The sequence below is a fragment of the Nocardiopsis sp. NPDC058789 genome, assembly GCF_042745575.1.
Classification (GTDB): Bacteria; Actinomycetota; Actinomycetes; order Streptosporangiales; family Streptosporangiaceae; genus Nocardiopsis; species Nocardiopsis eucommiae.
In genome coordinates this window covers 1-57,127 of the sequence record NZ_JBHYOW010000024.1, presented here as the reverse complement: position 1 = coordinate 57,127, position 57,127 = coordinate 1, and the positions used below count along the sequence as shown (strand labels likewise).

General features: G+C 71.5%; 45 protein-coding genes and 1 tRNA gene. 23 read left to right on the top strand and 23 right to left on the bottom strand.

What is annotated here, in order from left to right; genetic code table 11:
• Positions 1–525: 525 nt before the first annotated feature.
• The 6 genes from ACFW3L_RS24870 (at position 526) to ACFW3L_RS24845 (ending at position 6,291) form a co-directional block, all read left to right on the top strand.
• Positions 526–1,257, top strand: a complete 732-nt coding sequence (locus tag ACFW3L_RS24870; RefSeq protein ID WP_378747103.1) for a DUF6230 family protein — start codon at positions 526–528, stop codon at positions 1,255–1,257.
• A 71-nt stretch (positions 1,258–1,328) separates the two neighbouring features.
• On the top strand, positions 1,329–1,817 hold the full coding sequence (locus ACFW3L_RS24865) for a DUF6114 domain-containing protein (protein ID WP_378747106.1): 489 nt from the start codon (positions 1,329–1,331) through the stop codon (positions 1,815–1,817).
• 225 nt (positions 1,818–2,042) lie between these two features.
• Positions 2,043–2,714, top strand: a complete 672-nt coding sequence (locus ACFW3L_RS24860; protein WP_378747102.1) for a hypothetical protein — start codon at positions 2,043–2,045, stop codon at positions 2,712–2,714.
• Between the two features lie 666 nt (positions 2,715–3,380).
• Positions 3,381–5,210: an AMP-binding protein gene (locus tag ACFW3L_RS24855; RefSeq protein ID WP_378747105.1), complete on the top strand. Its 1,830-nt coding sequence runs from the start codon at positions 3,381–3,383 to the stop codon at positions 5,208–5,210.
• Between the two features lie 209 nt (positions 5,211–5,419).
• The gene (locus ACFW3L_RS24850) at positions 5,420–5,902 is read left to right on the top strand and encodes a MarR family winged helix-turn-helix transcriptional regulator (protein ID WP_378747101.1); all 483 of its coding nucleotides are present in this window, start codon (positions 5,420–5,422) and stop codon (positions 5,900–5,902) included.
• A gap of 143 nt (positions 5,903–6,045) precedes the next feature.
• Positions 6,046–6,291, top strand: a complete 246-nt coding sequence (locus tag ACFW3L_RS24845) for a hypothetical protein (protein ID WP_378747100.1) — start codon at positions 6,046–6,048, stop codon at positions 6,289–6,291.
• A gap of 82 nt (positions 6,292–6,373) precedes the next feature.
• Here ACFW3L_RS24845 and ACFW3L_RS24840 read toward each other — a convergent pair whose 3' ends face one another.
• Complete coding sequence (locus tag ACFW3L_RS24840; protein ID WP_378747099.1) at positions 6,374–7,684, bottom strand: alpha/beta hydrolase family esterase; 1,311 nt, start codon at positions 7,682–7,684, stop codon at positions 6,374–6,376.
• Between the two features lie 248 nt (positions 7,685–7,932).
• Here ACFW3L_RS24840 and ACFW3L_RS24835 point away from each other — a divergent pair, with 248 nt between their 5' ends.
• The 3 genes from ACFW3L_RS24835 (at position 7,933) to ACFW3L_RS24825 (ending at position 11,964) form a co-directional block, all read left to right on the top strand.
• On the top strand, positions 7,933–8,760 hold the full coding sequence (locus ACFW3L_RS24835) for a 3-hydroxybutyrate dehydrogenase (RefSeq protein WP_378747098.1): 828 nt from the start codon (positions 7,933–7,935) through the stop codon (positions 8,758–8,760).
• Entirely contained in the window at positions 8,745–10,880 is a 2,136-nt protein-coding gene (locus ACFW3L_RS24830; RefSeq protein ID WP_378747104.1) for a helix-turn-helix domain-containing protein, read from the top strand. Before ACFW3L_RS24835 ends, ACFW3L_RS24830 begins: the two co-directional genes overlap by 16 nt.
• A 220-nt stretch (positions 10,881–11,100) precedes the next feature.
• Entirely contained in the window at positions 11,101–11,964 is an 864-nt protein-coding gene (locus ACFW3L_RS24825; protein ID WP_378747097.1) for an SDR family oxidoreductase, read from the top strand.
• Positions 11,965–12,143: 179 nt separating this feature from the next.
• On the opposite strand, the gene ACFW3L_RS24820 is transcribed toward ACFW3L_RS24825, so the two are convergent.
• Positions 12,144–13,925, bottom strand: coding sequence for a PASTA domain-containing protein (locus ACFW3L_RS24820; RefSeq protein ID WP_378747096.1), 1,782 nt, complete (start codon positions 13,923–13,925; stop codon positions 12,144–12,146).
• A gap of 184 nt (positions 13,926–14,109) precedes the next feature.
• Here ACFW3L_RS24820 and ACFW3L_RS24815 point away from each other — a divergent pair, with 184 nt between their 5' ends.
• The 3 genes from ACFW3L_RS24815 (at position 14,110) to ACFW3L_RS24805 (ending at position 16,298) form a co-directional block, all read left to right on the top strand.
• Positions 14,110–15,123 (top strand): ADP-ribosylglycohydrolase family protein, encoded by a 1,014-nt coding sequence (locus tag ACFW3L_RS24815; RefSeq protein ID WP_378747095.1) that lies wholly within the window; start codon positions 14,110–14,112, stop codon positions 15,121–15,123.
• A 95-nt stretch (positions 15,124–15,218) separates the two neighbouring features.
• Positions 15,219–15,740: a YbaK/EbsC family protein gene (locus tag ACFW3L_RS24810; RefSeq protein WP_378747094.1), complete on the top strand. Its 522-nt coding sequence runs from the start codon at positions 15,219–15,221 to the stop codon at positions 15,738–15,740.
• Between the two features lie 210 nt (positions 15,741–15,950).
• Positions 15,951–16,298 (top strand): VOC family protein, encoded by a 348-nt coding sequence (locus tag ACFW3L_RS24805; RefSeq protein ID WP_378747093.1) that lies wholly within the window; start codon positions 15,951–15,953, stop codon positions 16,296–16,298.
• A gap of 18 nt (positions 16,299–16,316) precedes the next feature.
• On the opposite strand, the gene ACFW3L_RS24800 is transcribed toward ACFW3L_RS24805, so the two are convergent.
• Positions 16,317–16,910 carry a class I SAM-dependent methyltransferase gene (locus ACFW3L_RS24800; protein WP_378747092.1) on the bottom strand — a complete coding sequence of 198 codons (594 nt, stop codon included), beginning with the start codon at positions 16,908–16,910 and terminating at the stop codon, positions 16,317–16,319.
• A gap of 159 nt (positions 16,911–17,069) precedes the next feature.
• Here ACFW3L_RS24800 and paaZ point away from each other — a divergent pair, with 159 nt between their 5' ends.
• From paaZ to ACFW3L_RS24785, 3 genes are all read left to right on the top strand, one after another.
• Positions 17,070–19,103, top strand: coding sequence for a phenylacetic acid degradation bifunctional protein PaaZ (gene paaZ / locus ACFW3L_RS24795; protein WP_378747091.1), 2,034 nt, complete (start codon positions 17,070–17,072; stop codon positions 19,101–19,103).
• 223 nt (positions 19,104–19,326) lie between these two features.
• A complete protein-coding gene (locus ACFW3L_RS24790; RefSeq protein ID WP_378747090.1) occupies positions 19,327–20,163 on the top strand; it encodes an alpha/beta fold hydrolase in 837 nt (278 codons plus the stop codon).
• Between the two features lies 1 nt (position 20,164).
• A complete protein-coding gene (locus ACFW3L_RS24785) occupies positions 20,165–20,638 on the top strand; it encodes an SRPBCC family protein (RefSeq protein WP_378747089.1) in 474 nt (157 codons plus the stop codon).
• A 48-nt stretch (positions 20,639–20,686) separates the two neighbouring features.
• Here the strand turns inward: ACFW3L_RS24785 and ACFW3L_RS24780 are convergent, their stop codons facing one another.
• From ACFW3L_RS24780 to pdhA, 3 genes are read right to left on the bottom strand one after another with little or no spacing between them, the layout of a single operon-like run.
• Positions 20,687–22,150, bottom strand: coding sequence for a dihydrolipoamide acetyltransferase family protein (locus ACFW3L_RS24780; protein WP_378747088.1), 1,464 nt, complete (start codon positions 22,148–22,150; stop codon positions 20,687–20,689).
• Entirely contained in the window at positions 22,147–23,133 is a 987-nt protein-coding gene (locus ACFW3L_RS24775; RefSeq protein WP_378747087.1) for an alpha-ketoacid dehydrogenase subunit beta, read from the bottom strand. Before ACFW3L_RS24775 ends, ACFW3L_RS24780 begins: the two co-directional genes overlap by 4 nt.
• A gap of 2 nt (positions 23,134–23,135) precedes the next feature.
• Entirely contained in the window at positions 23,136–24,221 is a 1,086-nt protein-coding gene (pdhA, locus tag ACFW3L_RS24770; protein ID WP_378747086.1) for a pyruvate dehydrogenase (acetyl-transferring) E1 component subunit alpha, read from the bottom strand.
• A gap of 338 nt (positions 24,222–24,559) precedes the next feature.
• On the opposite strand from pdhA, the gene ACFW3L_RS24765 reads away from it, so the two are divergent.
• Entirely contained in the window at positions 24,560–25,057 is a 498-nt protein-coding gene (locus tag ACFW3L_RS24765) for a phosphoribosyltransferase (RefSeq protein WP_017545676.1), read from the top strand.
• 6 nt (positions 25,058–25,063) lie between these two features.
• Here the strand turns inward: ACFW3L_RS24765 and ACFW3L_RS24760 are convergent, their stop codons facing one another.
• The 3 genes from ACFW3L_RS24760 to ACFW3L_RS24750 form a co-directional block, all read right to left on the bottom strand.
• Positions 25,064–27,037, bottom strand: coding sequence for a hypothetical protein (locus ACFW3L_RS24760; RefSeq protein ID WP_378747085.1), 1,974 nt, complete (start codon positions 27,035–27,037; stop codon positions 25,064–25,066).
• Positions 27,037–27,798, bottom strand: coding sequence for an ABC transporter ATP-binding protein (locus ACFW3L_RS24755; RefSeq protein WP_378747084.1), 762 nt, complete (start codon positions 27,796–27,798; stop codon positions 27,037–27,039). The genes ACFW3L_RS24760 and ACFW3L_RS24755 overlap by 1 nt, the downstream gene beginning before the upstream one ends.
• A gap of 280 nt (positions 27,799–28,078) precedes the next feature.
• Positions 28,079–29,335, bottom strand: coding sequence for a DUF418 domain-containing protein (locus tag ACFW3L_RS24750; RefSeq protein ID WP_378747083.1), 1,257 nt, complete (start codon positions 29,333–29,335; stop codon positions 28,079–28,081).
• Positions 29,336–29,420: 85 nt separating this feature from the next.
• Between ACFW3L_RS24750 and ACFW3L_RS24745 the strand changes: the two genes are divergently transcribed.
• Positions 29,421–30,038: a TetR/AcrR family transcriptional regulator gene (locus ACFW3L_RS24745; RefSeq protein ID WP_378747082.1), complete on the top strand. Its 618-nt coding sequence runs from the start codon at positions 29,421–29,423 to the stop codon at positions 30,036–30,038.
• A gap of 177 nt (positions 30,039–30,215) precedes the next feature.
• Here ACFW3L_RS24745 and ACFW3L_RS24740 read toward each other — a convergent pair whose 3' ends face one another.
• Positions 30,216–33,104, bottom strand: coding sequence for an AAA family ATPase (locus tag ACFW3L_RS24740; RefSeq protein WP_378747081.1), 2,889 nt, complete (start codon positions 33,102–33,104; stop codon positions 30,216–30,218).
• 118 nt (positions 33,105–33,222) lie between these two features.
• On the opposite strand from ACFW3L_RS24740, the gene ACFW3L_RS24735 reads away from it, so the two are divergent.
• Positions 33,223–33,891, top strand: a complete 669-nt coding sequence (locus tag ACFW3L_RS24735) for an esterase/lipase family protein (protein WP_378747080.1) — start codon at positions 33,223–33,225, stop codon at positions 33,889–33,891.
• 203 nt (positions 33,892–34,094) lie between these two features.
• Here ACFW3L_RS24735 and ACFW3L_RS24730 read toward each other — a convergent pair whose 3' ends face one another.
• The 3 genes from ACFW3L_RS24730 to ACFW3L_RS24720 all read right to left on the bottom strand — a co-directional run bounded on the left by ACFW3L_RS24730 (position 34,095) and on the right by ACFW3L_RS24720 (position 39,137).
• Positions 34,095–35,465, bottom strand: coding sequence for an MFS transporter (locus ACFW3L_RS24730; RefSeq protein WP_378747079.1), 1,371 nt, complete (start codon positions 35,463–35,465; stop codon positions 34,095–34,097).
• 333 nt (positions 35,466–35,798) lie between these two features.
• A complete protein-coding gene (locus ACFW3L_RS24725) occupies positions 35,799–38,129 on the bottom strand; it encodes an ATP-binding cassette domain-containing protein (RefSeq protein ID WP_378747078.1) in 2,331 nt (776 codons plus the stop codon).
• 90 nt (positions 38,130–38,219) lie between these two features.
• The gene (locus tag ACFW3L_RS24720; protein WP_378747077.1) at positions 38,220–39,137 is read right to left on the bottom strand and encodes a CPBP family intramembrane glutamic endopeptidase; all 918 of its coding nucleotides are present in this window, start codon (positions 39,135–39,137) and stop codon (positions 38,220–38,222) included.
• A 39-nt stretch (positions 39,138–39,176) separates the two neighbouring features.
• On the opposite strand from ACFW3L_RS24720, the gene ACFW3L_RS24715 reads away from it, so the two are divergent.
• The gene (locus tag ACFW3L_RS24715; RefSeq protein WP_378747076.1) at positions 39,177–39,860 is read left to right on the top strand and encodes a TetR/AcrR family transcriptional regulator; all 684 of its coding nucleotides are present in this window, start codon (positions 39,177–39,179) and stop codon (positions 39,858–39,860) included.
• A 295-nt stretch (positions 39,861–40,155) separates the two neighbouring features.
• Here the strand turns inward: ACFW3L_RS24715 and ACFW3L_RS24710 are convergent, their stop codons facing one another.
• Positions 40,156–40,449 carry a hypothetical protein gene (locus ACFW3L_RS24710; protein WP_378747075.1) on the bottom strand — a complete coding sequence of 98 codons (294 nt, stop codon included), beginning with the start codon at positions 40,447–40,449 and terminating at the stop codon, positions 40,156–40,158.
• Between the two features lie 44 nt (positions 40,450–40,493).
• Positions 40,494–41,255 (bottom strand): L,D-transpeptidase family protein, encoded by a 762-nt coding sequence (locus ACFW3L_RS24705; protein WP_378747074.1) that lies wholly within the window; start codon positions 41,253–41,255, stop codon positions 40,494–40,496.
• Between the two features lie 209 nt (positions 41,256–41,464).
• Between ACFW3L_RS24705 and ACFW3L_RS24700 the strand changes: the two genes are divergently transcribed.
• Both ACFW3L_RS24700 and ACFW3L_RS24695 read left to right on the top strand, forming a co-directional pair.
• Positions 41,465–42,163 carry a response regulator transcription factor gene (locus tag ACFW3L_RS24700; RefSeq protein WP_378747073.1) on the top strand — a complete coding sequence of 233 codons (699 nt, stop codon included), beginning with the start codon at positions 41,465–41,467 and terminating at the stop codon, positions 42,161–42,163.
• A complete protein-coding gene (locus tag ACFW3L_RS24695; protein ID WP_378747072.1) occupies positions 42,153–44,258 on the top strand; it encodes an ATP-binding protein in 2,106 nt (701 codons plus the stop codon). The genes ACFW3L_RS24700 and ACFW3L_RS24695 overlap by 11 nt, the downstream gene beginning before the upstream one ends.
• Positions 44,259–44,298: 40 nt before the next feature.
• Here ACFW3L_RS24695 and ACFW3L_RS24690 read toward each other — a convergent pair whose 3' ends face one another.
• Positions 44,299–45,732, bottom strand: coding sequence for an MFS transporter (locus ACFW3L_RS24690; protein ID WP_378747071.1), 1,434 nt, complete (start codon positions 45,730–45,732; stop codon positions 44,299–44,301).
• A gap of 162 nt (positions 45,733–45,894) precedes the next feature.
• On the opposite strand from ACFW3L_RS24690, the gene ACFW3L_RS24685 reads away from it, so the two are divergent.
• The gene (locus ACFW3L_RS24685) at positions 45,895–46,599 is read left to right on the top strand and encodes a TetR/AcrR family transcriptional regulator (RefSeq protein WP_378747070.1); all 705 of its coding nucleotides are present in this window, start codon (positions 45,895–45,897) and stop codon (positions 46,597–46,599) included.
• Between the two features lie 453 nt (positions 46,600–47,052).
• Here the strand turns inward: ACFW3L_RS24685 and ACFW3L_RS24680 are convergent, their stop codons facing one another.
• The gene (locus ACFW3L_RS24680) at positions 47,053–47,460 is read right to left on the bottom strand and encodes a hypothetical protein (RefSeq protein WP_378747069.1); all 408 of its coding nucleotides are present in this window, start codon (positions 47,458–47,460) and stop codon (positions 47,053–47,055) included.
• Between the two features lie 469 nt (positions 47,461–47,929).
• Between ACFW3L_RS24680 and ACFW3L_RS24675 the strand changes: the two genes are divergently transcribed.
• A complete protein-coding gene (locus ACFW3L_RS24675) occupies positions 47,930–48,874 on the top strand; it encodes a hypothetical protein (RefSeq protein WP_378747068.1) in 945 nt (314 codons plus the stop codon).
• Between the two features lie 443 nt (positions 48,875–49,317).
• Here ACFW3L_RS24675 and ACFW3L_RS24670 read toward each other — a convergent pair.
• From ACFW3L_RS24670 to recF, 6 genes are all read right to left on the bottom strand, one after another.
• Positions 49,318–49,391: transfer RNA gene (locus tag ACFW3L_RS24670), tRNA-Ile, on the bottom strand.
• Between the two features lie 184 nt (positions 49,392–49,575).
• On the bottom strand, positions 49,576–50,154 hold the full coding sequence (locus ACFW3L_RS24665) for a DUF3566 domain-containing protein (RefSeq protein WP_378747067.1): 579 nt from the start codon (positions 50,152–50,154) through the stop codon (positions 49,576–49,578).
• Between the two features lie 101 nt (positions 50,155–50,255).
• Positions 50,256–52,865 (bottom strand): DNA gyrase subunit A, encoded by a 2,610-nt coding sequence (gene gyrA / locus ACFW3L_RS24660; protein ID WP_378747066.1) that lies wholly within the window; start codon positions 52,863–52,865, stop codon positions 50,256–50,258.
• Positions 52,866–52,919: 54 nt separating this feature from the next.
• On the bottom strand, positions 52,920–54,857 hold the full coding sequence (gene gyrB, locus ACFW3L_RS24655; RefSeq protein WP_378747065.1) for a DNA topoisomerase (ATP-hydrolyzing) subunit B: 1,938 nt from the start codon (positions 54,855–54,857) through the stop codon (positions 52,920–52,922).
• Between the two features lie 470 nt (positions 54,858–55,327).
• Positions 55,328–55,876: a DUF721 domain-containing protein gene (locus ACFW3L_RS24650; RefSeq protein WP_378747064.1), complete on the bottom strand. Its 549-nt coding sequence runs from the start codon at positions 55,874–55,876 to the stop codon at positions 55,328–55,330.
• The gene (gene recF / locus ACFW3L_RS24645; protein ID WP_378747063.1) at positions 55,869–56,999 is read right to left on the bottom strand and encodes a DNA replication/repair protein RecF; all 1,131 of its coding nucleotides are present in this window, start codon (positions 56,997–56,999) and stop codon (positions 55,869–55,871) included. The genes ACFW3L_RS24650 and recF overlap by 8 nt, the downstream gene beginning before the upstream one ends.
• Between the last annotated feature and the right edge of the window lie 128 nt (positions 57,000–57,127).

The window sequence follows — 57,127 nt, the reverse complement described above, 5'->3', positions numbered from 1 at the left end:
TTGACCCGCGACCCGCGCGCGTACGCGCGCCCGTTCCTCTGGTTCCGTCCGCGGTCTCCCGCCACCCGCCTGCCCCTCCCCCGTTCGTCGCGGGCAGCTGCTCCCATGCGGCACTCCCCGCTTCCGTGTCCCCTCGGGAACCATTTTCACTCACCCCATTGAGGAAGTCCGTCCCGGGTATTCCTCATCACGATGACAAAGGGAGACGCATATCCGAGGCCCCTCCACTTCCATGATCGACCGTTCCAGACCGACGGCACCCAACATGATCCTTCCATCATTCCCGCACGTCAGAGCCGCACTTTGGGCAGCACCCGCTCCTTTGTCCCGGGTTTCGAGAAAGCGCGAAAAATTCTCGTGGCTCCCTTGTCATCCTGTCGATCCCGATACATGATGTGCAGCGTCACCGAAAGAAATGCTCTGGCTTCGACCCCGCCCACACGGAGAGGGTCAGGCCGGGCCGCGTGCCGGAAGTTCGGGGGAACGGCGGGCGCAACGCGGCCATGCACCCTTGGAAGGACTCGCATGGACTCCCCCTCCCCCGATGACCGTCACAGCGCCGCCAACCCGACCGGTCCCCGCTCCTCCCCCGCATCCGTCCCCTCCGGCACCCTGGACCCCACCCCCGCCTCGAACACCGTGGAGTCCCCCGGGAGTCACACCAGCTGGAAGCGGTTCGCCCTGTTCTGCGTCCCTGCGGGCGCGGCCGTCGGAGGCATCCTCGTCGCCATGGCCAGCGGGGCCCTGGCGGCCTCGTTCAGCATCTCCGGCCAGCAGTTCAAGATCGCGGCGGACGAGATGCACGGTGAGGGCTTCACCCAGTTCGGCTGGGTCAACGCGACCGTCCGCGACCAACCGGTCCCCCTCGCCACGGCCGGGATCAGGTCCGCCGAGATCACCGGGCTGTGCCAGTCGGTCCTGACCACGGAGTTCCCCCTGGTCGGCTCGATCTCCCTCATGTTGACCGCCGGTGACGCTGGCACACCGGTTCAGGCCTCCGACCTGGTCATCGACATGGAGCAGATGGACGGCAACGCCGAGTTCACCAACATGGAGATCGGCCGTGACGCCTCCACCCTCGACAAGGGCCCCGACGGCCTCGGCTCGGGACGCGGCCACACGGACCTGTTCGGCATGCAGTCCGACACCATCCACGTGGAGGGCCTGGAGCAGACCGCGCGGGCCGCCTCCGCCGGAACCTTCAAGCTCCACAACCTCAGCCTCGGAGTCTCCCGAGGGGACGCCGAGTGCTTCTGAGAAGGGGCGGACCCCCGTGGGCGGCGTGGACCAGGTGGCGCAGGCGGCGCCCGTTCCTGGCGGGCCTGCTGATGATCCTGGCCGGGGTCGAGATGGTCCTGGTCACCCGGATCCCCGTGGAGCTGATGCTCCACCTCGGCATCGGTGCCGTCTCCACCCTCGTCTTCAGCGGAATGCTGGTCGTCCTGGGCCTGGTCACCTGGTTCACCCCGAACCAACACGTGATCACCGGCAGCTTCGCCGGGTTCATCGCCCTGGGAGCCCTGATCCTGTCGAACCTCGGCGGCCTCGTCGTCGGCACCCTGCTGGCGCTGGTCGGGGGCGGTATGGCCTTCGCGTGGCGTCCCGTCGCACGACCGCCCCGGCGACGGCGCGGTCGTCGCCGTAGGCACCACGGAGGACAGGAACCCCCGCCGGGGTCGGAGCCGAGCCCGACCCCCGATCCCGACCCACGTCCCGCCGAGGCCGGAGCCGGAGTCGCGGCCCCCGGCCCAGGCCCGGACCGCCCTCCCGACCCGGCTCCGCGCCCGGGGCGGGGTCCCGACCCCACGGCCTCCTGACCGGCCCGCCCGTCCGCGAGACACCGAACAGGGCGTCAGCGAAGCCCAGGACCGCCACCGATCCCCCCGGGGCGAGTGGGCACCACACCCCTGCCCATCCCCGTCCACCCGTCCCGGGTCCCCCGTCCGGCAAGTGACGTCCACCTACTCGGCGCGTGCACACCCCCCCGTCGCGCCGGGCGTCCCTCCCCCGAGCCGCCCGGCCACCCCACCCAAGGAGTACTCATGTCGGTTCCGCGACCGAGATCCCGCACCCGCTCCTGCCTGGCCGTCGCCGCCGTCGCGGCGCTCGTCCTCAGCTGGGGCGGCCCCGCCCTCGCCGAGCAGCAGGGCCCGACCACCGTCGAGCCCGCGGGCGCCGCCTTCACCGCCGAACTCGTCGGATCGGCCGTCTTCACCGCCGGGGACGTCACGATCACCTGTGACGTGTCCGCGACCGCCCCCGGCAACGGCAACAACCTGGTTCCCGACGCTCCGGACAACCACGACCCGGACGGCGCGGTCGGCGGCCCCATCAACGCCCCGAACTTCACGGACTGCACGACCGACGTGGTTCTCGTGAACGCGACCGTCACCGTGAACGACCCCGTCTGGCAGATGACGATGCAGCACGGTTCGCCCTCCCTCGCCACCATGATCGTCCCGGCGGCGGGGATCGTGGTGAACACGTCCGGTCTGGCCACCTGCACCGCCACGGTCAGCCCCGACGCGGACGCGCCGATCGAGGGTGAGTGGACCAACGGCGACCCGGCTTCGACGTTGGCCTTCGACACCACGACCGCCGTCGACGTGGAGGGGGGCTTCGGCTGCCCCAGCGTCAGCGAGGCCGGATTCACCGCCACCTACGCGGTGACCAACGCGGACGACCCCGCGAGCCCCATCACCGTGAGCGGCTGATCCTGCGGGGCCGTACCGCACGGTCCCCGCGCCGCGTCGTTCCTCCGGTCGGTCCCGGGGCCGGCCACCCCTCACCAGGGGCGGCTCCCCGGGGCTTCCCCTCACCACCGGGCGGCCTCGCCCGCCGGGGTTCCCCGCTCCGCGAGGTCGCCCGTCCCCCCGCCGTGTCCGCGACCGACGAACGGGGCCGGGCCACGCGTGCCTCACGCTGGCCCGGCCGTCCCCTCGGACCGTTCCCCCGGCCGTGTCGACTTCTCGACTCCTCGATTCGGCGACTCCTCGACTCCCCCACGGCAAGGCACCCCGGCGCCGCCGCACCACGACGCCACGGCATCAACGTCTCACCCCAGCGACACGAGACCCGACCACACCTCCGGTCACCGCCGCTCCCCCACCGACCGCGCCAGGGCCCGGCGACCGGCGACCGGCGACCGGCGAACCCACTCTCCGGTGACAACTACGCACCAGTAGTCACTCACCTGACGACGGAGAAAGTCCGTGGCCTCCTCGCCTACGGTCGCAGTACTCCGTGGAGTCACGAGGCGAAGGCTCCCCGGAGGGCGCGGACCGCTTCGCCCGTCCCCGTACCCCCTCGGAGACCTCATGGCGTCCCCAGCCAGCAGTGCGCCCACCCCACCGGAACGGCCCACCCCGTCGACCGGGTCGATTCCGCCCGATCCGTCGGATCCCGGGACGACGGCTCCGCCACCCCCTCCCTCGACCTCGTCGAAGCTCCGACACACGCTGGAGGTCGCGCGGGTCCTGGTGCGGGCCGGGGTCCTCTCCCCCGGGCGTCCGGACAGAATCGTCCGCCAGCTCCGCGCGTTGCGGACCTGGGGAGCCACCATCGCGGGAGGTTACGCCGCGGCCGGTGAACGCGTGCCCGACCAGGTGTCGTTGATCGACGAGTCCGGAAGCACGACCTTCGGAGAGATGAACCTGCTCGGGCGCGCGCTTGCCCGGGACCTCCACGGCCTCGGCGTCGGTCAGGACACCCGTGTGGGCATCCTGTGTCGCAACCACGGCGGGCTGGTCCAGGCCGCCATCGCCTGCGGTCGCCTCGGTGCCGACGCCGTCCTCCTGAACACCGGACTGGCCGCGGGTCCCCTGGCCGACGTGGTCAGTCGCAACGAGGTGTCGCTGCTGATCGCGGACGCCGAGTTCGAGGAGCTGTACCGTGACCTGCCTCCGGAGATCCCCCGGGTGACGGCCTGGGGCGAACCGAGCGTTCCGGGGCCTCGGATACCCGTCAAGGGGCCGGGGTCCACGGGGCCCACCGGCTCGACCGGGTCGCCAACGCAATCCGCGCGCTCCGGTCGGCCGGGACCAACGAATCCCCTGGTCGCCGGGGCGCCGAAACAAGGCGACCGGAGGGGCCGGGTCGACTCGCCCGGCTCAACCGGCCGGGCCGACCAGCACGAGCAGGCGGATCCACCGCCACCCGAGCGTCCCGGCAGGCTGATCGTGCTCACCTCGGGGACGACCGGAACTCCGAAGGGGGCGCGTCGGCCCACACCGAAGGGACCCCAGGACGCCGCCTCCGTCCTGTCGCGGATCCCGTTGAACTCCAGGGACCGCATCCTCGTCTCGGCTCCGGTCTTCCACACCTGGGGGCTGGCCGGGGTCCAGCTGGGCATGTCGATGCGGGCGACGTTGGTGATGCGGCGGTTGTTCGAGCCGGAGGACGTACTGCGGACGGTCCAGGAACAGCGGTGCACGGTGTTGTTCGCGGTGCCGGTCATGCTGCGGAGGATCATGGACCTGCCCCGGTCGACCCGGGACCGGTACGACACCTCGACTCTGCGGATCGTGGCGTGCAGCGGGTCGGCGATGAGCCCGCAGTTGATCAGTGACTTCATGGACGCCTTCGGGGACGTGGTCTACAACCTGTACGGGTCGACCGAGGTGTCGTGGGCGACGATCGCGACCCCGGAGGACCTCAGGTTGGCCCCGACCACCGCGGGTCGGCCTCCCCTCGGAACGAGGATCGCCGTGCTGGACGAGCAGGGCGAGGAGGTACCGCGGGGAAGCAGGGGCGCCATCCACGTCGGCAACGAAATGCTCTTCGACGGATACACCAACGGAAACACCAAACGAATCGCGGACGGGCTGATGGAGACCGGTGACCGCGGCTACGTGGACGCCCACGGGTTGCTGCACGTGGCCGGGCGGAACGACGACATGATCGTGTCGGGTGGTGAGAACGTCTTCCCGAGGCCGGTGGAGGAGGCGATCGTGACGATGCCGTCGGTGCGCGAGGTGGTGGTGACCGGCGTCCCGGACGAGGAGTTCGGCCAACGTTTCGCCGCCTACGTGGTGCCGTACGAGGGGCAGACCGTGGATCCGTACGACCTGCGCATGCACGTCCGTGAGGCCCTGGGCCGGTTCTCGGTGCCGCGTGACGTGGTGGTCCTGGCGGAGCTGCCGCGCAACGCCACGGGGAAGGTGGTCAAGCGGCGGCTGCCGAGCAGTACTCCGGGCCAGTCGGAGGAGTGACGCCGCGGGGTTCGGGCGTCGGCGGTGCAGGCCGCTGACGGGGCGGGCCACTGGCGCCTGAGCATCGGGGCCGTGGTCACCCCCTCGGCTCCTCGCGCAGGCGCTTGGTGCCCGTTGCGCACGCATGGTCCCCCGTGTCCCATTTTTGCTTGCGCGCAAGGCAATTGTGGGCTTTGACATCGGGTGCGTGGTTACTACGATGTGGAACGATGCCCGACCGATCCCCCGCCCCGACGGGCGACTTCGAACTCCCGGCAGTCGACGAGCAGATGTGCTTCGCGCTGTACGCGGCCTCGCGTGCCGTCACGAACCTCTACCGCCCACTGCTGGATCCGCTCGGCCTGACCTACCCCCAGTACCTCGTGATGATGCTCCTGTGGGAACGCGGGGAGTGCGCGGTCAAGGAGATCGGCGCGGTGCTGCAACTCGACTACGGCACCCTCACGCCGCTGCTCAAACGCCTGGAGACCAACGGCCTCCTGTTCCGGGAACGCGACCCCGCCGACGAACGCTCGGTGCTGGTCACCGCCACGGGTGCGGGGACCGAGCTGCGGGCCCGCGCCAGGGGCATCCCGGAGGCCATCGGACGGGTCATCGACCTGCCCCCCGAGGAGTTCGAGGCGACCAGACTCGCGCTGCGCAGACTGACCGCCCACGTGCTCGCGGGCGAGGCCCGCGTCGAGGATCCCTAGTCGACCCCCTTCGGGGAGCGGCCGGGAGGACGGGCACCACGGGGGTCGTGCCCGTCCTCCCACGGTCCGAGGGGAAAGCGTGCGGACGGGCCGGAAAGCCCGTCCGCACCGGCTTTCCGGCCTCTTCGGGTTACCGTTGCACCATGGCGATCTGGGCTTCAGACAACCGTAACGGCCACGTCCGCGAGGCCCTGACCCTCCTGCTCTCGCAAGGGGTGATCGACGACTTCCGGATCAGCCCCGAGGACGAGTTCCCGTTCAGGATCCAGGTTCCCGCCGGAATCGTCCCGATGACCGAGCACCAGGCGGCGCACTTCGCCCTGGGGGCCGTGACGGCGCACTTCGGCCACCTGGCCCGGGACTCCGAGGGGACGGGGACCGGATTCTGACCTCTCAACGGTCCCACGTGCCGCACCGCGAGGTCCGCCCGCCGCGAGGACGGCCCTCGCGGCGGCGACCGCCCTCCCCGACTCAGCAACCTCCCGGGGTGAGGTCCCAGTGGTCGGGAGACGACTCGGTCAGCGAGGTCCGCACGGCGGTGTTCCAGAGACCGAGCGGGTCCCCGGAGCCCAGCGCGTAGGCCCGGCCCTGACGGTGTTCGGCCCGGCCCTGGGCGACGTGGTCGTAGTTGCTCGCGGTCACGCACGCTCCCGAGGGCCCCTCGGTCGGCTCCTCCGTGGGGGTCTCCGTCGGCTCTCCGCCGCTGATCCCCCCGACACCCCAGAACCGCGCGGTGTACCCGGTGGAGCAGACCGTGTCCAGGAAGTGCGCCCCCGCCGTGCCGCAGCCCGACGCCGGATCGACCGGGGTTCCGTGCCCCATCCCGGCCACGGAGAAGGACGCGACCGCCGCGTCGGCGGATCCACCACCGCCGTAGTACTCGGCGGTGGTGGATCCGGGCAGACCCTCAGCGCCGTCCGGGGAGCTGGGCAGCCCCCACACGTTCACCCACTGGGCCACGCCGGCCCGCCCGTTGGCCGGAACCACGGTGTGGTCCGCGGTCCCGTGCCAGACCGCCACCCGGGGCGGGTCGGCACCGTCCGGCAGCTTGGCGCGGACCCGGTCGCCCCACTCCTGCGGGGTCAGGGTTCTGCCCGGGTTCATACAGGTGAAGGCGTCGAGCGTGCCGCTGGCGCAGCCCACCGGGACACCGGCGACGATGCTGCCGCCAGCGAAGAGATCGGGGTAGGCGGCGAGGAGCTCGGCCGTCATCGCCCCGCCGGCCGAAAGACCGGAGACGAAGACGCGCCCGGCGTCCAGACCGTGTCGGGCCACGGCGTGCTCGACCATCGAGGCCACCGAACGGACCTCTCCCGAGCCGCGGGCCACGTCAGCGGGCTCGAACCAGTTGAAGCACCGGTTGGCGTTGTTGGCGGTCCGCTGCTCCGCGTAGACGAGGGCGAGACCGGACTCCTCGGCCTGCGCGGCCCAGCCGGAGTTGCGGTGGTAGGTCGCGGCGTCCTGGGTGCAACCGTGCAACAGGACGACCAGGGGAGCCCCCTGGGGGAGGTCGTCGGGGACGTACTCGTACATGGAGAGCGCGCCGGGGTTGGTGCCGAAGGCGGGCACCGGGGAGAGTTCGGCGGCCGAGGCCCGCGGTGCGGCCACGACCAGCACCGCCACCGCCATCAGGAGCACGGTGACCACGGAGAGGACGGGTACCGCGTGCCGGAGGAGGCCCGGCCGGGGGCGGGACGACACGGAGGCGCCGGGTGACGCGGGCGCGACGGAGACGGCGGGGGAGTGGTGAACGGGGGGAGGGGAGGAGTGGGAGGAGTGCATGGTGCGGCTCCGGGGGACGAACGGCGAGCGGGACGATCGGCGACCGTGTGGTTCGGTCGCGTCGGTGCCCGCAAGCCTAGAATCGATGTGATCCACGCGACATGTGGACGAGACGCCGATCACAGGCCGCCGACGCGTGGGAAGCCCACAGCCCCCGAGCGCACATGGGCCCAACCCACATGGACGTCCAACGGGGTGTGTCTCCGGTCCCCGTCCCCCGGTTCACGAGCCGCACCTAGTTTGCTGGCATGACGACGCACGAGTTCCCGTCCGAACCCTCCCTCCGTCCCCCTTCGGAGCCGGGTGCCCCTCCCGCTCCCCAGACCACGCGGTTCCCCCTCACCGGGAGGACGGCCCTGGTGACCGGCGCCGCCAGTGGAATCGGTCGCGCGTGCGCCCTGCGTCTGTCCGCCGCCGGTGCCGCCGTCCGGATGGTCGACGTCGACGGTCCCGCCCTGGCCGAGCTCGCTGAACAGGGTGTGGGAGAGCCGGTCGAGCTGGATCTGACGGATCTGGACGCCGCCGAGGAGGCCGCCCGGGGGGCGGACATCGTGGTGAACAACGCCGGGGTCCAGACGGTCGCCGCCGTCCAGGACTTCCCTCCCGAGCGTTTCTCCCTCATCCTTCGACTCATGGTCGAGTCGCCGTTCCGCCTGGTGCGCGGGGCCCTGCCGCACATGTACGAGCGCGGGTGGGGCCGGATCGTCAACATCTCCTCGGTGCACGGGCTGCGCGCCTCCGCCTACAAGTCCGCGTACGTGGCGGCCAAGCACGGGCTGGAGGGATTCTCGAAGGTGGTCGCCCTGGAAGGTGCCCCACACGGTGTGACCTCCAACTGTGTGAACCCCGGCTACGTGCGGACCGCGCTGGTGGAGAAGCAGATCGCGGACCAGGCCGAGGCCCACGGCATCCCCGAGGAGCAGGTGATCTCGGAGGTCCTGCTGGCCCGTACCCCGGTGAAGCGGCTGATCGAACCCTCGGAGGTGGCCGAGATGGTCGCCTACCTGTGCTCCGACGACGCGTCGTTCGTCAACGGGGCGTCCCTGCCCATCGACGGAGCCTGGAGCTCGAGCTGAACACCACCCCTGACCCTCAGGCCGGTTCCCGCGAGAGATCGGGGGCCGAGCAGCAGGCGCTCTTCCTGGAGCTGTTGCTGCGAGACGCCCCGGCCGTGGAGTACGAGCGTCCGGTGCTCCGTGCGCGCTCGGACGGTTCGGGCGCGGAGACGGTCGCCGCGCTGGAGAACGCCAAGCTGGCGGCGCTGCGGGTACGGGCGGTGCTGCGGGACCGGCAGCGGCGCGAGTCGGAACTGAGCGCGCTGTTCGAGACCGCCAACGACCTCGCCGGGATGCGCAGCCTCGACCAGGTGCTCCGGGCGATCGTGGAGCGGGCACGGCACCTGCTCGGAACGGACGTCGCCTACCTGACGCTGAGCGACCCGGAGGCGGGCGACACCTACATGCGGGTGACGTCGGGGTCGGTCTCGGCGGCCTTCCAGCGGCTCCGGCTGGCCCCGGGAAAGGGGCTGGGTGGCCTGGTGGCCAGCACGTCGCTGCCGTACGTGACCGCCAACTACTTCGCGGACCCCCGGTTCGAGCACGCCGAGAACATCGACACCGCCGTGCGGGAGGAGGGCCTGGTCGCGATCCTCGGAGTGCCGCTGCGGATGAACGGGCGTCGGGTCGGGGTGCTGTTCGCCGCCAACCGCCGGGAGCGGCCGTTCGCCCACTCGGAGGTGGCGCTGTTGTCGTCGCTGGCCACACACGCCGCGATCGCGATCGACAACGCCAACCTCATCGACGACACCCGGCGGGCCCTGGACGAGCTGCACACCGTGAACGAGCGCCTGCAGCGGCACACGGCGTCGGTGGAGAGGTCGGCGGCGGCGCACGACAGGTTCACCGACCTCGTACTGGGTGGGGGAGGGGTGCGGGAGGTCGCCTCGGCCGTCGCGGAGGTCCTGGGCGGCACGGTGTGCGTTCACGACCGCACCTCGGACGAGGTGGTGACGGCGTCCCCGGAGGGTGTGACCAGCGTGACCGCTCCCGGAACGATCGGCGGGTCGGTGGGCTCGGGCGGGAACCCGCGGCCCTCCGATCGCTCCCCGGTCCTCCCCGCCGACCGGGACTCCGCCCGCCCTTCCCCAGAGCCCTTCCGGCACCCGGGCACCGACCACGTACCTGGTGAGGGCTCCGGGCCCGAGGAGGGCGTGGATCTGACCGGGGCTGCACGTTCCTCCCTGGCCAGCGGCCGGGCCGTGTCGGTCGGGGGCACGTGGGTCGCGGCCGCGGCGGCCGGGGCCGAGCCCCTGGGCACCCTCGTCCTGCGCGGGGTGGAGCTGGACGACACCGACCAGAGGGTGCTGGAACGGGCGGCCATGGTGACCGCGCTGCTCCTGCTCATCCGCCGCTCGGTGAGCGAGACCGAGCACCGGGTGCGCGGCGACCTGCTCAACGAACTCCTGGAGGTGCCCGCGCGCGATCCGGTGTCCCTGCGCCAGCGGGCGGCGCTGCTCCACGCGGACCTGGACACCCCGCACGTGCTGGTGGTGGCGGAGGCCCCGGGGGGAGACCCGCAGCGGTTGCGTTCGGCGGCGGCCTTCGCCGCCGAGACGGTCGGCGGACTCGCGGCCTCGCGGGGCGGCAGACTGGTGCTGGCGCTGCCCGGCTCCGACCCGGCGGAGGTCGGCGGACGGGTGTCGGCGGAGCTGTCCGCCGCCGCCAACGGCCCGGTGACGACCGGGTCGGCCGGGCCCACCCGGGGCCCGGAGACCTTCCGGGACGCGTTCACCGAAGCGGTGCGGTGCGTCCAGACCCTGCGCGCCCTCGGCCGGAACGGAGACGCCGCCACCTCTGACGACCTCGGGTTCTCCGGCCTGCTGCTGAGCCAGGACCGGGACGTGCCCGGATTCGTGACGGCGGCACTGGGACCGCTCCTGGAGTACGACGCCAAGCGGGGCACCCTGCTGGTGGAGACCCTGCGCGCCTACTTCGCGGCCGGGGGCAACCTGTCCCGGGCCAAGGACGACCTGCACATCCACGTGAACACCGTGGCGCAGCGTCTGGAGCGGATCGGTCACCTGATCGGCGCGGACTGGCAGCTCCCCGACCGTGCGCTGGAACTACAGCTCGCCCTGCACCTGCACGGTCTGCTCGACCAGGGCGTGGACCTGCTCGGCGACCGGGACCACACCTGACGGGACCGCACCGTCGACGGGACCCGCGTCTGGGGCCTCCAGGTGAGGCCCGGTGCGGTCCGGGCGGCCCGGCCGGGTACCGGTGTGCCGACGTTCCCGGGTCCACGGCACCCCGGGGGGGTTGACCTCAACATTGGTTGAGGGAGTGGAGTGGTCTCCGGGTCCCGTCGAGGAGACCCCCGGGCCCCGGGGTCCGGCGCCCACCCACAGGGGAGACACGATGACCCAGCCCACGACGTCCCAGCCGATCCTGGTCACCGGAGCCACCGGCAACACCGGCCGACACGTGGTGGCGGGACTGCTCGCCGAGGGGGTGCCGGTCCGTGCGCTGACCCGGGATCCGGAGCGGGCGCGGTTTCCCGAAGGCGTCGAGGTGGTCGCGGGGGACGTCACCGTCCCGGCGGACGTGACGCGGGCGGCGAGGGGCGCGGGCGCCGCCTACCTGGTGTGGCCGGGAACCGATGCGGCCGCGAAGAGGGCGGCGGAGGTGGTCGAGGCCCTGGGCGCCGAGGTCGGCAGGGTGGTCTACCTCTCGGCCGCCGGCGCCGAGGAGACCGGAGGCGTGTGGGGCGGTGTGGAGCGCGCCGTGCGGAGATCCGCCCGCGCGTGGACCTTCCTGCGGGTCACCGGGCTCGCGACGAACGCGCTGGCCTGGTCCGACAAGGTGCACCGGGGAGTGGTGCGGGCCCCGTTCGGCGCGGCCTCCCGCTCCCTGGTGCACGAACGGGACGTGGCCGCGATGGCGGTGCGGGCGCTGGTGGACGACGGGCACGCGGGTCGGGCGTACCTGGTCACCGGGCCCGAGGTGGTCAGCCAGACCGACCAGGTGCGGGTGCTCGGGGAGGAGGTCGGGATCCCCGCGCGGTGGGAGGAGCAGCCGCTGGACGAGGCCCTCGTGGAGCTGTCACTGGAGGTGGGGGTGGAGTTCGCCCACCAGATCATCGAGCACTGGACCGTCAACGTCGACATCCCCGAGGAGGTGTCCGAGGACGTCGCGCGGGTGCTCGGCCGTCCCGCCCTGAGCTTCCGGGAGTGGGCCCGCGACCACGTCGCCGACTTCACCCCGGACCGAGCCGAACCCTGACGATGATCAGGTCCGGAGAGCACTCGCGCGGCCCGATCCCGAGACCGGTCAGGTCCGGAGGCCGGTCAGGTTCCCGAAACCGGCCAGACCGAGGTGGGTCCGACCTCGGGCACTGACCAGGGGGCGTGGCGGGGGAGCGGTCGGCTCCGGGTGCGAGGGGGCGCCCGGAGCCGAGGGGGTCAGCAGGGCCCCTGGTCGGACCAGGCGCCCCACTCCCCGCCCAGGTCCGGCGGGAAGCCCTGGATCCACCACCGCGCCTCGTAGACGCGCCCCTCGTAGTGGACCCGGTCGCCCTCGTCGTAGATCGTGCCCGCGTCCCAGGCGGAACCGGAGCAGGAGCCCCCGGGTGCGGCCTGGTCACCGTCCTCCCCGGACCCACCCTCGGCGGTGCCGCCGTCCTCCGCGTCCTCCGTCTCCTCCTCGACCACCTCGGGGCCGGTGGAGACCGTGAGGGTGACGGCGCCGTCCTCGGGCAGGATCGTGCCCGGTTCGGGGTCCTGGCCGCTGACCGCGCCCTCCGCGACGGACTCGCTCGGCGCCTCCACCACGGACACGGTCAGACCGAGCCCGCCCAGCGCCTCGGTGGCCTCCGCCTGCGCCATCCCCACCAGCGTGGGAACGATGACCCCCTCGCTGACGTGCAGGGTCACCTCCTCCTCCCGGTCGCCGTCCTCCCCGACCTCGGGAACCGAGGACAGGACGGTGCCCGGCGTCTCCTCGGCGGAGTGCTCCTGCACGACCTCGACCTCGGTGAACCCGGCCTCGCGCAGCAGCGTGCGGGCGTCGTTCTCGGTACCGCCCACGACGTCCGGCACCTCCACGTGCCGCGGCCCGACGGACAGCGACAGCAGGATCGCCTCGCCGCCCTCCAGCTCCGTACCGGCCGTCGGTTCGGTCGCGGCCACCTCACCCGGGTCGACGTCCTCGCTGTAGGCGTCCTCGTAGGCGAAGGTGAGCTCCATGTCCAGGGCGGCCAGCTCCACCTCCGCCATCTCCGGGGAGAACCCGGTGAGATCGGGGAGTTCGGCGGCGTCTCCCGGTACGAGGGCCCATCCCGCGACGCACAGCGCCAGCACCACGGCCCCGGCTCCGACCAGGACGGGCAGTCGCCGCCAGGGAGGAGTGCCCTCGCCCCGCGCCGGGGAGCCCCCGGCGGCGAGGGCCTCGGCGTCCACCACCGGGATCGGCTGGGTGACGTCGCCGCCCTCGGTCCGGGGTCGGGGCAGCGACCTCAGCACCTGCTCGACCAGGGTGAGGTACTGACCGGCGTCGCGCGGCCGGTAGCGGGGGTTGGGTTCCGTGGCGTTGGAGACCAGCATGTCCAGGTCCGGCGGCAGTCCGGGGACGGTGGCCGAGGGCCGCAGCGGTTCCCCCTCCTCGACCCGGAGGTCACCGGTCAGCAGGCTGTGCAGGAGCGCGCCCACGGCGCGCACGTCCGTGCGCGGGGTCAGGTCCTCGGTTCCCAGCAGCCGGAACCCGGTGACCGTGACCCGGTTGTCGGCGGCCAGGACCACGTCGTCCGGGGCGAGGCCGCCGTGCACCAGACCCTCGTCGTGTGCCGTCCGGAGCGCTTCCAGGACGTCGGCCACGATGGTCAGGGCCGTGTGCGGGCCGTAGCGCAGTCCCTGGTCGCCCCCGCCGAGGACCTCTCCGAGGGGCTCTCCCCGCGTGGACGCGGTGACCACGTACACGTGGTCGCCGTCCCTGCCGTCTCCGAGCACCCGCACGAGACCGGGGGACCGGAGTCCGGCCAGGGTCTGGGCCCGTCCCAGGAAGGCGTGGACGGCGGCGGGGTCCGCGACCAGGTCCGGGGCGAGGAGGGTGACGGTGACGGGCTCGTCCGCCACCGTGTCGTGTCCGTCGTGGACCGACACCGAGCCGTCACCACCGACACGCGCGCCCACGAGGACGCGTCCGTGCAGCGTGGAACCGGTGGGTGGGGAGGGGGTGGGGGACTCCATGAGTCGGATTGTACGGCGCCGAAACCGCACGGACCCTCCCCCAACGTGCCGGATACGGACAGAAGCACCCGGACCGGGCGCGCGGTGTCAGGTGTCCGAATCCCCGGTCTCCCGAGGCCAGGCCGCGCGTCCGACCCACGGAGTAGAGTCGGCCGGACACCCCTCCTCCCTCCTGTGAGGCCCCATGAACACCCTTGGCGACGACCCCGACCGGGACGGCCTGGACGATCGGGCCGCCGGGGCCCTGCTCGGGGCCGCGTGCGGTGACGCGCTCGGTGTGCCCTACGAGTTCGCCGCCCGGCTGTCCGAGCGGGAGGTTCCCGCGATGGTCGGCGGCGGCCTGGGGCCCTACGCCCCCGGGGAGTACTCGGACGACACCCAGATGGCGGTGTGCCTCGCGGAGGCGCTCCGAGACCACGACGATCCCCGTTCCGGAGCGGCCCTGGACCAGACCGCACGCGCCTTCCTCTCCTGGCGTCGCGAGGGCGCCACGGACATCGGGGCGCAGACCGCCCGGGTCCTCGGTGACACCGAACGGGCCCTGGCCGCCGACAGCACGGGGCGGACCGGCGCCGCCGAGGAGATGATCCGGCTGTCCGCGCGGATGTTCGGTGCGGGGGAGCGGTGCGCGGGCAACGGATCGCTGATGCGTGCCGCCCCGTTGGCCCTGGCCCATCTCCGCGACCGCGACCAGCTGGCCGAGACCGCGCGCGTGTACAGCCTGCTCACCCACGGCGACCCGCTCGCCGCCGAGGCGTGCGTGCTGTGGTGCGAGGCGATCCGGCGGGCCGTGGTGTGGGGGTCCGACGAGGGGCCGCGCTCCGGGCTCGACCTGCTGGAGCCGCACGCCCGCGACGCCTGGGCCGGGTACCTGGCCGAGGCCGAGGGCGCCCCGCCGCACGCGTTCTCGCCCAACGGGTTCGTGGTGCGCGCGCTCCAGGCGGCGTGGTCGGCCATCGTGCACACCCCCGTGGAAGCCGGGGACCCGGACCGGTACGCGGCCCCGGTGTGGGCGGCGGTGCGCGCGGGGGACGACACCGACACCGTGGCGTCGATCGCCGGTGCCCTGGTCGGCGCCCGGTGGGGTCGCTCCGCCGTTCCGGAGGAGTACGTGGCGGCGGTGCACGGCTGGCCGGGCTATCGGGCGGACGGGCTCACGCGGCTGGCCGGGGAGATCGTGCGGCGGCACGGGGGCTAGGTCGGGCGTCCGTTGGCGAACACGCGGCGGACGTGCGGCATCATGGTGGCGCACGAGAGCGGGAACGTGAATCGGTACGGGAACGGGGAGCGGCCATGGCGGAGCGAATCGACTGGGTGCCTGCGCACGATCACCCGGAGCTGACGGCCGATCCGGTGCGCGGGGCCATCGCGCCCTTCGACGGTTCGGTGCGGGCCGCGGCGATCGACCCCGAGCTGGCGGACACCGCCGAGTTCTGCGAGGCCTACGGGCTGTCCCTGGAGACCAGCGCGAACTGCGTGGTGCTGTCCGCGAAGCGGGGCGGCGAGGTGACGTACGCGGCGTGCATGGTGCTGGCCACGGATCGGGCCGACGTCAACGGGGTGCTGCGCAGACACCTGGGGGCGCGGAAGGCGTCCTTCGCGCCGATGGACGAGGCGACCGGGCTGACCGGGATGGAGTACGGAGGGATCACACCGTTCGGGCTGCCCTCGGGGTGGCCGGTCCTGGTCGACAAGCGGGTGTACGACACCCCGTGGGTGGTGGTGGGCAGCGGCCTGCGCCGCTCGAAGCTGCGTGTTCCCGGCCCGCTGCTGGCCGAGCTGCCGGGTGCCGAAGTGCTGTCGCTGACCCGCTAGGGGAAGGGACTCCGCACGACCGGGACCCGCCGCGCATCGATTTGTCGACAAATCCACGAGTGGTTAAGGCGGGTTTCGGAACGGGGACGACTCCGGCACTAAGCACCTGGTCTGGGGACATGCCCGTTTCCGAGGAGGGCCTGTCCGGAAGTGGCCGCGCTCGCGTGTGGCCACCCGGGCGAGATCCCCAGGAGGAGAGAGGACGCACACATGGCACGGATGACCCACCTGTACTCCGTACTTCCCGTCACTGACCCCGAGGAGTCGCTGGGTTGGTACACGGCGCTCTTCGGCCGACCCGCGGACGAGGTGGTCGGGGAGGAGTTCATGTGGCGCGTGGACGACACCGCCTGGGTCGTGCTCGCGGCCCGTCCCGACCGGGTCGGGGGCGGCCTCCTCACCCTCGGGGTCTCGGGGCTCGACGAGATCCTCGCGCGGCTGGTCGCGTACGGCGCCGGGCACGAGCCCGTGGAGACCTACGGCAACGGCGTCCGCCACGTGGTCGCCCACGACCCGGACGGCAACAGCCTCTCCCTGGCGGAGCCTCCCTCCGACTGACCGTCCGCCACCCGCTTCCTAGGAGGCGGGGTAGCGCAGGCGGTACCACTGGGGCGAGGTGCGGTTCATGGGGAAGCCGAGCCCCCTCCGGGGGGCGTCCTCCACGTCGAGGAGCTCCCACCCCGGGAACGCCTCCAGGACCTCGGACCGGGACACCCCGCCCACCATCCTCCGGAAGATGGACGGACCGAACTCCAGCATGATCAGGGACGCCCCCGGCGCGGCCAGCGCCGTCACGCCGCGCCCCTGCGCGGCCCGCTGTTGGGCGTCGAAGCCCTGGAAGCAGCCGATGTCGACGAACAGGTCGAAGCGCCCCAGGTCGGGGGAGAGGTCGGTGGCGTCACCGACCCGGTAGCTCACCTCCGCGGGCCCCTGGAGACGAGCCGCCTCGACGGCGGCGGGGACCAGGTCGACACCGGTGACGTCCCACCCCTGGGCGGCCAGCTCCGGGGTGAACCGCCCCCGGCCGCACCCGATGTCCAACGCCCGGCCCGGACCGCCGCGTTCCTCGGCCTCGCGGTCGAGGAAGGAACGGAACCGCACCATGGCCACGGGTCCGTAGCGCTCCCACGGGGTGAGGCCGAGACGGTACATCCGCGCGTAGTTGGTCATGGCTCCACGGTAATCCCGGGCACCCGGGGTGGCCAGGCGCCTCGGGTGATGGCGGGGAAATCGCAGGTGGGGCGTTGCCCAGCTGGTCAGGGACTATTTACTGACCGATCGGTCTGTAATACTGTTCGCTCAGGCCCACACCGAGGAGAGGACCGTCACGTGTCCGAAGTACTGGAGAGCTACGCACAGGGATCGTGGTTCACCCCCGCGGACGAGGGTGCCCCCCTGGCCGACGCGAACACCGGCGAGACCGTCGCGTGGATCTCGACGCGGGGTCCCGACGTCGCCGCGATGGTCGAGTACGCACGTGAGGTCGGCGGCCCCGCGCTGCGCCAGCTCACCTTCCACCAGCGGGCGAACATCCTCAAGGAACTCGCCAAGCACCTGATGGGGTACAAGGACGAGTTCTACGCCCTCTCCCACCGCACCGGGGCCACCAAGCGCGACACCATGGTGGACGTCGACGGCGGTTTCGGCACGCTCTTCAGCTTCTCCAGCAAGGGCCGCCGCGAACTCCCCAACGCGACGGTCATCCTGGACGGCCCCCTCGAACCTCTGGGCCGGGGCGGCACCTTCGTCGCCCAGCACGTGTACACGTCGCGGCCGGGCGTCGCGGTGCAGATCAACGCCTTCAACTTCCCGGTCTGGGGCATGCTGGAGAAGCTCGCCCCGGCCTTCCTCGCGGGCCTTCCGAGCATCGTCAAGCCCGCCGGTCAGACCGCGTACCTGACCGTCGCGGTCGTCCGGCGGATGGTCGAGTCGGGTCTGCTGCCCGAGGGATCCCTCCAGCTCCTGGTCGGCAGCCACCGGGGCCTGCTCGACGCCCTCGGCCCCCAGGACATCGTGGGCTTCACCGGCTCGGCGGCCACCGGCGCCCTGCTCCGGGAGCACCCCAACGTGGTCCGGGGCGGCGTCCAGCTCAACGTCGAGGCCGACTCGCTGAACTGCTCGATCCTCGGCCCCGACGTGGGCGTGGACGACCCCGAGTTCGACCTGTACGTCAAGCAGGTCGTGACGGAGATGACCGTCAAGGCGGGTCAGAAGTGCACCGCGATCCGCCGGGTGATCGTGCCCGCAGGGATGGCCGACGCCGTCACCGAGGCCCTGACCGCCCGCCTGTCCAAGGTCGTGGTGGGTGCCGCCGACCACCCCGACGCCCGCATGGGCGCTCTGGTCTCGCTCGCCCAGCGTGAGGAGGTCCGCAAGGCCGTCCGGACCCTGCGCGCCTCCAGCGAGCTCGTGTTCGGTGACCCCGAGCGGGTCGAGGTGACCGGCGCGGACGACGGCACCGGCGCGTTCATGTCACCGATCCTGCTGCGTGCCGCCCCGGGCGCGAAGGAGCCCCACGACGTCGAGGCGTTCGGGCCGGTCAGCACGATCATCACCTACGGCTCGGTCGCCGAGGCCGTGGAACTGGCCGCGCGCGGCCAGGGCAGCCTGGTGGGTTCGCTGGTCACCCATGACGAGGACGTGGCCCGCGAGGTCGTCCTGGGCGTCGCCCCCTGGCACGGCCGGCTCCTGGTGCTCGACCGGGACGACGCCAAGGAGTCGACCGGCCACGGTTCCCCCATGCCGGTCCTGGTGCACGGCGGGCCCGGCCGCGCGGGCGGCGGCGAGGAGATGGGCGGTGTGCGCGGCGTCAAGCACCACATGCAGCGCACGGCCGTCCAGGGCTCCCCGGACATGCTCACCGCGATCACCGGCCACTGGACCACCGGTTCGCGCCGCGCCGTCGGTGCGACGCACCCCTTCCGCAAGAACCTGGCCGAACTGCGGATCGGTGACACCATCGAGTCGGCGGAGCGTGCGGTCACCCGCGCCGACATCGACCACTTCGCCGAGTTCACCGGCGACACCTTCTACGCGCACACCGACGAGGAGGCGGCCGCCGCGAACCCGTTGTTCGGCGGGATCGTGGCGCACGGATACCTGGTGGTCTCGCTGGCCGCGGGGCTGTTCGTGGACCCGGCCCCGGGCCCGGTCCTCGCCAACTTCGGCGTCGACAACCTGCGCTTCCTCACCCCGGTGAAGGAGGACGCGGTGATCCGGGTGACGCTGACCGCCAAGCAGATCACCCCCCGCACCAACGCCGAGTACGGCGAGGTCCGCTGGGACGCCCTCGTCACCGACCAGGACGGCGAGCCCGTCGCCACCTACGACGTCCTCACCCTGGTGGCCAAGGGCGAGGAGTAGGCGGGGCCCACCGGTGCGCGTCTCGCTCCGTCGTCCCGTCGATTCGTCGACGGGACGACGGAGCGACGTCTGCCCGCGTCCACCGAGCGGGTCCGGTTCCGGGGCCCCGCGCCAACGAGTCCGGACCCAAGGCATAACCCGTGTTTATGTTCACGAGAGGCGCGCCTTCCTAAGGTGAGTGGGGTGTGGACACCGAGGTTCCCGACACGGACAGGGAGGCGACATGGGACGCATCACCGTCGACGCCGAGAACAGTGATCCGGTCGAGCTGTACTACGAGGACCAGGGGAGCGGCCAGCCGGTCGTCCTCATCCACGGGTACCCGCTCGACGGACGCTCCTGGGAACGGCAGACCGCCGTCCTGCTGGACTCCGGGTACCGAGTGATCGCCTACGACCGCCGGGGGTTCGGACAGTCGTCGCACCCCGCCGACGGGTACGACTACGACACCTTCGCGGCGGACCTCAGGACCGTCCTGGAGACCCTGGACCTCCACGACGCGGTACTCGTCGGATTCTCGATGGGCACGGGGGAGGTCGCGCGCTACCTGGGTTCCTACGGTTCCGACCGGGTCGCGAAGGCGGCCTTCCTGGGATCGCTCCAGCCCTTCCTGCTCCAGACCGAGGGCAACCCCGGCGGGGCCGCCCCGCGCGAGTTCTTCGAGGACATCGTCGCCCAGGTCAGAGCCGACCGCTACGCCTACTTCACCGCGTTCCTGGAGGGCTTCTTCAACCTGGACGAGACCCTGGGGGACCGCATCAGCGAGGAGGCCGTGCACAACAGCTGGAACAGCGCCGCGCACTCCGGACCGGTGGCGTCGGCCGCCTGCCCGCTGACCTGGATCACCGACTTCCGCGAGGACGTGCCGAGGATCGACGTGCCCGCGCTGATCGTGCACGGGACCGGTGACCGCATCCTTCCGGTGGAGGCCACGGGGCGCCGGTTCGCGGAGCTGCTGCCCTCGGCCGAGTACGTGGAGATCGAGGGGGCACCGCACGGTCTGCTGTGGACCCACGCGGACGAGGTCAACGAGGTCCTGCTGCGTTTCCTGGCTGCCTGACGTGGGAGAACGTGACCGGAGCGCCCGTCCGCGACGCACCACCAAGCTGCGTGTGACCGAGGACTTCGACGCACCGCCGGAACGGGTGTTCGCCCTCACCCTCAGCGAGGAGGGCTTCGTGGACGCGATGCCCCCGGGCGTGGAGGTGCTGAGCTGGCCCGAGCGGTTCGGTGAGGGAGAGGTCCTGGACCTGCGCTGGGGTGTGGCCGGGGTCCATCCCGTGCGCTGGGTCGCGGTCGTCGACGCCTACGAGGAGGGCCGTTCCTTCAGCGACCTCCAGGTGCGCGGCCCGTTCCGCTACTGGCGGCACACCCACACGGTGGAGCCGCACGGCGCGGGCACGCGCCACACCGATCTGGTGGAGTTCGGCACCGGCCTCGGTCCGGCGGGCGACCTCGCGGCCGCGATCGCCATCCGCGGGGCCTTCGGACCCAGGCTGAAGCGTATGCGCGCCGCCCTGGAGGGGCGGACGTGAGAAAGCGCCCCGGAGGTGCCGACTCCTCCGGGGCGCTGGTCCTTGGGTCTACAGGCGGGCGATCGCCCTCGCCGGATCCTCCATGGCGTCGGCGACGACGCGCATGAACCCGGCGGCCGCGCCGCCGTCACAAACCCGGTGGTCGAAGGCGAACGACAGCTGCGTGACGCTGCGGACCGTCAACTCTCCGTCGACCGCCCAGGGCCGGTCGATGATCCGGCCGAGACCGAGGATCGCCACCTGCGGGTGGTTGATGATCGCCGCGCTGCCGTCCACGCGGAGCGCACCGTAGTTGTTCAGTGTGAACGTGCCGCCGGTGAGCTGCGCGGGGGTGGCCCGACCTTCGCGGGCCAGTCGGGTGAGCTCCCTGATCTCGGCGTCCAGCTCGGTGGTGGTGAGCCCGTGGGCGCCCATCACCGCCGGGGCGACCAGGCCCCGGTCGGTCTGGACCGCCAAGCCGAGGTTGACCCCGTCGTACTGGACGAGTTCCTCGCGTTCGGTGTCCACCCGCCCGTTGAGCTCCGGGTACGCGCGCAGGCCCGCGAGGACGAACCGGGCCACGTAGGCGAGCAGCCCGGGGCCGTCGGGGTCGGACCGGCGCAACCGCACCAGTTCGGTGGCGTCCACGTCGACCCACACGGTGGCCTCGGGGATCTCGGACCGGCTGCGCGAGAGCGCGGCCGCCACAGCCCTGCGGAAGGTGCCCATCGGGACCCGTCGGGACTCGGTGAGGCCGGTGCGGGAGTCGACGGAGCCCGGGGCGACCGGCACCGGGGCGGTGACCGGCGCGGCCTGGGAGGGGACCGCGATCGGGGCGGACGGGGCCGGAGCGGTGTTGGCACCGGCCGCCTCGATCGCGGAGCGTACGTCGCGGCGGGTGATGAGGCCACCCGGGCCGCTGCCCCGGACGTCGGCCACGCGCAACCCGGCCTCACGGGCGAGCTGACGGACCAGGGGCGAGGTCACCAGCGGCACCCGGCGCGCCGGGGCCGCCTGGATGGGTGTCACCGAGGCGACCGGGGTGGAGGGCCGGGCCGACTCCGAGACCGCGGACGCGACCGGAGCGGGCGGCCGAGCGGCCTCCGAAGGGCGCTGGCGCGGTCGGCGGCGGCGACCGGTGCCGGTGGACTCCGGCGTGCCGTAGCCGATCAGGACGTTGCCCGAGCCCGCGCGCTCCTCCTCCCGGTAGCGCTCACCGGCGTCGTCCGCGGGCGCGGACGCCGTCTCGGGCGCCTCGGGGACCGGGACCGCCGCCGTCTCCGGTGACGCCTCCGCCCCTCCCACGCTGATCAGCGGCTTCCCGACCGCCAGGACCTCACCCTCCCGTCCGTGCAGGACGGTGACCGTCCCGGCGAACGGTGAGGGGACCTCGACGATGGACTTGGCGGTCTCCACCTCGACGACGGGCTGGTCGAGGGTGACGGTGTCGCCCACGGCGACCAGCCACCTCACGACCTCGGCCTCGGTGAGTCCCTCCCCGAGATCGGGAAGGTCGAACGTACGGGTCGTCACTGGTCCTCCCACTGAAGGTCGTCGACAGCGTCCAGGATCCGGTCCACGCTGGGCAGCTGGAAGCGCTCCAGCTTGGGCGGGGGGAAGGGGATGTCGAAGCCGGTCACCCGGCGGACCGGGGCGGCCAGCGAGTGGAAGCAGCGCTCGGTGACGCGGGCGACGATCTCCGAGGCGACGCTGGCGTACCCGCTGGCCTCGGCCACCACCACGGCGCGCCCGGTGGAGCGGACCGCCGCGCACACGGTCTCGTCGTCGAAGGGGACGATCGAGCGCACGTCCACGACCTGGAGGCTGCGGCCCTCCTGGGCGGCGGCCTCGGCGGCCTCCATCGCGGTGGACACGGCGGGACCGTAGGCGATCAGGGTGGCGTCGGTCCCCTCGCGGCGGACCACCGCCCGACCGATCCCGGGGGTGGGGCGGTCGACGTCGACCTCGTCCTTGGCCCAGTAGAGCTTCTTGGGCTCCATGAAGACCACGGGGTCGGGGGACGCGATCGCCTCGCGCAGCAGGTGGTAGGCGTCCGCGGGGGTGGCCGGGGTGACGACCTTCAGGCCCGGGGTGTGCGCGTAGTAGGCCTCGGAGGAGTCACAGTGGTGCTCCACCCCGCCGATGCCTCCGGCGTAGGGGACGCGGATGACGATGGGCAGGCCGACCCGTCCCCGGGTGCGGTTGCGCATCTTGGCGACGTGGCTGACGATCTGCTCGAAGGCCGGGTAGGCGAAGGCGTCGAACTGCATCTCGACCACCGGGCGCATGCCGTTCATCGCCATGCCCACGGCCATCCCGACGATCCCGGACTCCGCGAGCGGGGTGTCGAAGCAGCGGTCCTCACCGAACTCGGCGGTCAGCCCGTCCGTGATGCGGAAGACACCGCCGAGGGGGCCGACGTCCTCGCCGAAGACGTACACGGAGGGATCCTCCGCGAGGGAGTCGCGCAGCGCCCGGTTGAGCGCCTGCGCCATGGAGAGCTTCTCGGTCGCCATGCTCAGTGGCCCTCTCTGCTCAGTTCGTCGGCCAGGAAGGCGGCCTGCTCGGTCAGCTGCGGGGTGGGGTCCGCGAACACGTGCGCGAACAGGTCGGCGGTGTCGGGTTCGACGTCCTGGTTGACGCCCTCGCGCATGTGGGCGGCGACCGCCTCGGCCCTCTCCGTGATCTCCGCCCGCCGGGCCTTGGTGAGCACCCTCTTCTTCTTGAGGAAGGCCTCCATGCGCAGGAGCGGGTCGCGGGCCACCCAGGGGTCGACCTCGTCCTCGCTGCGGTAGCGGCTGGCGTCGTCGGCGTTGGTGTGCGCCTGCATCCGGTAGGTGTGCGCCTCGACCAGCTGCGGGCCGCCGCCGGAACGGGCGGTCGCGACGGCGCGGTCAAGGACGGCGAGGACGGCCGCGACGTCGTTGCCGTCCACGCGTTCGCCGTTGACGCCGTAGCCGACGCCCTTGTGCGCGAGGGAGGGCGCGGCGCTCTGCCGGGCCAGGGGGACGGAGATCGCGTACTCGTTGTTCTGCACGAAGAACACGACCGGCGCCCTGAAGACGGCCGCGAAGTTCAGCGCCTCGTGGAAGTCGCCCTCACTGGTGGCTCCGTCGCCGCACAGCGCCATGACCACGGTCTTCTCGCCGCGCAGGCGCGCCGCGTGGGCGACGCCGACGGCGTGCAGGAGCTGGGTGGCGAGCGGGGTGGCCTGGGGGGCGACGTGGTGGGCGTAGGGGTCGTAGCCCGCGTGCCAGTCGCCCTTGAGGAGGGTGAGGACCTCGACGGGGTCCACGCCGCGCGCGATGACGGCGGCGGTGTCACGGTACGTGGGGAAGAGCCAGTCGCCGTCGGCCAGCGCGAGCGCGGCGCCGGTCTGGCAGGCCTCCTGACCGTGGGAGGAGGGGTAGACGGCGAGGCGGCCCTGGCGGACGAGGGCGCTGGCCTGGTCGTTGACGCGGCGGCCGATCACCAGGGAGGTGTAGGCCTCCAGGAGGCGCTGGGTGTCGGGCATCCGCAGGTCGGCGCCGCCGACCGGGACCCCGGACTCGTCGAGCAGTTGGACCGGCTGCTCGGAGGGGAGTAGGCCCGGGTGTCCAGCCATGCTGCAACCTCCTGGTGCGCGCGGAATTCGCGAAAGATCTGTACAGGGACATGGTGCTGTTCACGACCATCTGTTCGCTACAAACCGGGAGGAATCGAGAAAATGTCGCGAAAGTTCCCATACTTCGCGTCAGTCCGTCCACGAATGTGACCCAGGACACCGGGCCTGGTGGACATGTGGCCCACGCCTCACGGCCTGGTGACCCTCACCGCGTGGACGCCCCGGGCCATCGCCGGGGCTCCCCGGCGTCGTTAGCATGTAGCGGTGCCGCGATCGCCCTGACCTGCGACGCACCGAGCGCACACCACACCAGCGGGAACACCAGGGGGAACCAGACCGTGAGCGACGAGCGCGAGAACCTGAGCTACGAGCTGTTCGGCACGGCGATGCGCGAGATGGCCCAGGCGATCGCGGACGACGGGTACGAGCCGGACATCATCCTGTCCATCGCCCGGGGCGGCCTGTTCGTCGCCGGTGGGCTCGGGTACGCCCTCGACGTCAAGAACCTGCACGTCATGAACGTGGAGTTCTACACGGGTGTGGGCACCACCCTGGACATGCCGGTCATGCTGCCGCCCGTCCCCAACGTGGTCGACCTGAGCAAGAAGAAGGTCCTGGTCGCCGACGACGTCGCGGACACGGGCAGGACGCTCAAGCTGGTGCACGACTTCTGCGCGGAGCACACCGCCGAGGTGCGCAGCGCGGTCATCTACGAGAAGCCGCAGTCCCTGGTCAAGTGCGAGTACGTGTGGAAGCACACCGACCGCTGGATCAACTTCCCGTGGTCGGTGGAGCCGCCCGTTGTGCGCCGCGAGAACCAGGTCCGCGACGCCTGACGGGGTTCACCCCGGGGTGGCGGCCCCGTCCTCCCGCACCGGGTGGTCGACGGTGGCGGTGTTCCCTCCGCCTCGTTCGTCCTCCGGGGCCCGGAGGAGCAGGCGGGCGACCACCGCCACCATGAGCGCGCCCAACAGGAGCATGCCCACGGCCGCGGGCAGCCGCCAGGGCCCGGGCACGTACAGCGGCAGGTGCCAGGACCGCTCCGCCACCCCCGAGGCCAACGCCACCAGGGACATCGATCCCTGGTAGAGGGGCAGCCAGAAGGTGAGCCCCAGGGCCGTCACCACGGCGCCGGCCCTGGAGGACCGTGAGTCCAGGTTGCGCCCCGCCCGGGAGAGCGGGGTCCGCCTCGCGCCCTCCGTCCCGGAGGGGTCCCCCTCGCGTTCCGCGTCCGTACCGGTCTCCGCCGCACGGGCGGAGGTGTCCCGGCCCCAGCGCAGGGTGCCGAGCAGCTCCGGGCCCCGTCTCTCCAGGCGACGGTGAGCGACCCGGCCCAGGCCCCAGCCGAGCAGGAGGCCCTCCAGGACCCCCACCGCGACTCCCGACCACATCAGGCCCGGCTGGTCCAGGAAGAACCCGAGGGCGGTGACCGCCACGGGTGGCACCACCGAAAGCAGCAGCACCGGGAACAGGACGTTGAACTGGCCGACGACGTCCCCCGACTCCAGCGGGTCGCCACCGTGCCGGTGCGGTTCCGGGCCGGGAGCGGGCCAGAGCACCGCGAACAGCACACTGAACCCTGCTCCGCCCCCGACGAGGGCGGGCAGGACCGCGAACACCCAGGGCCAGGCCCAGTGCTGCCCGGTGAACAGGATGCCGCCGACCGACAGCAGGACCGCCACCGGCACGAACACCAGCAGCCAGGCGGCCTGCCGTCCACGCACGTCGTGCCGCGCGGCGCCGGGTGCGAGCAGGGTCTGCCACAGCGCGGTGCCGTCCAGCGCGTACACGTTGAGCGACATCAGCGCGGCCAGCGCCACGACGACGAGCCCGGCCAGCGGGATCATGAAGGTGAGCCCGACCAGCACGCCCAGGGCGCAGACCAGGACACCGGTCCACAGGGCGGTGCGCAGCTCCAGGGCCCGCCGGGGATCCCGCCCCCAGGTGCGCAGTTCGCGCCCGATCACCGCGCCGACGGGACCGGAGGGCAGGAGGCTCCCGAGCCTCCCGGTCACACCCCGGCCGTGGCGGGCGGGGGCGGTGGTCGGGCTGGTCATCCGTTGACGGAGGAGCGAGGCCCAGCACGCGGTCAAGCCGGTGGACGCCAGGACCAGTGCGGCCAGCGCACCCAGAGCCGACGGGACGTCGCCGCGACCGGCGGCGGTCACCGCGTGGACGCCCCAGCCCGAGGGCAGGGCGAGCAGCACGGTGTCATAGGGGGCGGGGACGCCCCGGTTCCAGAGCAGCGCGAACACGTCGGTGTACTGGGACACCGCCTGGTACAGCATGTACGCCGAGAACCCCGCCGCGAGCACGGCGGCGTTCCGGATCGCGGTGACCTCCACTCCGATCCGGGTGCGCAGGGCCGCCCCGGAGAGCGCCGTGACCACACGTGACGCCAGGACGAGGAAGACCACCTGGAGGGGGATCGCCACCACGGCCACGAGCGCGGCGAGCACGCCCCACCGAACGGCCAGGACGAGCAGTGACAGGGACGCCACCGCGGTGACCGGGACTGTCACACCCACGAAGGACGAGGCCAACAGGCCCAGGGCGATTCCGCGCGGTGGGATCGGTTCCAGGGCGAAGTACTCCGGGCGCAGCGACGTGTCCCCGCCGCCCGCGCCGGAGGGTCCCAGGACCCAGCCGACGAACCAGGCAGCCATCAGCGCGGAGAGCAGACCGGTCACCGCGAGCGGCGGCGCCAGGGCAGCGGTGAGCACGGTGAGGAGCGCCAGGGCCAGACCGATGACGCCTCCGACCGCACGTCGGGTACCGGACCCGTGCCGCAGGACCGCCAGCCTCATGCGGATCATCACGCCAACCACGCGAACCCCCCGACCGGCGCGGGCGCGCCGACCAGCGCGACGAAGGCCTCCTCCAGGCCCGCGTGGTCGCCGCGCACCTCCGCCAGCGTCCCCTCGGCCAGCACACGGCCGCGCGCGATGACGCCGACGTGGTCGCAGACCTGCTCGACCAGGGCCATGACGTGGCTGGAGACGACCACCGAGCCACCACCGTCCGTGAACGAGCGCAGGATGCCCTTGATGACGCTCGCCGAGATCGGGTCGACGGCCTCGAAGGGCTCGTCCAGCACCAGCAGGCGTGGTGCGTGCACGAGGGCACCCGCCAGACCGATCTTCTTCCGCATCCCCGCGGAGTACTCGATGATGAGGGTGTGCTCCGCCTCGGCGAGGCCCAGACCGTGGAGCAGGTCGTCCACCCGTTGGCCGACCTCACGCTCGGACAGGCCGCGCAGGCGCCCCAGGTAGCTCAGCATCTCGCGTCCGGTGAGACGCTCGGGAAGCGCCATCCCGTCCGGCAGGACGCCGATCATCGACTTGGCCCGGACCGGGTCCGCCCACACGTCGGCTCCGAAGACCCGGGCCCCTCCGCTGTCGGGGCGCAGCAGTCCGACGGCCATGGTCAGCGAGGTGGTCTTGCCCGCTCCGTTCGGACCGACGAGGCCGTAGAAGGAGCCGCCGGGCACGGAGAGGCTCACGCGGTCGACCGCCTGGTGGTCACCGAACCTCTTGCTGAGCTCGTACAACTCGAAGGCGGGAGGAAGGCGGGTCATGAACACCTCGGGGGGGTCGTGTCCGACGCTGGCTCGTGCCTTCGACACTAGGAAGGGGCGGACGCGTCCGGTGTCCTCCTACCGGGCGGAGGAAGGGGCCCCGTGTCCTCCGTTCGGAGGAGGCCGCCGGTGGCGGGTGTTTCACGTGAAACACCCGCCACCGGGTCACCACGCGGGCAGTCGAGGTGTCGGTGGGTCGACCTGACGACGAGGCACCAGGTCGACATGTCGACGGCGATGAGCCGACGGAGCGCTGTCACGGCTCCACGGGGAGTCGCCCTCAGGTGGTGCGCTCCACGTCCGCCGACGGTGCCCCTGGGGTCGGGCCGTCGGACGGTTCGGCGCCGACGGGGACGGACTCCGGGGCTCCACGGTCCGCCCGGCCGTAGGCCATCCGGCGCAGGAAGGCCTCGGGCGGACCACTGACCCCGAACCGGCCCATGATCGCGGCGACCACCACGGTGGCCACCCAGACCCCGGCACCGAGCAGCACCGACTGGGCGTCGTCCAGGCGCGTGGCCAGGTTGAGCGTGTACGGCATGAACAGCACGAGCCACGCCACGGACTGGAGGAGGTAGCAGGTCATGGATCGCTGCCCGGTGGCCGCGAGCGCCCGCACGACCGGCCCACGGCGATCACCCAGGGCCACCGCCACCAGCGCGATCAGCGCGGCGTAGCCGAAACCGCCCGCGTACCCGGACAGGACATGCAGCCACTTCGCCCCGACCTGGAGGGCGGGGTCGGGCGCCCAGACCCGGATCAGCACGAGCATCTGCGGGACGGCGCCCAGCACGGCCAGCGGAACGCCGAAGCCCGCGACGCGCCGCAGGAACGGGAGGTGCCGCTCGGGTTCCTCCAGGAGTCGGCGGCGGGCCGCCCAGATCCCCACGGTGAAGGGGAACAGCGAGATGGGCACCATCACCATGGCGAGGAACGGCCAGGTCCCGAGCCGGATGAACAGGTCCATGAGGGGGGTGACCTCCATGGCCACGTCCTGCTGGGTTCCCGACAGGGAGAGCGCGACCTCGGCGGTCGAGTACAGCAGGCTGCCGAGGGACATCCAGACGAGACCGTGGGCGAGCAGGCGGCGGTCGCCCAAGCGGAGCAGACCGGCGAACAGCAGCGCGATGAGCCCGTACACGGCGATGACGTCGCCGTGGAAGATCAGGACGGTGTGCAGCAGTCCGATGACGATCATCCACCGGCCGCGCCCGCGCAGCAGGGAGCGGACCCAGGGCCACTCCCGTCCCTCGGCGGTGCGGCGGAGGTGGATCCGCGCGAGGCCGTAGCCGAACAGCGCCGCGAACATGGGGTAGCCGCGCGACTCCGCGAAGAGGGTCATGAAGCCGGTGACCGCGACGTCCAGGGTTCCGGCCAGGCTGAAGACCTCGCCTCCCGTCGCGAACTGCCGGAACATGTGGGCGTGCACGGTGGCGATGACCAGGAGCATGAGGCCCCTGGCGAGGTCGGGGGCGAGCGAACGTGGGCCGGTTCCCTCCGGTGAGGGCGGCCGGTTCGGTGAGGGGGTGGATGGCACCGGGGTCTCCCGTTCTCGCATTATTGGATACGATTGCGTATCTAAGACAATAAGATACAACACCGTTTCTTATGAACGGACGGACATGACTGACCAGATGCGGCCAGCCACCAGGACCACCCGAAGGCGCGGACAGGAGCTCGTCGACGCCATCCACCGGGCCGTGATCGCGGAGACCGCCGAGAGCGGCGTGTCCGGCCTGACCATGGAGGGCGTCGCCCGCCGCGCCGGGACCGCCAAGACCTCGCTCTACCGCCGCTGGGCCTCACCGGAGGACATCCTGGTGGAGGCGGTCCTGCGCCACTATCCGCAGGAGAGCCCGACCCCGGAGGGAGGCGACCTCCGCGAGGACCTCGTTCGGGCGCTGGAGCTCTTCCGGGCGCTCATGGGCGAGGCCACCCTGGGACGGGCGCTCATGGCCGTGTTCGCCGAGGGCCTGCACCGACCCGAACTCCTCGAGCGCATGACGACGGAGGTGTACGAACCGCGCGGCGGACGCTTCACCAGGACCGTCCTGAAGCACTACGCGGCACGGGGGGAGATCGACCCGGGCCGGGTCACCGACGTCACCACCGACATCGGTGAGGCCATGATGATCAAGTACTGCGCGGACAACGTCGGTGAGGTCCCGTCGACCGAGTACCTGGAGCGGATCGTCGACGAGGTCGTCCTCCCCGCGGTCGGCTGGGCACCGGAACGGTAGCCCGGGCGCGGGAGGCCCCCGGTAGGTCCGACGAGTCGAGGAGTCGACATCACGACAGGCGGGCACGTCGACTCGCCGCCCGTCACGCCGGGCGCGGTTCGGCTGTCCCCGTCCGGGGCGGACCAGTCGCCGCTCCCCGGCGAGGAGGTCGTCCACCGGGCCCGGCGGGCGTCGGTGCTACGGACCGACCAGGCGGGAGAGCTCCACCCGGGAGCGGATGCCGAGCCTGCTGTAGATGTTGCGCAGGTGGTGGTCGACCGTGCGGGTGCTCAGGAAGAGCCGCGCGGCGACCTCCCGGTTGGTGGCCCCGTCCGCCACGTGCCGGGCGATCCGCAGCTGTTGCGGGCTGAGCAGGTCCACCCCGCCGCTCTCGCGCGTCGCCGTACTGCCGCGCGCGGCGCGCAGCTCCTCCCGGGCCTGGCGCGCCCACGGCCGGGCGCCGAGCCGGTCGAGGACCTCCATGGCCGTGTGCAGGTGCTCGCGGGCCCGCCCCGGATGCCGGGAGCGGCGCAGGTGCCCGCCGTACAGCAGCCGGGTGCGGGCCTCCTCGAAGTCGCAGTACCCGGAGCTGTGCAGGTCCAGCGCGCTCTCGAAGTACCGGTTGGCCTCCTCGCCCTCCAGGAGCAGGCCCCGGCAGCGCATGACCTGGGCCCGAGCGGTGTCCTGACCGGTGGCCTCCGCCCAGCTGGCGAAGGTCTCCACCGCCTCGTTCACCCGCACCGCGACCCCGCCGCGCACCGACGCCTCCACCAGGTGCGGGGTGATCAGCAGCCGCACCGCCGCGTGACCGCTGCCCGGACCGGAGCGCGCCAGCGCGCGCAGCCGCATCGCCGCCTCCGAGGTACGCCCGGAGCCGAGGTCGAGCAGGGCCAGCGCCCAGGCGGCCAACCCGGCGGGCAGCCCCACGTCGTGCTCGCCGGCCTGGGCCAGGGCGGTTCCGGCGTGCTCCCGGCACGCGTCCTCGTCCCCCCGGATCGCGGCGACGAAGGCGAGGGCGCCCCGATGGTGGCTCGCGCAGTTGTCCTGACCGGACTCCAGGGAGACCCGGAGCCCCTCGGCGGCGCTGCCCTCCGCCAGGGACAGCCGTCCGAACCACATCTCCGCGTAGGTCAGGAACTCCAGGATCTGCGGGACCAGTGTGAGCGCCCCGGTGCGGCGGGCCGCGGACGCCGCCCGACCGGCCAGGGCCCGCGTGCGTACGTGGTCGCCACGGAGCAGCGCGGCGATCACGCCCAGCACGAGCGCCTGCGGGTCACCAATGCGGTCGGCGGCCTCCACGGCCCGTTCCAGGAGCACGACGCCTTCGCGGTGGCGTCCCTGGAACATGGCGGCCTTGCCGGTCATGTAGTCGAGGACCAACCGGTCCCAGGGCCTGTCGGCGCCGTCCGGCTCCCCGGGCGGTTCCGCCACGAGGTCACCGGCCCTGCGCGCGGTGGCGAAGAAGCGTTCGTGGTCACCGGACAGGCAACTGGCCTCGCCCGCCTGGAGCAGGACCCGCAGCGCGGCGCCGGGATCGCTCAGGGCCAACCGGTCGGCCGTGGGGCCCAGGAGCTGGAAGGCGTCGATGGCCACGCCCGAGCGCAGGTCCATCTCGGCGCGGAGGAGGTCGGCGCGCACCTGGACGGTGTGCGCCTCGACGTGGCCGGGGCCCACGGTGTCCTGGTCCGGGAGCACCCTCGCGAGGACCCGCCTGGCCCGGTCCGGATCACCCGACAGCCACGCGGAGCGGGCGGCGTCGGTCAGGCGCAGGCCACGGAGGGCGGGGTCGGAGGTCAGCCGCGCCGCGTGTTCGTGGAGCAGCGAGGCGGGCGCGTGCCCGCCCCGGTCGACGGCACGGCGGGCCTGCTCATGGAGGGCGGCGGCGACGCGTTCGTCCGGGGCGCCCGCGGCCAGGGCGCGGTGCCAGACCGCGCGTCCGTCGTCCCCCGCCGCCTCGTGGGAACGGGCCAGGTCCCGGTGGACGGAGCGGCGCTCGGCGGGGGAGGCGCGGTGGTAGGCGGCGGACCTGGCCAGAGGATGGGCGAGGTCCGTCCGCGTCCGGGTGTCGGTGAGCAGCCCGGCGCGGCGCGCGGGTTCGAACCGGTCCGGGGAGGCGGGATCCCGGCCGCTGCCGGGATCGGCGGGCTCCGGGGCCGCGTGGTCCAAGGGTTCCGTTGGGTCCGGTTCGTCCCAATCCGCGAGTTCGGCGGGTGCGGCGGACTCGGGGTCCGGCGCGTGCGGGTCGGCCGCGACCCGCAGGAGGGCGAGCCGGGTGGCCCGGGGGAGCCCGGCGAGCGCGGTGGCGAAGGCGTCGGTGAGCTCGCCCCGGGAACGCGGCGGCTGGTCCAGGGCGACGGCCCCGGTGCGCTGTTCGGGTCCGGCCCCCTCCAGCAGTTCCAGGGCGGCGCGGGGGTTGCCCTCGGCCGCCCTGGCGAGGGTGACCGCCACCGGCGCGGCGAGCTCGGAGGCCTGCTCACGGCTGGCGTCGGAGAGCAGGTCCAGGACCGCTTCTTCCCGCAGGGGGCGCAGCCGGAGCACGGGGATCCCGGCGAGCCGGTCGGGGTCGCCGTCCCGGGCGCTCAGCAGGACCGCCGCTCCGTCGTGGGTGAGTCGGCGTGCGGCGAAGGCGACCGTCTCCCGGGACGGTGCGTCGAGCAGGTGGAAGTCGTCCACGCAGAGCAGGAGCGGGCCCTCCGCGGCGGTCTCCGCGATCAGTCCGAGGGCCGCGTTGGCCAGGGGGAGGGGCGCGCCGGGATCACCGGTGTCCAGGGCGCGGGTGAGCGTCTCGCGCTGGACGGGCCGCAAGCGGGGGAGTCGGTGGAGCGCGGGGCGCAGGAGCTGGTGCAACCCGGCCAGAGGGAGCCGTCCCTCGCCCGGGGCGGCGCGGGCCCGGAGCACCGTGAGCCCGTGGCTCTCGTCCACGGCGCGCTCCACCAGGGAGGTCCGGCCCGCGCCGGAGGGGCCCGTCACGAGGAGGCCGCCGCCGTGTCCGGAGCGGGCGGCGTCGAGCAGGTCGCGGACGGTGCGCAGTTCGTGGTCGCGTCCTCGGAGGGGCGTCGTGCGTGTGAGCGGGTTCACGCTGATCACCCCCTTAAGTTACTCGTCGGTTAAGTCCGAGTAAAGGGACCGGCGATTCAGCCGATGCGCTCCGTGTGACCGGGGGCACACAATCGGGTTCCCCGCTTCCCCCATCCTCGGAGGTCACATGAGACGGCTGACCGCCCTCCTGTGCGGACTCGTCCTCGCCCTCACCACGGCCCTCCAGGCCGCCCCCGCCACCGCGAACACCCACACCCCGGTCGTCTTCGTCCACGGGTTCATGGGCAAGGGCGGCCAGTGGGACGACATGCGCGCCGCCCTCGCCGACTCCGGTGTCCCGGAGGACCGGCTCCACGTCTTCTCCTACGACTGGGCCCGCTCCAACACCACCATCGCCGGGCAGCTGGCCGCCCACGTCGACGGCGTGCGCGAGCAGCACGGCGTGGACCGCGTGCACCTGGTCACCCACTCCATGGGCGGCCTGTCCTCGCGGTACTACGTCAAGAACCTCGGCGGCACGGAGACCGTTGACCAGTGGATCTCCATCGGCGGCCCCAACAACGGGACCAACATCGCCAACCTGTGCCCCTCACCGATCACCCCCTGCCAGGAGATGCGGCACGGGTCGGACTTCCTGAACGACCTCAACGCGGGCGACCCCACGCCGGGCCCGGTCCGGTACACGACCCTGCGCTCGCCCTGCGACATCGTCATCTCACCCACGGACAGCACGTCGCTGCCCGGCGCCGACAACATCCAGGTGGGTTGCGTCGAGCACATCTCGATGATGTGGAACGGCGAGGTCATCGACCACGTGCGCGGCCTCGTCAGCTGACCCGCTTCCAGCTGAGGGCGCCGTGTCGCCCTGTCGCCGTGTCGCTCTGTCGACAAGGAGAGAGGGAGACACCGGGGCGGGGGGGGGGGGGGGTGCGCCCCCCCCCCCCCCCCCCCCCCCGGGGGGGGGGGGGGGGGGGGGGGTGGGGGGGGGGGGGGGGGGGGTGCCCCCCCCCCCCCCCCCGCCCCACGCGCGTCCGGTGCCTACTTGGCGGGGGCCGGGTCGCTGTCGTCGACGTGCAGGTCGACGCCCTGGATGCCCTTCGGCACCAGGGAGACGGCGACGAACGAGATCACGGACAGGCCGATGATGTAGACGCCGATGGTCCACGAGGCCCCGAAGGAGGTCAGCAGCATCTCCGCGATCATGGCGGCGAAGGCGCCGCCGAGGATCGCGCCCAGGGCGTAGCCGATGGACACACCCGAGTAGCGGACCTCGGCCGGGAACATCTCCGCGTAGAGGGCCGACTGGGGGCCGTAGCTCAGGCCGAAGGTCAGCGTGAAGACGAAGACGCCCACGAAGTACATGTAGATGTTGCCGGTGTCCACCATGAACCACATCGGGACCGCCCAGGCGGCGAGCAGGACGTAGCCGATCTGGAAGGTGCGCACCCGACCGATCCGGTCGCAGATCCATCCGCCGTACAGGGTGGAGATCAGCCACCCGAAGGACGCCAGGGCGGTGGCGAGCAGGACCGGGCCCCGCTCCAGACCCAGGCCCATCTCCTCCACCGGGCGCGAGGCGTAGGTGGCCAGGAAGGCGATCACCAGGTAGCCGGCGGCGTTGTTGGCGACGAAGATCAGCGCGGAGAGCACCACCTCCTTGGTGTTCCTGCGGAACAGCTGGCCGAGCGGCGCGGACGACTTGGCGCGGCGGTTCTGCATCACCTTGAAGACCGGGGACTCCTCCACGGTCTTGCGGATGAGGTGGCCGATGATGATGAGCAGGAAGGACAGCAGGAACGGGACGCGCCAGCCCCACTCGAGGAAGGCCTCGGTGCCGATGGCGGTGGTGATGCCCCACAGGACCAGGGTCGCCAGGATCATGCCGCAGGGGACGCCGATCTGCGGGTAGGCGCCGAAGAAGCCGCGCTTGTCGACCGGCGCGTGCTCCACGGACATCAGGGCGGCGCCGCCCCACTCGCCTCCGGCGGAGAAGCCCTGCGCGATGCGCAGGAGGATGAGCAGGATCGGCGCGGCCATGCCGATCTGCGCGTAGGTGGGCAGCAGGCCGATCGCACAGGTCGCGACACCCATCATGACCAGGGTGAACACGAGGATCCTCTTGCGCCCGAACCGGTCTCCGAGGTGCCCGGCGACGATGGCGCCCAGGGGGCGGAAGAGGAAGGAGATACCGATGGTCGCGAAGGAGAGCACCTGCGCCACGGCCGGGTTGGCGTCGGCCAGCGGCGCCATGAAGAGGGGGGCCAGCACCAGGCCCGCGGCCTGGGCGTAGATGAAGAAGTCGTACCACTCGATGGTGGTCCCGACCATGGTCCCCGCGAGGACCTTGCGCTTCTCCTTGGGATCGAGTGTTCCACCGGGTCCAGGGACCGTGGCGTCGGAAGTCGCCATTGCTGCTCCGTAGGTTCTCTACCGGCCGGGGGGCCGCGTTCTCTGTCGGGACCGGGCCGCCGGCACCCGCAGACGGAACGGCGGATACCGGGACAGACCACGAGCCCCAGCACACCATGCCATGTGATGCAGTGCACTTTCTACACTTGGGCACGATTTTCGCAGCTAGACACACATGTACTGACCGAACGGTCGGTGAGGAACCCCGGTTGACGAGGGAGGCTGGCAGCAAGCGACCGCCCGGTCACGAACCGCAGCCCGCCCGCCGTCCACCAGGTGAGACGTGGCGACACGTCGACCTGTCGCCGTGTCACCTTCCGGCGGCCCCGACCGTCACAACAGCTCCTTCAGGTAGACACCGGTCCGGCTGTCCGGGACCGACGCGATCCGTTCCGGGGACCCCTGGGCGACGATCCGTCCGCCCTGCGCTCCGCCGCCGGGCCCCAGGTCCACGACGTGGTCGGCGGTGGCCACGACCCGCATGTCGTGCTCGGCCGCCACCACCGTGGCCCCGGCCGCGACCAGGTCCCGCAGACGGCCCATCAGGACGTCGGTGTCGTACGGATGGAGACCCGTGGTGGGCTCGTCCAGCAGGTACACCGTGTCGGCCACCCGGCGCCGCTGGAGCTCGGTGGCGAGCTTGATCCGCTGGGCCTCGCCGCCGGACAGCTCCGTGGCGGGCTGGCCCAGGCGCAGGTAGCCCAGGCCGACACCGGAGAGGGTCTCCAGGGCCCGGAGTACGGAGGGTTCCTCGGTGAAGAACCGCGTCGCCTCCTCCACGGACATCGCGAGCACGTCCGCGATCGTGGCCCCCCGGTACCGCACGCGCAGGGTGTCGTCGTTGTAGCGGGAGCCCCCACACGTCGGACAGGGCGCGTAGGTGGTGGGCAGGAAGAGCAGCTCCACGGAGACGAACCCCTCGCCCTCACAGGTCGCGCAGCGTCCCCCCACCACGTTGAAGGAGAAGCGGCCGGGGCCGTAGCCGTGGGCGCGGGCGTCGTCGGTCCCGGCGAACAGCTTCCGGACGGTGTCGAAGAGCCCCGTGTAGGTGGCCAGGTTCGAGCGCGGGGTCCGCCCGATGGGCTGCTGGCTGACCCACACCACCCGCCCGTGCCCGGCCGCCTCGTCCGCGATCCGGGCCAGCAGTGTGGACTTGCCGGAGCCGGACACACCGGTGACCGTGGTGAACACCCCGAGGGGCACGTCCACGTCCAGTCCCCGCAGGTTGTTGCTGGTGACCCCGCGCAGCTCCAGGTGTCCGCGCGACTCGTGCGGCCGACGTTCGGGCAGGGCGCGGTGGAACAGGTAGCGGCGGGTCACCGACTCCGGGACGTCGCGCAGACCGTCCACCGGCCCGCTGTACAGGACGCGCCCGCCGTGCTCGCCCGCGTCCGGTCCGACGTCCACGATCCAGTCCGCGCCGCGCACGATGTCCAGGTCGTGCTCGACGAAGCACACGGTGTTGCCGCCGTCGCGGAGCCGACGAAGGATGCCGGAGAGGGCCTCGCAGTCGGCGGGGTGCAGCCCCGCCGAGGGCTCGTCCAGCACGTAGACCACGCCGAACAGCCCGGTGCCGAGCTGGGTGGCCAGCCTGATCCGCTGGAACTCCCCGGTGGACAGCGTCGGCGCGGGCCGGTCCACGCTGAGGTAGCCCAGGCCCAGTTCCTCCAGGACCTCCACCCGACCGGCGATCTCCGCGACCAGCGTCGCGGCGGCTCCGGTCCCCTCCAACCAGGGGCGCAGCAGCGCCGAGAGTGCGGCGAGCGGCAGTGCCGCGAGTTCGGTGATGGTGTGCCCGGCGAAGGTGACCCGCAGTGCCTCCTGGCGCAGCCGCCGCCCGCCGCACTCCGGGCAGGTGCGGTTCACCATGAACTCGCCCGCCCGGCGCCTGCGGGCCTCGCTGGCCGAGGAGGCGTAGGCCTTGAGCACCAGCCTGCGGGCACTGCTGTACCTGCCCTGGTAGGGGCGGTGGACCCGGCCCGCCTCCCGGACGGGGTGGACGGTCACCACGGGCTGCTCGTCCGTGAACAGGATCCAGTCGCGCTCGCTCTGGGGCAGCTCCCGCCAGGGGCGGTGGATGTCGTACCCCAGGGTGTCGAGGATGTCGCGCAGGTTCTTGCCCTGCCAGGCTCCCGGCCAGGAGGCGACGGCCCCGTCGGCGATGCTCAGCGCGGGGTCCGGGACCAGTGAGTCCTCGGTGACCTCGTGTTCGATCCCCTCTCCGTGGCACACCGGGCAGGCCCCGGCGACGGTGTTGGGGGAGAAGGAGTCGGAGTCCAGGTGCCCGGCCCCGGGCGGGTAGGTCCCCGCACGGGACAGGAGCATGCGCAGCGTGTTGGAGAGCGTGGTCAGGGTGCCCACCGTGGACCGCACGGACGGTGCCGTGCGCGGTTGGGCGAGCGCCACCGCGGGCGGCATGCCGGTGATGTCGTCCACCTCCGGGGCCGGGAGCTGCTGGAGGAGGCGGCGGGCGTACGGCGCGACCGACTCCAGGTACCGGTGCTGGGACTCGGCGTAGAGCGTCCCGAAGGCCAGTGAGGACTTCCCGGAGCCCGAGACGCCGGTGAAGGCGACCAGGGCGTCACGGGGCAGCTCCGTGTCCACGTTCCTCAGGTTGTGGATGCGGGCGCCGCGCACCCGGATGCGGTCGTCGAACTCTGTCATGTCCCCAGATGTACCCGGTCAGCGCTCCCACCTCGTCGGACGGGGCCGCCCCGGTGGTGGGGCGGCCCCGTCCGACGGGTGGGCGCGGGGTCAGGCCCCGGTGGTGGTCCGGCCGTCGTCGGCGGCGGGGGCGCGCCCGTCGTCGGCGGCGCGCAGACCCAGGCGGCCCCGCGTGGCCAGGGCGAGGATCGCGGCGACGGTCAGGACGGCCGTGACCTCGAACACCCCGGCGGGGTCACCCACCAGCATGCCCTTGAGCCCGGAGACGACGTTGACGGCGGCGTGGGCGATCACTGCGGCGAGGACCCCGCCCCGGGCGGAGTTGAAGACGTGGCCCATGACGACGGTGAGGCCGACGCAGAGCAGGGCGTACGCGGGGAAGTTCACCTCGGACTGGATGGTGCCCGCCATGTCGAAGAGGGGGGCGTGCCACACGGCCCAGACGGCGCCGAGGGTCACGTTGGCGGCCAGCGGGGGGAGCGATCCCTGGAGGCGGGGGAGGGCGAACCCGCGCCAGCCCAGTTCCTCGTTGCCGCCGCCGACCAGCGCGATGAGCAGGAACTGGACCGGTACGCCCAGGAGCGCGGCCCGCAGCGCCGCCTCCTCGACCTCGGCCGTCCCCAGGTACACGGGGAGGGCTGCCGAACCGGCGATGGCCGCGACGATCAGCACGGTGACGGCGTAGGGGCGGAGGCCGCCCCGGCGGCCGAGGGAGTGGCGCCGGAACAGGGCGCCCACTCCGGCACGCCCCTGCGTGAAGGCGGTGACGACGATGGCGGCCACCATCGGGCCGAAGGCTCCGACGAGGACGGCGGGGGTCGGGTCGCCCCCGTCGAGGAAGCGGGGGATGAGCCACCAGGCGGCCCAGGAGAAGGCGAAGGTGACGACCAGGAAGGCGGTGAGGCCGCGCGGGTCGACGGCGGTGGTGCGCGAGGGGTCGGGGGCGGTGACGGGGGCGGAGGTGTGCGGACGGATGGAGGGGGTCTCTGTTGCCATGCCGAGAAACATACACTGTTGGAGAGCATCCGACAACGTATGATTCCTTGTATGCTGTTGGACATGGACGAACAGCCCCCCGGACAGCGGATCGACAGCGTCTTCCACCGGACCCCGCGCCGTCGGCGTTCCCCACCCGCGCTCAGCAGGGACCGCATCGTCACGGCGACCATCACCCTGCTCGACCGCGAGGGCTCCTCCGCGCTGACCATGCGCAGGGTGGCCGCCGAGCTCGGCGTGCACGCGACCAGCCTCTACTGGTACGTGGAGCGCCGGGAGGACCTCGTGGACCTGGCCGTGGACGAGGTCCTGGCCGGGGCCGCCGCCGCGCCGCCCGCCACCGACCTGCCCTGGGACACGGCGGTCAGGGAGACCGCCCGACGCTTCTACGCGGCGCTGACCGAGCACACCTGGGCCGCCGAGTTCGCCGGTTCGCGCCCCCTCGTCGGGCCGAACGCGGTCGCGCTGTCGAGACGGATCATCGAGGCCCTCGGGGAGCTCGGCGGCGGAGAGGAGCGCCGGGCGGTCGCGATCCGGGCGATCTCCAACCAGATCCTCGGAGCGGCCACCTCCGCCGTCGCGATGCGCGTGGCCAAGGAGGGCCGGGCCGACGAACACGGGGGCGCCCTGGCCACGGCGGTGTCGGAGGCCGACACCCTGGCCGTGGAGCACACCTTCTTCGACCAGGCACTGGACCTGGTCCTGCTGGGGATCAGGACCAGCGAGGAGGCCTGAGGGCACCGGAAGTCCGGCCGGTCGACACGGCGATTCGGCGAGATGTCGACGAAGCGCCCTGTCGATGCGAGGGCGGAGCCGGTGCGGCGCTCCGGCGTCCAGGGGGCCGGGGTCACACCGACCACGAGACACTCCTCGCCCCGGGCTCGGCGGTGACGCTCCCACCACGTGGTGGCCACGGGGGCGCCCCGTGGCCACTGCCGATCGGGAGCGCCGACGCGGGCCGTCCGGTCCCGGAAACGGCGGAGGCCCCGCTCCTCCCTGGGGGGAGCGGGGCCTCCGGGATCCCGGGGGGTCAGCCGGTGTAGTTGGGGTCCTGCTCGATCGGGGCGACCGGACCGGCCTCGTCAACGGGGTCCGACGGCTTCGGCTCGACCGGCCCGGACGTGGGCTCCTCGGGAGCGGGCTCCGCCGGGGCCGGAGTGGGCTCCTCGACCGAGGGGTCCTCCGGGGCGACCGGGCCCGGGGCCTCCGAGGGGGCTTCGGGAGCGGGGAGCACCGGGGAGTCGTCCGACGCGAACGCCGGGGCGGTGCCGAAGAAGGCGGCCGCCATCGCGGCGACGATGAGCACTCGGGACTTCACGCGCATGGTTGACCTCTTGTCGTGTGTTCGGGTGTCCGCTCGGGGAGCGGTCAATCGTTGATCTCGACCGGGGTGCCGATCGGCAGGCGCTCGGCCATCCAGGTGACGTCGTCGTTGGACACTCGGACGCAGCCATGGCTGACCTCGCCGCCCAGGCCCGACTCGTCGTCGGTGCCGTGCAGGCCCAGCTGGCCGGGACCGCCCGCGAAGCTCTCCAGGGTGTCGGAGTGCCCGCTGAGGCCGAAGGCGAAGGCCCCGTACTCGCCGTCGGGGTCCGAGGGCCGCAGCAGCTCGGTGACGTAGTACTCACCGGGCGGCGTCGGGTGGTCTCCCGTGCCGATACCGATCGGGCCGGACAGGACCTCCTCCTCGCCCTCGGTGACGGTGAAGGAGAACTCCGCCATGTCGACCACCACGCGGTACGCCGTGACGGTGATCGCGACGTCGTCGGCCTCGATCCAGCCCGTGGAGCCGTTGGGCCGTACCGGCAGGAGCACCTCCAGCCACGCGCCCCGGTCCTCCTGGACGAGGAAGGCCCGGTCCGCGCCGAAGTCGTTCGGGCTGGCGAGGGTGTGCACGACCTCGCCGCCTCCCGGCTCGGAACGCACCTCGATCTCGTCCGTGAGCGCCGTCGCGATCCGGGCGCCCTCGGGTGCCGTCGACTCCTCGGCGCGCACCGTCGCCTCGGGGGTCTCCTCCCGAGGCTCCGCCGACGAGCAGGCGGGCACGGCGGCCAGAACGGCGACGGCGGCCAGGAAGGGAAGTCTCCCGACGGTTCCACCGGGTATCAGGGATCGGCGCATGGGGTCCATCCGGTCGAGGGAGTCCGGCGGGTCTCTCCGCGCCGGACACCATGAAGCGTGGCCGAGCGATGTGAAGAACCCGTGTTGCCGCCGTGTGTGTCCCGTGTGGTGACCTGCGAGGTCCCGGAACACCCTCGTCAGCCCAGTTGGCGGCGGTCGTACGATCGTCGGTGTCGGGGGTGCCTCCCATCCCCGCACGGCGAACGGAGGCCCTTCACGTGTGCGCGCATGTCCTGGTGGCCGAGGACGACGTGAACCAGGCCGAACTGATCCGGCGCTACCTGGAGCACGAGGGCCACGCCGTCCGCGTGGTCCACAACGGACGATCCGTACTGGACGAACACCACCGCGACCGCCCCGACCTGATCGTGATGGACGTGATGATGCCGGTGATGAGCGGGTTGGAGGCGTGCAGGGTGCTGCGGGCCGAGTCCGACGTGGCCGTGCTGCTGCTGACCGCCCGGTCCACCGAGGAGGACCTGCTCACCGGACTGGACCTGGGCGCGGACGACTACGTCACCAAGCCCTACAGCCCGCGCGAGCTGATGGCGCGGGTACGCACCCTGCTGCGCCGCTCACGTACCCCGGTCCGGGACGAGGAGCGGGTGCTGCAGGCAGGCCCGATCACCGTCGACCCGGCCCGCCACACGGTGCGGGTCGACGGGGAACCGGTGGGGTGCACCCCCGTGGAGTTCCAGCTGCTCCAGGCACTGGCGGTCCGGCCCGGCCGGGTGCTGAGCCGGGCCCAGCTGTTGGAACTCATCCACGGGATCAGCGGCTACATCACCAAGCGCACCATCGACGTCCATGTGAAGAACCTGCGCCGCAAGATCGAGCCCGACCCCCGGAAGCCGGTCAGGCTGGTCACCGTCTACGGGGTCGGCTACAAGCTCGCGGTGCCCGAACGTGCCCGCTGACCGGCCGCGCGGGGGAGAGCGGTGGGCCTCCCTGCGGCACGGCCTGCTGTTCCGTCTGCTGGCGGGTTCGGTCCTGGTGGCGGTCTGCTCGATCACCGCGACAGCCTGGCTGTCGGTGCAGCGGACCTCGGAGTCCATCACCACCCAACAGGGGGACACCCTGACGGTGGACACCCACATCCACGACACCCTCGTCGGCTACGCGGCGGCCCACCGCGACTGGTCGGCGGTGGCGGAGACCGTCGACGCCCTGGCCGAGGAGACCGGTCGCCGGGTCGTCCTCACCACCGAGGGCCGGTCGGTGATCGCCGACTCCGCCGCGGACACCCCGGCGCTGCCCACCCGGACCTCGTCGGTGGTGGACCCGCTGGCTGTCGACGTGACCCTGGTCGCCGGGAACGGAGACCGCATCGACCCGCGCGCGGTGGGCCCCTTCGCCCTGAAGGAGGAGGAGCGCGGGACGCTGCGCGACCGGGCGGAACAGGGGGTGTCCTGCCTGGAGTCCCTCTACGGCCTCCCAGCCGAGGTGGTGACCGGTCCGGGCGGGCGCCCGGCGGTCGAGGCGGAGGGCGGGGACGCCCACGCGTGGGCCGACTGCGGCCTGGAGGCTCTGGACCAACCGGTCGGAGGTGAGGTGGAGGCGCTGGCCGACCTCAACGCGCGGGCCTCGGACTGCGGCGATCCCGAGGCGAACCTCGAATACGTGATGGACGGCCGCACCGGGGGTCTCGTGATCACGGGGAGTCCGCACGTACCGGTGCCGGTCCCGGGGCCGGACGAGGCCCGCCCACCGGCCGCCCCGGAGGACCCGGCCGTTCCCGCCCCGGAGGAACCCTCGGAGGCCGCCGATCCGGGAGCGGAGGTCCCGCTCCCCGAACCGACACACCCGGGCGAGGAGGAACCCGTCGTCCCCCCACAGGCACCGGGTCCCGTCCTGCCGGGCGAGATGCCGACCGAGGCCCCACCGGACCGGCCGTCGCCCGGTGAGGTCGAGCCGGCCCCCGGCGCCGAGAGTCTCACGTGGTCGACGGTCGAGCTGGGACCGGAGGAGGCCGCCTGTCTGGACGCCGCCCGGCGCGCCCAGCTCGACCCCCACGTGGCGCCCGCCGCGCTGCTGTTCATCGACGACCCCGAGGAGGGGCCGGAGGCGGGACTGTCACTGTCCCGTGACGGCGCCCTGCGCCTGGGTGGCGTGGTGCTGCTGATCCTGGTGTTGACCGTGGTGGTGAGCACGACCATCGCGACCCGACTCCTGCGCCCGGTGCGCGCGCTCACCGACGCCGTGAACCACATGAGGCGAGGCGGTGGCCCCACCACCCGTGTGGAGGTCCGCGACGCCGGGGAGATCGGCCGCCTCGCGGAGGCGTTCAACGAGATGTCCGAGCACCTGGAGCGGGCCGAGGACCAGCGCAAGGCGATGGTGAGCGACGTGTCGCACGAGCTGAGGACACCGCTGAGCAACCTGCGGGGCTGGTTGGAGGCGGTCCAGGACGGGGTGGTCGATCCCGATCCGGCCCGCGTGGAGATGCTCCTGGGGGAGACCCTGCTGCTCCAGGCGGTCATCGACGACCTCCAGGACCTCGCGCTGGCCGACGCCGGACGCCTCCGCCTGTCCCCGGAACCGGTGGAGATCGGTCCCCTCGTGGGCCAGGTGGTCTCGGGCCACGGGCTGCGCGCGGAGGAGGCCGGGGTGCGACTGGTCGACGAGGCACGCGACGTGACCCTCGTCGCGGACCGCACCCGGATGCTCCAGGTGTTGGGGAACCTGGTCGGCAACGCGGTGCGGCACACCCCGGAAGGCGGGACGGTCACCGTGCGGGCGTACCGGGCGGGCCCGGACGCGGTGATCCGGGTGATCGACACCGGAGTCGGCATCGCGGAGGAGGACCTGCCACACGTCTTCGACCGGTTCTGGCGTGCGGACCGTTCCCGCAACCGGCGTACCGGGGGCAGCGGCCTCGGGCTGGCCATCGTGCGTGGACTCGTGGAGCTGCACGGCGGTTCGGTGACGGCGGACAGCACGGTCGGGAAGGGCACCGCCTTCACCCTCCGCCTGCCCCTCGGCGGCCCCGCCGACACCGACAAGTCGACATGACGACTCGACGCGGTGTCGACACAGCGCCTCATCGACCCGGTCAGTCCGCCTGCCCGCGCGTCCCGGGCCTGATGAGAAGCACGGCGATCACCAGGGCGACGGCCAGCAGACCGGCGCTGGCGAGGAGGGCGACCGCGTAGCCGTGGGTCAGCCCGGCCGCCGAACCCGGACCGCCGTGCGCGGCGGTGGCCGAGACCGTGACCACGTTGAGCGCGGAGAGCCCCACCGCCCCGCCGATCTGGCGGAACGTGTTGGTCAGCGCGCTGGCCACGCCGGTGTCCTCGACCGCCACCCCGTCCAGCGTGGCCTTGGTGATCGTGGTCAGGGCCGCGCCGACTCCCAGGCCGACCGCCAGCTGGGCGGGCAGCACCAGCGTCACGAACCCGCTCCCGGGGGTGAGGGTCGCCAACCAGGCGAGGCCCGAGGCTCCGGACAGGAGTCCCAGGATCATGATCGTCCTCGGGCTCACCCGGGTCATGATCCGGCCCGCGCCCAGGGAGCCGAAGAGGATGCCGATCCCGCTGGGAACGAACGCCAGCCCGGTCATCAGCGGCGAGTACCCCCGCACGGCCTGGAGGTAGTAGGTGAGGACCAGGAAGAAGCCCAGGAGGGCCGCACCGACCAGGAGGACGATGAGATAGGCGCCGCCGCGCGCGCGGTCCGCCACGACGCGCAGGGGGAGCAGGGGGTGCGCCGTCCGGCTCTCGATCAGGACGAACAGTCCGAGCATGGCCAGCCCGAGCGCGCCGAAGGCCAGGGGAGCGGGTTCCCGCCAACCCGCCCCTGCCGCCAGGGAGACCCCGTAGACCAGCGATCCGACGCCCAGGGCGGCCGTGACCGCGCCGGGTACGTCGTAGCGCCGCACCCCGGAGGACCGGCTCTCGGTCAGGAGGAGGAGCGCCGGGACCAGCACGGCGACGGTGAGGGGCAGGTTGAGCAGCAGACACCAGCGCCAGGAGCCGTACTCCGTCAGGACGCCGCCCAGCACCATGCCGAGCACCGCCCCCGTGCCGACCGCCGCGCCGAAGACACCGAAGGCCCTGGCCCGGGCCTCGGGCTCGGTGAAGGTCGTGGCCAGCAGGGAGAGCGCGGCGGGAGCCACCAGGGCTGCGGAGAGCCCCTGCGCCGCGCGTGCGGCCACCAGCATCACCTCTCCGTTGGCGAGCCCTCCGACGGTGGCGGCGGTCGCGAGTCCCACGAGTCCGGTCAGCAGGACCCGTTTGCGGCCGAGCAGGTCGGCCAGCCGCCCGCCCAGCAGGAGGAAACCGCCGAAGGTCAGCGTGAAGGCGACCACCACCCACTGGCGGCTCGTGTCGGACATGCCCAGCGACTCCTGCGCCGAGGGCAGGGCGATGGTCATGAGGCTGGCGTCCAGGACCACCAGCATCTGCGCGCAGACGAGCACCGCCAGGATCGGCCAGCGCGGGGGAGTCCGCCGAACCGTGGCGTCGTCGTGGGTGTCCGGTCCGGTCATCTGGGTCCCCAAACTCTGAGAGGTAGCGACGCGGCTGACTTTATAACAGAGTGTTGAAAAGTACGAAGGCCACTTTCGGCGCCACTGGAAGGGGCCCGTGCCCGGCACTGGGGATAGCCTCCAATCGGAGACGGAGCAGGGCGGCGGAGAAGGGGAGACCACATGAGCGCGCGCAGGGGACCGGAGGCCCAGGGGGCCTCCTCCGCGCCACGGATGGGCCGTCCTCCCTCCGCCGACCGGGAGGCGATCGTCCGGGCCGCGATCGAGATCGGCTTCAGCGGCCTGACCATGGCGGCCGTGGGAAAGCGCGTCGGCGTCTCCCACTCCACGCTCTACTACTACTTCCGGGGACGACGACAGCTCGCCGCGGCGGCGGTCGACCACGCGATCGACGCGATCGACTGGCCCCCGGCGGGAGGCGACTGGAGGGCGTACCTGACGGACACGGCCTGGGCACACTGGAGGCTGTACGCCGCCCACCCCGGCCTCGCCCAGGAGATCACCGCCCTGCGGATCACCGCCCCGGCCCTGGTGCGCCGCAGCAACCGGACCGGCGTCGCCCTGCTCGATCTCGGCTTCCCGCCCGCCGAGACGGCCCTGATCGTGGACATGCTGGCCGAGCTGGTCACCCAGGCCTTCCTCGGGTCGCCTCCGCAGGAGGAGGACGCCGCAGTGCAGGACTCCGGGACCCTCTTCGAGGAAGCGCAACGGCGCCGCCGGGAACTGACGGAGCCCTGGTGGGACCTGTACGACGAGCGCCTGCGCGAGCCACTGGCCGAGGCCATGTCCGGCCCGCCCTCGGCCTGGTTCGAGCGGAAGCTGGCCCTGTTCCTGGACGGCGTCGCCACCCGCCGTCTGGCCGACTGAGAACCCGGGACACGAAAAAGACCCACCAGTGATTCCCGATCGCGCCGGAAGAGCTCCGGAGCCGCCAAGGGTCGATCACCTGCTACAGCTCTCGAAAGGGACCCCTGGAACCCGGGCGAAGCCACTTGGCGCAGGAAATGGGGGACTAGCGTGCACCACTCCCTTGGCCTCCACTAAGAATCCCTGAATTGGCAATACACTGAAACGAAGGATTCTGGGACTTCATCCTAGAAACTCGTAACTACCGATGATCATTCGCCCTCTTGCGATTGCTGCTCTCGTGCCCATCGTGGATCTGGCACCTGCGACCCCCAACCGATACCACAATCCTGCGCCAAGCAGCGAACAGCCGGGGAAGCCTGTCCAGAATTTCGTTGACCTGGGAAATGAACAGAAACAGACATCCGAAGCCAGAGAGCACCATGACCATCATGTCGCCCCAGTCCCACATGGTCATCTCCCTTCTTCTGGCAGTTCGACGCCATGGCGCGCCAATGCGTCGAAGATTTCGTCTGGCCCGCAGTCGATGTGGTCGAAATCGTGGCGACCAGAGCAGTCAGCAGGACATTCGAGTTCCTCGCACATCTCGGGCTCCGGAGAGGAAGATTCGTTAAGCACGTGGTAGACGAGACGGTGTGCGATGAACTCCCTAGCCGAGGACATCTCGAGGTAGAGACGGACCTCGGGCTTGGCGAACGGGCTGTCGGGGGAGTCCGCCAGGTACGGCAACCTCTCCTTTCCGGTCGTAGCCCAGTCAAAGGCCGACTCAAGAGCGACAGCTACCCAGGCGACTTCTTGCGGCGAGAGATCCTTATCGGCGAGAAGGCGGGTAACAGCCTTTGCTGCCCGTGTCGCGTTCATGAGGGAGTTCAGGTACTCCTGCTCGTCTCTTCCCTGGATCAGATCATCCAGGTGCGGTCGGGGAATCTGTTCGGTCAGCTTCGAGTCCCGCTGCCTACGAACCCGAGCGACTAGAGCCGTGAGACAGGGTCGACAACCGTTGAGAGACAGCCCTTCAGCCGATCGAAGTGGAACGCGCAGTCGGGGTTGGGGAAACGGCGAGTCGCAGAAGCAGCAGTGTGTGCCTTCGGTCTGTTGAAGGTTCGGCAAGGAGGGAACCGAGTCCTGGATCTCACCCAGTGCGTAGGCGGGGATGTGCAAGTCTCCTCCAAAGGTCGGGGGGATGGGCACCACCATGTTCACCAGCCGACCGAACCGCTTGTCACAGTTGGTCGCCCAGCCGCGGACTTGCGCGGAATCCACCCAGACAGCACCCCTCCTAGCTCTAGGCTGTTGACAGAAATTGACACCGAGCCTTAGAAGGTTGGCGATGGAGATGACCGTATCCTCCGGACTCCCCGAAGCGAAGCAAGAGCTAGCGGACGCGCTGGATGAGCTCCACCGGGCCACAGGGAGAATCAGCTACCGACGCATCGAGAAACTGACGGCGGGAGATCAGGGCCTACTGGAGGTGAGCCACGAAGCCGCCCGGACCACGATCAAGCTGCTTCGGATGCCCGGGTGGGAGACGCTCGAATCCGTTGTCTCTGTGCTGGCGGACAACTGCCATCCGCCCAGGGGCCGGGAACAAGAGGCTTTCCGTATCCTGCGCCTGTGGCGGGTGGTCAAGGAGGGGGAGTCCGGCGCCTACCTTTCCGCCGAGGAGTTCATACGGACCGAAGGGTGGGGTGGAGAAGACGGGAAATGGACCCCGGAGATGGTTTCCGGGGTCATGGTCAATCCTTTCAACGCCATCGAGATCGACCCCTCACTCGCGGTCCCGCACGACCCCCTGATCTCTGAGGACACATGGGTCGAGGTCGCCAAGCGCACCATCGACGACATGGGGCTTGACTTCTTCCTGCGAGCACTCCTTCGCTCGCTGAAGGGTGACTACGTAGGTGCGGCTGAAGGAACACCGTACGGCTACCAGGACCCTCAGCACGAGGTACAGGAGGCCCTCGAGATCATGAACTACTGCAACAGCCAGATCCTTCACCGATTGCGGTCAGAACCCAATCTGCTGGCTCGCTCCTTCCATACGTTTCACTCCGACGACACGATCGACCCGGAGGAGAAGGCCGAGGTACTTCGAGCTGAGAGCGATCAAAGCCTGCTCCGGGAAGCCTTGAGTGTTACACCTGAAACGTGGCACGAGGTCTCCGAGGAAGCACACTTCCTGGTATTTCATTACCTCATCAAGGAGGGTAGGACAGTGGGACGCCCCTCGTTCCCGCCAGAGCAGAGGTTCCAGATCACCTGGCGGGTTCCATAAGCCGGTTGCTAGCCAATGAAGCACTCAGGTCCACGCATCGCGGGGGAATCGTCAGCCTCATCAGGCAACGACTGTAGGACCTACCAGCGGCAGTGGACCTGATGACGGCCGCCCGTGCCCCTGCACATGGGACGAACGATGGCCTACGAGCTTGCCAGACGCGGTGAGTTCCCCTGTCGGCTGCTCCGCCTACCGAGTGTCACGGCGGAGCTCCTGGAGCTGCTGAGCGTGCCCCTGCCCGAGCGGGGGTGACCGGCTACAGTCAAGTCGACATAGCGATTCGATCTGTTGTCGACTTGGCGTCCTGTCGGGTACCGCTCAGTGCCGGGGGAGCACAGGCTCGGACAGGGGATGCCGTGGGGTCCCACAGTCAGAAAGACGGTCAAAAAGAAGAGCCCTGCTCTCCAAGGTGGAGAACAAGGCTCTGAACTGCACAAACTGTGTGGGCGTACCAGGACTTGAACCTGGGGCCTCATCCTTATCAGGGATGCGCTCTAACCGACTGAGCTATACGCCCGCGTTCCGTCAGGAACTCTACCGCATCCGGAGGGGCGGAGCGAACCGGAATCCTCGGGGTGGGGAGGAGGTGCGCGGCCCGGCCGCGTCCCTCTTCACCTTCGATTTTAGCGGGCTTCGGGAGTGCTCGGGACGCGTCGGGCCCGGCACCTCGGAGAGGTGCCGGGCCCGGACGGGGAGGCGGGCTACTCGGCCTCGGAGAGCGTGACGTCCACGCCGCCGACCAGGTCGGAGACCAGGTTGTAGAGCATCGCGCCCACCGTGGACAGGGCGGTGATCAGCACGACGTTCAGCGCGCCGATCACACCCGTGTAGCCCAGCACACGGCCCGGGGAGAACCAGGCGGCCGGGTTCAGGCCCAGCTCGTCCTCTCCGCCGTCGCCCTCCAGGAGGGCGCTGATCATGTTGGTGAGTTCGTCGAACACACCCAGCATCGACAGGGTCGCGTAGATCACCGCGACGGCGACGAACAGGATGATGAAGCAGACGAGGGAGACCACGAAGGCGAACTTCATGACCGACCACGGCTCCACGCGGGAGACGGTCAGGTGAGCCTTGCGGCTCGCCAGGGTCGCCTTCACCGCGCTCGGTCCCGCCGGGGTGGGATCCCCCTCGGGCTCGGACGCCGACTCGGTCACCTGGGGCTCCGCGATGGTGGCCTCCGAGGAGCCCTCAGCGGTCTCCCCCGCCGTCTCCACGTCCGCGTCACCGGCGGTGGCATCCGCGTCGGACTCGTTGCTGGTGTTCCGCTGGTTCTCAGACATAGAAGCGCTACCGCTGGACTTTCGTTGAGACGGGTCGATCCGTGTGTCCCGTGGGGCCGTCGAAACGCACCCCACGGGACGTACTGGTCTTAACGCGCAGTCTAGGCGTCAGGGTTGCCTTCGCCCGCGACCTGCTCGACCGTGTCGGCGTTGGCGGCCTCGACGGCGTCCGCGACCTCCTCGGCCTCGGCCTCCTCGGCGGCCTCGGCGTTCGCGGCGACGGCCACGATCTTGTTGCCCTTGTCCAGGTTCATCAGCCGGACACCCATGGTGGTACGCCCGGACCGCTTGACCTCGGCGGCACCGGTGCGGATGACCCCGCCGGCGGAGGTGATCGCGAAGATCTCGTCCACCTCCGGGTCCACCATGAGGGCGCCGACCAGCTTGCCCCGGGCCTCCACGACCTTGGCCGTCAGCACGCCCTTGCCGCCGCGGTTCTGCACCGGGTACTGCTCCGAGGGGGTCCGCTTGGCGTACCCGTTCTCGGTGGTGACCAGCACGTCGGAGGAGCCGTCGTCGGGGCGGATGACGTCCATGGAGAGCAGGTAGTCGCCCTCCAGGAACCGCATGCCGATCACACCGCTGGTCGCGCGGCCCATGGGCCGCAGCGACTCGTCGGAGGCCGGGAAGCGGATCGCCTGGGCGTCACTGGAGATCAGCAGCAGGTCGTCGTCGGCGAAGACCAGGCGCGCCGCGATCAGCTCGTCCTCCTCGCGGAGGTTGATCGCGATGATGCCCGCCGCGCGCGCGGAGTCGAAGTCCTCCAGGCGCGACTTCTTCACCAGGCCCTCGCGGGTGGCCAGCACCAGGTACGGCGCCGCCTCGTAGTCGCGCAGCGCCATGATCTGCGCGATCTCCTCGCCCGGCTGGAAGGGCAGCAGGTTGGCGACGTGCTGGCCGCGGGCGTCGCGAGCGGCCTCCGGCAGCTCGTAGGCCTTCGTCCGGTACACCCGGCCCTGGTTCGTGAAGCACAGGATCCAGTGGTGGGTGGTGGTGACGAAGAAGTGCTGGACGATGTCGTCCTGCTTGAGCTGGGCACCCCGCACGCCCTTGCCGCCGCGCTTCTGCGCGCGGTAGTTGTCGATGCGGGTGCGCTTGGCGTACCCACCGCGGGAGATCGTGACGACCACGTCCTCCTCCGCGATGAAGTCCTCCATACGCATGTCACCCTCGAACGGGATGATGTGCGTGCGTCGCTCGTCGCCGTACTTGTCGACGATCTCGCCCAGCTCCTCGCGGATGATGGTCCGCTGGCGGGAGTCCGAGCCGAGGATGTCGTTGTAGTCGGTGATGAGCGCCATGAGCTCGTCGTACTCGGCGGTGAGGGCGTTGCGCTCCAGAGCCGCCAGCTTGCGCAGCTGCATGTCGAGGATGGCGCGGGCCTGGATGTCGTCGATCTCCAGCAGACCCATCAGGCCGGTGCGCGCGTCGTCGGCCGAGGCGCTGCTCCGGATGAGGCTGATGACCTCGTCGATCCGGTCCATCGCCCGGAGGAGGGCACGCAGGATGTGCGCCCGCTCCTCGGCCTTGCGCAGCAGGTACTTCGTCCGGCGGACGATGACCTCGACCTGGTGCTTGACCCAGTGGCGGATCATCTGGTCCAGGCGCAGGGTGCGCGGCACCCCGTCGACCAGGGCCAGCATGTTCGCGCCGAAGGTCTCCTGGAGCTGGGTGTGCTTGTACAGGTTGTTCAGCACGACCTTGGCGACGGCGTCGCGCTTGAGCACGATGACCAGGCGCTGACCGGTACGGCCGCTGCTCTCGTCGCGCACGTCCGCGATGCCGGTGATCTTGCCGTCCTTGACCAGGTCGGCGATCTTCAGCGCCAGGTTGTCCGGGTTGACCTGGTAGGGCAGCTCGGTGATGACCAGGGTCTGGCGTCCCCGGCCGTCCTCCTCGACCTCGACCACGGCGCGCATGGTGATGGAGCCGCGCCCGGTCCGGTAGGCCTCCTCGATGCCGCGCTTGCCCACGATGAGTCCGCGCGTGGGGAAGTCGGGGCCCTTGACACGGGCGATGAGCTGGTCGAGCAGCTCCTCGTCCTCGGCCTCGGGGTTGTCGAGGTACCAGTTGACGCCGTCCGCGACCTCGCGCAGGTTGTGCGGCGGGATGTTGGTGGCCATGCCGACCGCGATGCCCGAGGAGCCGTTGACCAGCAGGTTCGGGAAGCGGGCGGGCAGCACGACGGGCTCGGAGGAGCGGCCGTCGTAGTTGGGCCGGAAGTCGACGGTCTCCTTGTCGATGTCCCGGAGCATCTCCATGGCCAGCGGCGCGAGCTTGCACTCGGTGTAGCGCATGGCGGCCGCCGGGTCGTTGCCCGGTGAACCGAAGTTGCCGTTCGGGTCGACCAGCGGCATCCGCATCGACCACCACTGGGCCAGGCGGACCAGGGTGTCGTAGATGGCGCTGTCACCGTGCGGGTGGTAGTTGCCCATCACGTCGCCGACGACGCGGGCGCACTTGAAGTAACCGCGGTCGGGACGGTAGCCGCCGTCGTACATCGCGTACAGCACGCGCTGGTGGACCGGCTTGAGCCCGTCACGGACGTCGGGGAGGGCCCGGCCGACGATGACCGACATCGCGTAGTCGAGGTAGCTGCGCTGCATCTCGACCTGGATGTCGACGGGTTCGATCCGGTCGGTCACGCGCGAGAGGGACTCGACACTGGAGTCCCCGCCCTCAGGGGCGTCGGGGTTGTTCGCATCCGTCACGGATGTCGATCCCTTCTACGAGGCTTGCTTGGGGCACGGGTGGGAACGGGGGACCTAGATGTCCAGGAAGCGGACGTCCTTGGCGTTGCGCTGGATGAAGGCGCGCCGGGACTCGACGTCCTCACCCATGAGCACGCTGAACATCTCGTCGGCCTGGGCCGCGTCCTCCAGGTTGACCTGGTCGAGCACGCGGCGGTCCGGGTCCATCGTGGTGTCCCACAGCTCGTTGGCGTTCATCTCGCCCAGACCCTTGAAGCGCTGCACCATGTCGCGCGGGCGCGGGTCCCTCTTGCCCTCGGCGATCCCGGCCTCGATGACCCGGTCGCGCTCGGCGTCGGAAAAGGCGTAGCTCGCGTCGCTGCCCTTCTGGTCCCACTTGATCTTGTAGAGCGGCGGGCGCGCCAGGTAGACGTTCCCGGCCTCGACCAGCGGCTTCATGAAGCGGAACAGCAGGGTGAGCAGCAGCGTCCGGATGTGCTGACCGTCGACGTCCGCGTCGGCCATCAGGATGATCTTGTGGTACCGCAGCTTCTCGGCGTCGAACTCCTCGTGGATACCGGTGCCCAGGGCGGTGATGATCGCCTGGACCTCGTTGTTCTTGAGGATGCGGTCGATCCGCGACTTCTCGACGTTCAGGATCTTGCCGCGAATGGGCAGGATGGCCTGGTTGTGCGGGTTGCGACCACCCTTGGCGGAGCCACCGGCCGAGTCACCCTCGACGATGTAGACCTCGCACTCCTCCGGGTTCGTGGACTGGCAGTCCGACAGCTTGCCCGGGAGGGAGGTGGTCTCGAGGAGGGTCTTGCGGCGGGTGAGGTCGCGGGCCTGGCGGGCGGCCACGCGGGCGCGGGCGGCCTGGCTGGCCTTGGACACGATGTCCTTGGCCTCGCCGGGGTTGCGCTCGAACCAGTCGCGCAGGTGCTCGTTGGTGACCTTCTGGACGAACGACTTGGCCTCGGTGTTGCCGAGCTTCGTCTTGGTCTGGCCCTCGAACTGCGGGTCCGCGAGCTTGACCGAGATGATCGCGGTCAGGCCCTCGCGGATGTCGTCGCCGGTGAGGTTGTCCTCCTTGTCGCGCAGCAGCTTCTGGTCACGGGCGTACCGGTTGACCAGAGTGGTGAGCGCGGAGCGAAAACCCTCCTCGTGGGTGCCGCCCTCCGCCGTGTTGATGGTGTTGGCGAAGGTGTGCACGGACGAGGTGTAGGACTGGTTCCACTGCATGGCAATCTCGACCGCGATGCCGTCGCCGTCCTCCTCGAAGGAGATGATCGACGCGTGCGCCGGCTCCTTCTTGGCGTTGATGTGCCGAACGTAGTCCGACAGCCCCTCCTCGTAGTGGAAGGTGTTGACCACGGGACCGTCGTCGGTGTGGTCGGGCCGCTCGTCGCGGATGGTGATGGACAGCCCCTTGTTGAGGAAGGCCATCTCCTGCATCCGGCGGGCCAGCGTCTCGAACGAGTACGTGGTGGTCTCGAAGATGTCGCCGTCGGCCCAGAAGGTGATCTCGGTGCCGGTCTCGTCGGTCTCCTCGGCCTTGACGAGCTCACCCGTGGGCGCGGTCATCTCGTAGTGCTGGCGCCAGACGTGCCCCTGCTGGCGGATCTCCACGTCGAGCGCCGTGGACAGCGCGTTGACGACGGAGATGCCGACGCCGTGCAGACCGCCGGAGACCGCGTAGGACTTGCCGTCGAACTTTCCGCCCGCGTGCAGCGTCGTGAGGACGACCTCGACCGCGGGGCGCTGCTCCACGGGGTGGATGCCGACCGGGATGCCCCGGCCGTTGTCGGCCACCCTGATCCCGCCGTCGGCGAGCAGGGTCACCTCGATGGCGTCGGCGTGACCCGCCAGCGCCTCGTCGACCGAGTTGTCGACCACCTCGTAGACCAGGTGATGCAGACCCCGCTCACCGGTGGAGCCGATGTACATACCCGGGCGCTTGCGTACTGCCTCAAGCCCTTCGAGAACCGTGATTGATCCTGCGTCGTAGGCCAAGTGGGAACACCCTCCTGCTGGGGACGCCTGTCGGCAGTGGCCGAGCGGACGACGGTCAACCCACGACAGGGTGATCGGAGGGCCGACTTGCCGCGACACCTGGGGGATCACCGTTCGCCGCACGGGCCGTCCGCCCACCCTCTACATGGGAGCGTGATACCGGCTACAGGCGTCTGAAGAACCGTCTCCATGATACCCCGCCCAGTGCGACAAAGTGGCATTCGCGGCCCTGTGCCGCTCCAGAACGAACGTTCGGGGCGGGACCCGAGTCCCTACACGCGGGCGACCCCTTGCGCAAGTCCCGGCGCGGTTCAGTGGCCTTCACAGGGCCCCGGCACCCCCACTGGGCCGTGTCGCGGGAGGAGAGGCGTCCCGCGTGACGGGGCACGTGCCCGGAACGGCCACCGAGGACCACACGGGACCCCCAGGTCACAGACGTGTCGGGGCGAGACGGGGCGAACCGGGCGGGGTCACCGACGGCGGAACCCCGGCCCCTTCACCTTGATCGCGATGACGGTGCCGTCACCGAGCTCCTCGTTCAGACGGCGCATCAGATCCCGAACCATCGCTCGCGCGTGGGCCGCCATCGTCGGCGAATCGGCCACCACGACGAGTTCACCCTCCGAATAACTCTCCGGGCGAAGGTGTTCGGCGTTGAAATCACCGACGATGTCGGCCCATCGGCCGAACACGCCGCCGATGGCCACCTGCTCCTGCCAGCCGTGCTCGATCAGCCAGGTGCGCACCGCGTCACCGAACAGCTGGGGCTCGTTCCGTGACCGCAACCGGCCACGCCCGCGCTTCCGGTTCATGCCCCGGGGAACGGCGCCGCGCTCGCGCGCCTCCGCCCGGGCCCGGGCCAGCGCCTGGCGGGCCAGGTCCGCCCCCGAGACCGGAGGAGGCTCCGGGACGTGCGGGGCGGCGCCGTCCACAGGCTGTGGACGGACCGCCTCGGTCGCGTCGGCCAGCGCGTCGCGACCGGCGCCGGTGTCCACAGGCTGTGGACGACCCTCACGCATCCTCGACCACTCCCCGCCGGACCCCGAACCGCGCGCCGTCCAGTTCCTTCGGGATGTCCTCCGCGACCGCCGCCGTCACCAGCACCTGCTCGGTGTCGCGCACCCGCTCGGTCAGCCTGCGGCGGCGCTCGGAGTCCAGCTCCGCGAAGACGTCGTCCAGGATCAGCACCGGATCGTCGCCCTCCTCCCGCAGGAGCTCGAACGCGGCCAGCTTGAGCGAGAGGGCGTAGGACCACGACTCGCCCTGGCTGGCGTACCCCTTGGCGGGCAGGTCACCGAGGTGGAGGTGCAGATCGTCGCGGTGCGGCCCGACCAGGCTGACGCCCCGCTGGAGCTCCCGGTCGCGCGCCCCGGCCATCGCCTCGCGCAGGACGTCCACGAGCTGGGGACGGTCGTGCGGGAGCTCCACCCCCTCCTCGACCGAGGAGCTCCGGTAGCTCGGAACGGCCGGGCCGCCGGAGTCGGTCAGGCCCGCGTAGGAGTGCGCGATCAGCGGGCGCAGTTCCTCCACCAGCGCCAGCCGCGCCGCCAGGAGCTCCGCCCCGGTCTCGGCCAGGTGGGAGTCCCAGACCTCCAGCGTGCTCAGGTCCGGGGTGGCCCGCTGACGCATCCGCGCCGAGGCGGACTTCAGCAGGGCGTTGCGCTGCTTGAGCACCCGCTCGTAGTCGGAGCGCACCCCCGCCATCCGGGGGGCGCGCGCCACCAGGAGGTCGTCGAGGAACCGGCGCCGTTCCCCGGGGTCCCCCTTGACCAGGGCCAGATCCTCCGGGGCGAACAGCACCGTCCGCAGGATGCCCAGTACGTCGCGGGGGCGCCCGGCCGCGCCGCGGTTCACCCTGGCGCGGTTGGCCCGGCCCGGGTTGATCTCCAGGTCCACCAGCATGTCCCGGCCGTCACGGACGACCTTGGCGCTGACGATCGCGCGGGGAGCGCCCTGGCGCACCAGAGGGGTGTCCGAGGACACCCGGTGGCTGCTGAGGCTGGCGACGTAGCCGATCGCCTCGACGAGGTTGGTCTTGCCCTGGCCGTTGGAGCCGACGAACACGCTCACGCCGGGTTCGAGTCGCAGCTGGGCCGTCTCGTAGGAGCGGAAATCGGCCAGTTGCAGGTGGGAGACGTACATCCGGCCTTCCTCCTGGAACGGGGGAGCGGGAACGGTGGGGGAGGGGCGGTGGGAGAACGGTGCCGGGGTGGGGGGGGGGGTGACCCCGCCCCCCCCCGGCGGTGCGGGGGCGGGGCGGCCCGCGCGGC

What these genes read in the sequence shown, in the direction of transcription:
- ACFW3L_RS24735 (WP_378747080.1), top strand. Translation starts at nt 33,223, where the DNA reads ATGAGACGGCTGACCGCCCTCCTGTGCGGACTCGTCCTCGCCCTCACC.
- ACFW3L_RS24805 (WP_378747093.1), top strand. Translation starts at nt 15,951, where the DNA reads ATGGCACGGATGACCCACCTGTACTCCGTACTTCCCGTCACTGACCCC.
- ACFW3L_RS24690 (WP_378747071.1), bottom strand. Translation starts at nt 45,732, where the DNA reads ATGACCGGACCGGACACCCACGACGACGCCACGGTTCGGCGGACTCCC.
- ACFW3L_RS24845 (WP_378747100.1), top strand. Translation starts at nt 6,046, where the DNA reads ATGGCGATCTGGGCTTCAGACAACCGTAACGGCCACGTCCGCGAGGCC.
- ACFW3L_RS24815 (WP_378747095.1), top strand. Translation starts at nt 14,110, where the DNA reads ATGAACACCCTTGGCGACGACCCCGACCGGGACGGCCTGGACGATCGG.
- ACFW3L_RS24650 (WP_378747064.1), bottom strand. Translation starts at nt 55,876, where the DNA reads ATGCGTGAGGGTCGTCCACAGCCTGTGGACACCGGCGCCGGTCGCGAC.
- ACFW3L_RS24760 (WP_378747085.1), bottom strand. Translation starts at nt 27,037, where the DNA reads ATGATCCGCATGAGGCTGGCGGTCCTGCGGCACGGGTCCGGTACCCGA.
- ACFW3L_RS24835 (WP_378747098.1), top strand. Translation starts at nt 7,933, where the DNA reads ATGACGACGCACGAGTTCCCGTCCGAACCCTCCCTCCGTCCCCCTTCG.
- ACFW3L_RS24730 (WP_378747079.1), bottom strand. Translation starts at nt 35,465, where the DNA reads ATGGCGACTTCCGACGCCACGGTCCCTGGACCCGGTGGAACACTCGAT.
- ACFW3L_RS24710 (WP_378747075.1), bottom strand. Translation starts at nt 40,449, where the DNA reads ATGCGCGTGAAGTCCCGAGTGCTCATCGTCGCCGCGATGGCGGCCGCC.
- ACFW3L_RS24675 (WP_378747068.1), top strand. Translation starts at nt 47,930, where the DNA reads ATGGAGATGACCGTATCCTCCGGACTCCCCGAAGCGAAGCAAGAGCTA.
- ACFW3L_RS24800 (WP_378747092.1), bottom strand. Translation starts at nt 16,910, where the DNA reads ATGACCAACTACGCGCGGATGTACCGTCTCGGCCTCACCCCGTGGGAG.
- ACFW3L_RS24840 (WP_378747099.1), bottom strand. Translation starts at nt 7,684, where the DNA reads ATGCACTCCTCCCACTCCTCCCCTCCCCCCGTTCACCACTCCCCCGCC.
- ACFW3L_RS24745 (WP_378747082.1), top strand. Translation starts at nt 29,421, where the DNA reads ATGACTGACCAGATGCGGCCAGCCACCAGGACCACCCGAAGGCGCGGA.
- ACFW3L_RS24825 (WP_378747097.1), top strand. Translation starts at nt 11,101, where the DNA reads ATGACCCAGCCCACGACGTCCCAGCCGATCCTGGTCACCGGAGCCACC.
- ACFW3L_RS24715 (WP_378747076.1), top strand. Translation starts at nt 39,177, where the DNA reads ATGCTGTTGGACATGGACGAACAGCCCCCCGGACAGCGGATCGACAGC.
- ACFW3L_RS24865 (WP_378747106.1), top strand. Translation starts at nt 1,329, where the DNA reads ATGATCCTGGCCGGGGTCGAGATGGTCCTGGTCACCCGGATCCCCGTG.
- ACFW3L_RS24810 (WP_378747094.1), top strand. Translation starts at nt 15,219, where the DNA reads ATGGCGGAGCGAATCGACTGGGTGCCTGCGCACGATCACCCGGAGCTG.
- ACFW3L_RS24665 (WP_378747067.1), bottom strand. Translation starts at nt 50,154, where the DNA reads ATGTCTGAGAACCAGCGGAACACCAGCAACGAGTCCGACGCGGATGCC.
- ACFW3L_RS24720 (WP_378747077.1), bottom strand. Translation starts at nt 39,137, where the DNA reads ATGTTTCTCGGCATGGCAACAGAGACCCCCTCCATCCGTCCGCACACC.
- ACFW3L_RS24775 (WP_378747087.1), bottom strand. Translation starts at nt 23,133, where the DNA reads ATGGCGACCGAGAAGCTCTCCATGGCGCAGGCGCTCAACCGGGCGCTG.
- ACFW3L_RS24850 (WP_378747101.1), top strand. Translation starts at nt 5,420, where the DNA reads ATGCCCGACCGATCCCCCGCCCCGACGGGCGACTTCGAACTCCCGGCA.
- pdhA (WP_378747086.1), bottom strand. Translation starts at nt 24,221, where the DNA reads ATGGCTGGACACCCGGGCCTACTCCCCTCCGAGCAGCCGGTCCAACTG.
- ACFW3L_RS24820 (WP_378747096.1), bottom strand. Translation starts at nt 13,925, where the DNA reads ATGGAGTCCCCCACCCCCTCCCCACCCACCGGTTCCACGCTGCACGGA.
- ACFW3L_RS24725 (WP_378747078.1), bottom strand. Translation starts at nt 38,129, where the DNA reads ATGACAGAGTTCGACGACCGCATCCGGGTGCGCGGCGCCCGCATCCAC.
- ACFW3L_RS24705 (WP_378747074.1), bottom strand. Translation starts at nt 41,255, where the DNA reads ATGGACCCCATGCGCCGATCCCTGATACCCGGTGGAACCGTCGGGAGA.
- ACFW3L_RS24680 (WP_378747069.1), bottom strand. Translation starts at nt 47,460, where the DNA reads ATGAACGCGACACGGGCAGCAAAGGCTGTTACCCGCCTTCTCGCCGAT.
- ACFW3L_RS24870 (WP_378747103.1), top strand. Translation starts at nt 526, where the DNA reads ATGGACTCCCCCTCCCCCGATGACCGTCACAGCGCCGCCAACCCGACC.
- ACFW3L_RS24755 (WP_378747084.1), bottom strand. Translation starts at nt 27,798, where the DNA reads ATGACCCGCCTTCCTCCCGCCTTCGAGTTGTACGAGCTCAGCAAGAGG.
- recF (WP_378747063.1), bottom strand. Translation starts at nt 56,999, where the DNA reads ATGTACGTCTCCCACCTGCAACTGGCCGATTTCCGCTCCTACGAGACG.
- ACFW3L_RS24860 (WP_378747102.1), top strand. Translation starts at nt 2,043, where the DNA reads ATGTCGGTTCCGCGACCGAGATCCCGCACCCGCTCCTGCCTGGCCGTC.
- ACFW3L_RS24685 (WP_378747070.1), top strand. Translation starts at nt 45,895, where the DNA reads ATGAGCGCGCGCAGGGGACCGGAGGCCCAGGGGGCCTCCTCCGCGCCA.
- ACFW3L_RS24790 (WP_378747090.1), top strand. Translation starts at nt 19,327, where the DNA reads ATGGGACGCATCACCGTCGACGCCGAGAACAGTGATCCGGTCGAGCTG.